This is a genomic window from Variovorax boronicumulans (assembly GCF_029892485.1).
Classification (GTDB): Bacteria; Pseudomonadota; Gammaproteobacteria; order Burkholderiales; family Burkholderiaceae_C; genus Variovorax; species Variovorax boronicumulans_B.
On the sequence record NZ_JARXVG010000010.1, the window covers coordinates 225,207 to 279,931 of the forward strand.

45 protein-coding genes (1 of these 45 only partly in view) are annotated in these 54,725 nt (G+C 66.8%); 19 read left to right on the forward strand and 26 right to left on the reverse strand.

Features of this window, described 5'->3' with window-relative positions; translation table 11 throughout:
• The 7 genes in view from M2282_RS22685 to M2282_RS22715 are tightly spaced (at most 38 nt apart) and all read left to right on the forward strand, a layout consistent with a single transcriptional unit that may run on beyond the window.
• Positions 1-60, forward strand: the 3' end of a protein-coding gene (locus tag M2282_RS22685) for a type II secretion system F family protein (protein WP_280811024.1). 906 nt of this gene lie to the left of the window's left edge; only the last 60 of its 966 coding nucleotides appear in the window; the start codon falls outside the window, past its left edge; the stop codon is at positions 58-60.
• Positions 57-1,031 (forward strand): tetratricopeptide repeat protein, encoded by a 975-nt coding sequence (locus tag M2282_RS22690; RefSeq protein ID WP_280811025.1) that lies wholly within the window; start codon positions 57-59, stop codon positions 1,029-1,031. The genes M2282_RS22685 and M2282_RS22690 overlap by 4 nt, the downstream gene beginning before the upstream one ends.
• Before the next feature lie 38 nt (positions 1,032-1,069).
• Positions 1,070-1,435, forward strand: coding sequence for a DUF3613 domain-containing protein (locus M2282_RS22695; protein ID WP_280811026.1), 366 nt, complete (start codon positions 1,070-1,072; stop codon positions 1,433-1,435).
• Positions 1,436-1,473: 38 nt separating this feature from the next.
• Positions 1,474-1,947: a TadE/TadG family type IV pilus assembly protein gene (locus tag M2282_RS22700; RefSeq protein ID WP_280811028.1), complete on the forward strand. Its 474-nt coding sequence runs from the start codon at positions 1,474-1,476 to the stop codon at positions 1,945-1,947.
• Positions 1,944-2,456, forward strand: coding sequence for a TadE/TadG family type IV pilus assembly protein (locus M2282_RS22705; protein WP_280811029.1), 513 nt, complete (start codon positions 1,944-1,946; stop codon positions 2,454-2,456). Before M2282_RS22700 ends, M2282_RS22705 begins: the two co-directional genes overlap by 4 nt.
• Before the next feature lie 10 nt (positions 2,457-2,466).
• Entirely contained in the window at positions 2,467-4,491 is a 2,025-nt protein-coding gene (locus tag M2282_RS22710; RefSeq protein WP_280811030.1) for a TadG family pilus assembly protein, read from the forward strand.
• Positions 4,492-4,507: 16 nt separating this feature from the next.
• Complete coding sequence (locus M2282_RS22715; protein ID WP_280811031.1) at positions 4,508-5,938, forward strand: sigma-54 dependent transcriptional regulator; 1,431 nt, start codon at positions 4,508-4,510, stop codon at positions 5,936-5,938.
• Between the two features lie 81 nt (positions 5,939-6,019).
• Here M2282_RS22715 and M2282_RS22720 read toward each other — a convergent pair whose 3' ends face one another.
• The 7 genes from M2282_RS22720 to M2282_RS22750 form a co-directional block, all read right to left on the reverse strand.
• Positions 6,020-7,582 (reverse strand): TolC family protein, encoded by a 1,563-nt coding sequence (locus tag M2282_RS22720; RefSeq protein WP_280811032.1) that lies wholly within the window; start codon positions 7,580-7,582, stop codon positions 6,020-6,022.
• Positions 7,579-8,901, reverse strand: coding sequence for an HlyD family type I secretion periplasmic adaptor subunit (locus M2282_RS22725; protein WP_280811033.1), 1,323 nt, complete (start codon positions 8,899-8,901; stop codon positions 7,579-7,581). The genes M2282_RS22720 and M2282_RS22725 overlap by 4 nt, the downstream gene beginning before the upstream one ends.
• Positions 8,902-8,938: 37 nt before the next feature.
• Entirely contained in the window at positions 8,939-10,753 is a 1,815-nt protein-coding gene (locus M2282_RS22730; protein WP_280811034.1) for a peptidase domain-containing ABC transporter, read from the reverse strand.
• A 91-nt stretch (positions 10,754-10,844) separates the two neighbouring features.
• The gene (locus tag M2282_RS22735; RefSeq protein WP_280811035.1) at positions 10,845-11,099 is read right to left on the reverse strand and encodes a hypothetical protein; all 255 of its coding nucleotides are present in this window, start codon (positions 11,097-11,099) and stop codon (positions 10,845-10,847) included.
• 20 nt (positions 11,100-11,119) lie between these two features.
• Entirely contained in the window at positions 11,120-14,203 is a 3,084-nt protein-coding gene (locus tag M2282_RS22740; protein ID WP_432422929.1) for a UDP-N-acetylmuramoyl-tripeptide--D-alanyl-D-alanine ligase, read from the reverse strand.
• Positions 14,204-14,313: 110 nt separating this feature from the next.
• A complete protein-coding gene (gene pal / locus M2282_RS22745) occupies positions 14,314-14,817 on the reverse strand; it encodes a peptidoglycan-associated lipoprotein Pal (RefSeq protein ID WP_280811037.1) in 504 nt (167 codons plus the stop codon).
• Between the two features lie 83 nt (positions 14,818-14,900).
• Positions 14,901-18,665 carry a hypothetical protein gene (locus tag M2282_RS22750; protein ID WP_432422932.1) on the reverse strand — a complete coding sequence of 1,255 codons (3,765 nt, stop codon included), beginning with the start codon at positions 18,663-18,665 and terminating at the stop codon, positions 14,901-14,903.
• A gap of 506 nt (positions 18,666-19,171) precedes the next feature.
• On the opposite strand from M2282_RS22750, the gene M2282_RS22755 reads away from it, so the two are divergent.
• Complete coding sequence (locus M2282_RS22755; protein ID WP_280811039.1) at positions 19,172-19,603, forward strand: DUF1841 family protein; 432 nt, start codon at positions 19,172-19,174, stop codon at positions 19,601-19,603.
• Positions 19,604-19,696: 93 nt separating this feature from the next.
• On the opposite strand, the gene M2282_RS22760 is transcribed toward M2282_RS22755, so the two are convergent.
• On the reverse strand, positions 19,697-20,692 hold the full coding sequence (locus tag M2282_RS22760; protein WP_280811040.1) for a LysR substrate-binding domain-containing protein: 996 nt from the start codon (positions 20,690-20,692) through the stop codon (positions 19,697-19,699).
• Positions 20,693-20,796: 104 nt separating this feature from the next.
• Between M2282_RS22760 and pcaH the strand changes: the two genes are divergently transcribed.
• Positions 20,797-21,522: a protocatechuate 3,4-dioxygenase subunit beta gene (gene pcaH, locus M2282_RS22765; protein WP_280811041.1), complete on the forward strand. Its 726-nt coding sequence runs from the start codon at positions 20,797-20,799 to the stop codon at positions 21,520-21,522.
• A gap of 11 nt (positions 21,523-21,533) precedes the next feature.
• Complete coding sequence (gene pcaG / locus M2282_RS22770) at positions 21,534-22,145, forward strand: protocatechuate 3,4-dioxygenase subunit alpha (protein WP_280811042.1); 612 nt, start codon at positions 21,534-21,536, stop codon at positions 22,143-22,145.
• Positions 22,146-22,219: 74 nt separating this feature from the next.
• Here pcaG and M2282_RS22775 read toward each other — a convergent pair whose 3' ends face one another.
• The gene (locus M2282_RS22775) at positions 22,220-22,915 is read right to left on the reverse strand and encodes a c-type cytochrome (RefSeq protein ID WP_280811043.1); all 696 of its coding nucleotides are present in this window, start codon (positions 22,913-22,915) and stop codon (positions 22,220-22,222) included.
• Between the two features lie 161 nt (positions 22,916-23,076).
• Here M2282_RS22775 and M2282_RS22780 point away from each other — a divergent pair, with 161 nt between their 5' ends.
• The 7 genes from M2282_RS22780 (at position 23,077) to M2282_RS22810 (ending at position 32,502) form a co-directional block, all read left to right on the forward strand.
• Complete coding sequence (locus M2282_RS22780) at positions 23,077-23,931, forward strand: AAA family ATPase (RefSeq protein ID WP_042581872.1); 855 nt, start codon at positions 23,077-23,079, stop codon at positions 23,929-23,931.
• Positions 23,928-24,179 (forward strand): hypothetical protein, encoded by a 252-nt coding sequence (locus M2282_RS22785; protein WP_280811044.1) that lies wholly within the window; start codon positions 23,928-23,930, stop codon positions 24,177-24,179. The genes M2282_RS22780 and M2282_RS22785 overlap by 4 nt, the downstream gene beginning before the upstream one ends.
• 18 nt (positions 24,180-24,197) lie before the next feature.
• Complete coding sequence (locus M2282_RS22790; protein ID WP_280811045.1) at positions 24,198-24,785, forward strand: GNAT family N-acetyltransferase; 588 nt, start codon at positions 24,198-24,200, stop codon at positions 24,783-24,785.
• Positions 24,786-24,804: 19 nt separating this feature from the next.
• A complete protein-coding gene (locus M2282_RS22795; RefSeq protein ID WP_280811046.1) occupies positions 24,805-25,992 on the forward strand; it encodes a vWA domain-containing protein in 1,188 nt (395 codons plus the stop codon).
• A 76-nt stretch (positions 25,993-26,068) separates the two neighbouring features.
• Complete coding sequence (locus M2282_RS22800; protein WP_280811047.1) at positions 26,069-27,997, forward strand: autotransporter assembly complex protein TamA; 1,929 nt, start codon at positions 26,069-26,071, stop codon at positions 27,995-27,997.
• A gap of 14 nt (positions 27,998-28,011) precedes the next feature.
• Positions 28,012-32,091: a translocation/assembly module TamB domain-containing protein gene (locus tag M2282_RS22805; RefSeq protein WP_280811048.1), complete on the forward strand. Its 4,080-nt coding sequence runs from the start codon at positions 28,012-28,014 to the stop codon at positions 32,089-32,091.
• A 93-nt stretch (positions 32,092-32,184) separates the two neighbouring features.
• Positions 32,185-32,502 carry a hypothetical protein gene (locus tag M2282_RS22810; protein WP_280811049.1) on the forward strand — a complete coding sequence of 106 codons (318 nt, stop codon included), beginning with the start codon at positions 32,185-32,187 and terminating at the stop codon, positions 32,500-32,502.
• Positions 32,503-32,525: 23 nt separating this feature from the next.
• Here M2282_RS22810 and M2282_RS22815 read toward each other — a convergent pair whose 3' ends face one another.
• The 6 genes from M2282_RS22815 to oxlT form a co-directional block, all read right to left on the reverse strand.
• Positions 32,526-32,834, reverse strand: a complete 309-nt coding sequence (locus M2282_RS22815; protein ID WP_280811050.1) for a formate dehydrogenase subunit delta — start codon at positions 32,832-32,834, stop codon at positions 32,526-32,528.
• A gap of 39 nt (positions 32,835-32,873) precedes the next feature.
• Entirely contained in the window at positions 32,874-33,752 is an 879-nt protein-coding gene (gene fdhD, locus M2282_RS22820) for a formate dehydrogenase accessory sulfurtransferase FdhD (protein ID WP_280811051.1), read from the reverse strand.
• A gap of 19 nt (positions 33,753-33,771) precedes the next feature.
• Entirely contained in the window at positions 33,772-36,648 is a 2,877-nt protein-coding gene (gene fdhF / locus M2282_RS22825) for a formate dehydrogenase subunit alpha (RefSeq protein WP_280811052.1), read from the reverse strand.
• Positions 36,649-37,026: 378 nt separating this feature from the next.
• Positions 37,027-38,589, reverse strand: coding sequence for a formate dehydrogenase beta subunit (locus M2282_RS22830; protein WP_280811053.1), 1,563 nt, complete (start codon positions 38,587-38,589; stop codon positions 37,027-37,029).
• The gene (locus M2282_RS22835; RefSeq protein WP_432422930.1) at positions 38,586-39,086 is read right to left on the reverse strand and encodes a formate dehydrogenase subunit gamma; all 501 of its coding nucleotides are present in this window, start codon (positions 39,084-39,086) and stop codon (positions 38,586-38,588) included. The genes M2282_RS22830 and M2282_RS22835 overlap by 4 nt, the downstream gene beginning before the upstream one ends.
• A 270-nt stretch (positions 39,087-39,356) precedes the next feature.
• On the reverse strand, positions 39,357-40,685 hold the full coding sequence (oxlT, locus tag M2282_RS22840) for an oxalate/formate MFS antiporter (RefSeq protein ID WP_280811054.1): 1,329 nt from the start codon (positions 40,683-40,685) through the stop codon (positions 39,357-39,359).
• Between the two features lie 643 nt (positions 40,686-41,328).
• Here oxlT and M2282_RS22845 point away from each other — a divergent pair.
• Positions 41,329-41,505 carry a hypothetical protein gene (locus M2282_RS22845; RefSeq protein ID WP_280811055.1) on the forward strand — a complete coding sequence of 59 codons (177 nt, stop codon included), beginning with the start codon at positions 41,329-41,331 and terminating at the stop codon, positions 41,503-41,505.
• Positions 41,506-41,559: 54 nt separating this feature from the next.
• On the opposite strand, the gene M2282_RS22850 is transcribed toward M2282_RS22845, so the two are convergent.
• The 11 genes from M2282_RS22850 to oxc form a co-directional block, all read right to left on the reverse strand.
• The gene (locus M2282_RS22850) at positions 41,560-42,498 is read right to left on the reverse strand and encodes a LysR family transcriptional regulator (protein ID WP_280811056.1); all 939 of its coding nucleotides are present in this window, start codon (positions 42,496-42,498) and stop codon (positions 41,560-41,562) included.
• 22 nt (positions 42,499-42,520) lie between these two features.
• On the reverse strand, positions 42,521-43,942 hold the full coding sequence (gene pyk, locus M2282_RS22855; protein WP_280811057.1) for a pyruvate kinase: 1,422 nt from the start codon (positions 43,940-43,942) through the stop codon (positions 42,521-42,523).
• A 19-nt stretch (positions 43,943-43,961) separates the two neighbouring features.
• A complete protein-coding gene (locus tag M2282_RS22860; RefSeq protein WP_280811058.1) occupies positions 43,962-44,972 on the reverse strand; it encodes a 2-dehydropantoate 2-reductase in 1,011 nt (336 codons plus the stop codon).
• Between the two features lie 49 nt (positions 44,973-45,021).
• Positions 45,022-45,798, reverse strand: coding sequence for a fumarylacetoacetate hydrolase family protein (locus M2282_RS22865; protein WP_280811059.1), 777 nt, complete (start codon positions 45,796-45,798; stop codon positions 45,022-45,024).
• Between the two features lie 62 nt (positions 45,799-45,860).
• On the reverse strand, positions 45,861-46,760 hold the full coding sequence (gene sucD, locus M2282_RS22870) for a succinate--CoA ligase subunit alpha (RefSeq protein WP_280811060.1): 900 nt from the start codon (positions 46,758-46,760) through the stop codon (positions 45,861-45,863).
• A 327-nt stretch (positions 46,761-47,087) separates the two neighbouring features.
• Positions 47,088-48,257: an ADP-forming succinate--CoA ligase subunit beta gene (gene sucC / locus M2282_RS22875; RefSeq protein ID WP_280811061.1), complete on the reverse strand. Its 1,170-nt coding sequence runs from the start codon at positions 48,255-48,257 to the stop codon at positions 47,088-47,090.
• Between the two features lie 10 nt (positions 48,258-48,267).
• Positions 48,268-48,600: a hypothetical protein gene (locus tag M2282_RS22880; RefSeq protein ID WP_432422931.1), complete on the reverse strand. Its 333-nt coding sequence runs from the start codon at positions 48,598-48,600 to the stop codon at positions 48,268-48,270.
• Positions 48,601-48,929: 329 nt separating this feature from the next.
• Positions 48,930-50,177 carry a formyl-CoA transferase gene (frc, locus tag M2282_RS22885; protein WP_280811062.1) on the reverse strand — a complete coding sequence of 416 codons (1,248 nt, stop codon included), beginning with the start codon at positions 50,175-50,177 and terminating at the stop codon, positions 48,930-48,932.
• Between the two features lie 15 nt (positions 50,178-50,192).
• Complete coding sequence (locus tag M2282_RS22890; protein ID WP_280811063.1) at positions 50,193-50,627, reverse strand: PAS domain-containing protein; 435 nt, start codon at positions 50,625-50,627, stop codon at positions 50,193-50,195.
• A 32-nt stretch (positions 50,628-50,659) separates the two neighbouring features.
• Positions 50,660-51,916, reverse strand: coding sequence for a formyl-CoA transferase (gene frc, locus M2282_RS22895; protein WP_280811064.1), 1,257 nt, complete (start codon positions 51,914-51,916; stop codon positions 50,660-50,662).
• Between the two features lie 30 nt (positions 51,917-51,946).
• Complete coding sequence (oxc, locus tag M2282_RS22900) at positions 51,947-53,767, reverse strand: oxalyl-CoA decarboxylase (protein WP_280811065.1); 1,821 nt, start codon at positions 53,765-53,767, stop codon at positions 51,947-51,949.
• A gap of 155 nt (positions 53,768-53,922) precedes the next feature.
• Between oxc and M2282_RS22905 the strand changes: the two genes are divergently transcribed.
• Positions 53,923-54,531: a Crp/Fnr family transcriptional regulator gene (locus M2282_RS22905; RefSeq protein WP_280811066.1), complete on the forward strand. Its 609-nt coding sequence runs from the start codon at positions 53,923-53,925 to the stop codon at positions 54,529-54,531.
• Positions 54,532-54,725 lie beyond the last annotated feature (194 nt).

Genomic DNA, 54,725 nt, shown 5'->3' on the forward strand with positions numbered 1-54,725 from the left:
GTCACGGCGGGGCCGGGTTTCATCGCGATATTCCGTTCACTGGGAGCCATCAGCAAATGAAAACACTCGCCTTTTCCGAGCGTTCGCGCCTTGTCGGGCACCTGCTGGTTTGCACCACTACCGCGATGGCAGCCCTTGCCATCACGGGGTGCAGCCTCCTCAAGGAGCAAAGTGGCTACGCAATGACGGCCGATGCGCAGCAGCGGGCGTCCGCCGAACTCGCGGCCGAAACCAAGGCCGGCGCCAACATCGATTCCAAGGCCACCTACCTGAAGCTCGTCGAGAAGATGCAAAAGGAAGGCCTCTGGTTCGCATCGCTGGCGCACATCGATGCGCTCGAGCAGCGCTGGGGCGTGGCGCCCGAATCCACCCGCATGCGCGCCGACGCACTGCGCCAGACCGGTCAGGCCGCCTTGAGCGAGGATGCCTACAAGCGCCTGATCGGCACGCCGCTCGAAAGCGCCGCCTACCGCGGCCTGGGCCTGCTGGCCGGCGCACGCGGCAGCTATGCCGAATCGGTGCAACTGCTCAAGCAGGCGCAGCGCCAGACGCCGACCGATGCCTTGCTGCTCAGCGACCTGGGCTACGCCAGCCTGCGCGCGGGCCAGATCGCCGAGGCGCGGCTGCCGCTGATGCAGGCGCTGCAACTGAGCCCCAACAACCCCCAGGCCCAGGCCAACCTTGCGCTGTACCTCGAAGCCACTGGCCAGAGCGACCAGGCGAACAGGCTGATGGAGTCCAACCGCATGCCCGACGCGACCCGCGCGGCCGTGCGGGATGCCGCGCGTCAGTTGCGCGCAGGCGGAGGTGCGCCACTCGCGACGAGCACAGCGCTGCCCCCACTCTCTGCAAGCGCCGCACCTGAAAGCGCAAGCCCCGTGCGCGACGAAGTGGCAACGCTTCCCCTGATGCTCAAGGCGTCACGCTGGTCCGGCAACGGCGGCCTGCGCACAGCGAGCCAGATGAATCCATCCGCCACGGAAGCCGCCGTGTCCCTGTCTCCCAACTCGACCTCACGAGGTACTCCATGAGAAAAGAACACGCCACCCGCCTCGCTGCAATGTCGTCCATGTTCGGGCTGGTCACTGTGCTGTTGGCGGCTGCCCCCGCGGCGTTCGCACAAGACGTCAAACCCGTCGCCGCCCCGGTGGCTCCCGCAAGCGCCCAAGTGCCGGTCCCCGCCAGCACCGAAGGCCAGACCCAGATCGCAGAAGACGCGGAACCCGTTTACGAACGGCTGCAGGTGGGCGATGCCACACAAGGCCTGCTCGCCTGGCAGCGCGGCGGCGAGATCGCGTCCCCCACGCCGCGGCCTATTGCTGGCGAGGTCGCGAACCGCAGCTATGAGCGTTATCTCAAAAGTTTTGAATTTCCGATTCCGGAACGCATGAGTTCGATCGTCAAGTCGGGCTCGGGCGGCGGCACGACCAAGTAACTGCGCAACTCCCCACTTGCGCACGCCAAAGGATCATCATGAGAACACCCTGCCTTCGCACAAGAGCGCACACCCAGCGCGGTGTGTACGCGGTCGAGTTCGCCATGGTGTTCCTGATCTTCTTCTCGCTGCTCTACGGGATCATCACGTACGGCATCTTGTTCGCGTTCCGGCTCGGACTGCAGAATGCCGCCGAAGACGGCGCGCGCGCCGCGCTGCGCTACCAGTCCACCTTCGCGCAGCGCGCCACCCAGGCGAAGACCATCGCAACGCAGAGCAGCAGCTGGATGCCCGTCGTGGTAGCGCCCACTGTCAGCGCGACCGTCTGCGGGGTGGTCACCAACAACTGCGGCACACCCACCTGCGGGACCGCTTGGAACGATCGCTGCCAGATGGTGGTGACCGTCACCACCACCAACATGCAGCAGCTGCTGCCGCCCTTCCCGAGCTTCGCGATACCGAACCAGATCGTCGGCAAGGCCAGCATGCTGCTGGACGGGAGAGCACCATGAACACCCTGCGTGCTGGCAGCCAGCGGACGGGCATGCGGGGCCTGCAGCGCGGCGTGGCCGCCATCGAGTTCGCACTGGTGTTCGTGGTTCTGTTCAGCGTGGTCTACGCGGTTGCGACCTTCGGCGCCGTGCTCTACACGCAGCAGGCCTTGACCCGCGCTGCAGAAGAAGGCGCACGGGCCGTGGGTCTGCTCACCACACCCGCACCTACCGCTGGCGACACGCGGATAAAGGATGCGGTGTACGACGCCCTGGCCAACTCGCTGGTGGTGCCTGTCTCCGCCAATGCCAATGTGGCAAGCCGGCGCAGCTGGATCGTTTCGCAGGTCAGCGTGGACGTCACCTCGGGCGCGCCGAGCAGCCCCGGCGCCTATGTCAGCTACATGGTCACGGTGACCTATCCCTACAGCGCCAACCGCTTGCTGCCCTCGATGCTGGTGCTCGACACCAGCCGCTGGATGCCCGATCAACTGCGCAGCCGCGCCAGCGCAGCGCGCTGGTCGTCCTGAGGGCCGTGCCATGAAAGCCCCTATTTCCACACACTCCCGCCGGCCGAACCGAGCAACACTTGCCTCGCCAAACCGTACCCGCGGTTCGATCATCATCAATACGGCCATTGCACTGAGCCTGATCGTCATCACGTTGATCGGCACCCAGATCGGCTTTCTGTACTACATGAAGCGCGAGTTCCAGAAGACGGCGGATCTGGCCGCGTTGGCGGGCGCACAAGGATTGGGAACGAACAATTGCGCGGCAGCAACGGCCGCAGCCATCGCGAATGCGGCGCAGAACCTGCCGGGCGGACTTCCGCCCGTTGCTGCCGACAGCATCGTGTGCGGTCGATGGGATCCGGCGTTGAAACCCACCGCGCCTCATTTCGGCGCGCCCGATGCAGGACAGAAATTCAATGCGGTACGCGTCACCATAAGCAGGACTCCCGCGCTCCTGCTCCCCGGAATTTCCGGCAGCCCGGCACAACAGATCACCGCGGACGCCGTTGCAATTCAACAGTCTCCACGCGCGAATCTGACCATTCGCTCCACGCTGGTGACAGTGGACTCGACAAAATCGCCGTTGCTCAATGCGGTAGTCGGCGGAATGCTGGGCGGCAGTCTCAATGTCGATGCCGTGGGCTGGAATGGGCTGATCAACACGAACCTTCAGTTGTTGACCTACATCGACCAACTGGGGGTCAACCTGGGCATCGGCGTCGGCAAATACGACCAAGTGCTGGGCACGAGCGTGTCGGTCGGCACGCTGATCCAGGCCATGGTCGACGCTCTGCAGCAGGGCGGGAACACGGCGCAGGTGGTGATCGATGCCCTCAACCTGATCAAGCTCACGGCCAATGCAGCCTCTGCACAGCCTCTGCTCAAGCTCGGTGATCTGCTCGGCGTGCAAACCGGCTCCGATGCGGCCGGGCTGACCACCGACATCCAGCTTTTCCAATTACTCCAAGGCGTGGTGCAGGCTGCGAATGGTAAGAACGGCTTGGTCGTCACAGCGACACTGCCTCTTGCGGGCCTGGCTTCGGTGACAACGAACGTGAAGGTCATCGAGCCGCCGCAGCTCTCGGCCACCGGAGACCCCAGGCTGGCCAAACTCAATCCGACCGGGCCCGACAAAATCTATGTACGCACAGCTCAGGTCCGTGCGTTGATCTCGATTGATCTTCCAGTACTGAATGGCATCACCGATCTCGTTAATGCAGTGAACGCAGCCCTCGCGCCCGTCACGGATCTGCTGAACAATCTGTTGAGTTTGAATCTCCTCGCCTTGCTGCAGAACATCTTGGGGTGCCCCGTCGGCTGTACACGCAACAACGTCACTGACATCAGGATTCTTCCTGCGCCAGTACGGCTGGACATCAGTTTGGACGCAGGCGGCGGTGCGTCGATGGTGACGGACTACAGCTGCGTGGCAAGTGCGACATCCCTTACGACCCAGACCACGACATCGGTGGCCACCCTGCGTATTGGCAGTCTCGGCGCGACAGCTGCCATCGCAAAAGCAAATGCTTTTTCGTCGAGTGCGCTACCTACCGTCAGTCCGGTGCCCGTCATAGACATCGGGTCTCAAACCTGCCATTTCGGGCTACTGGGCCTCTTCGGCAGTTGCGATGCAGCGACACGCAAGCCCTTTTACGGTGGCGGCCTCGGACTGAAGGCCGATGTCCCCGTGGCCGCCTCCACGCAGTCCCAGTTCTTCGCGAATCCCCCTACGCTGGATCAAGCTCCCGCCTACCTGGCCATTGCGACACAGAACATTGTCGATAGCCTGAGCAATACGCTGAAGGCTCTCAACCTCCTGATCGTGATTCCACCAACGGCACTAGGCGGTGGCTTGTCGAACGTTCTCTCGGGCCTGACAGGTGCCTTGAGCGGTGTCATCAACATCTTGATCGGCGTCATCTCGGGCGTGCTCTCGCCGTTGCTCGACCCCCTTCTCAACACCTTGCTGAGCAATGTGCTCGGCGCGAACCTGGCCCAGACGGAAGTCGGTGGCCGGCTGAGCTGCTCGAGTGGTGCCGAGCTCGTTTATTGATTGCGCATTTTTCTACATGAGTTCCCCCGCCCATTTCGACGAACTCGACCTCTTTGTCTGGGAAGGCAAAGCCGACATCCTCGACCGCATTGCGCGGTGCATGGCGAGCTTCGACGTGGAAGTCACCCGGGCCGACGGGTTGCCGCCTCCGCAGCAGGAGCGCGGCGTGGCGATGCGTCCTTCCGTCGCGATCATCAGCGTCACCGTCATCGACAGCGGCGGCCTTGCGCATGCCACCGAGTTCCTGCAAGGCATGCCGGTGATCTGGGTCGCCGCGGGTTCGCGCGAGCGCGACTCGCGGACCTATCCGCCCGAGTACCTGCATGTGCTGCCCTACGACTTCACCTGCGCCGAGCTGCGCACGCTGGTCGCGAAGCTGGTGCGGCAGCTGCGTGCGCGCGATATCGCGCCGCAGGCGCCCGATGTGCTGGTGGCGCATTCCGAGGCAATGAAGGCGCTGCTTGCCGAAGTGGGCGCCTTTGCCGATTGCAACCATCCGGTGCTGGTGCGCGGTGAAACGGGCGTGGGCAAGGAGCGCATCGCGCAGCAGCTGCATCTGGGGCATCAGTCGTACAGCAAGGGCGCGTTCGTGGCGGTGAACTGCGGCGCGATTCCCGACGGGCTGTTCGAATCGCTGTTCTTCGGCCACACCAAGGGCTCGTTCACCGGCGCCGTGCATGCGCACCGCGGCTACTTCGAGCAGGCCACTGGGGGCACGCTGTTCCTCGACGAAATCGGCGATCTGCCGCGCTACCAGCAGGTGAAGCTGCTGCGCGTGCTGGAAGACAACGCGGTCACGCGGCTGGGGGCGACTTCGCCGGTGCGGGTGGACTTCCGGCTGGTGGCGGCGACCAACCGCAACCTGCGCGAGATGGTGGCGAGCGGCGAGTTCCGCGCCGACCTGTTCTACCGGCTCGCGGTGATCGAGCTGCATGTGCCCAGCCTCGAAGAGCGCGGCGAGATCGACAAGATCGCGATCTTCAAGGCGCTGCTGGGCAACGTGCTCGGCGACGAACTCGAGACGCTGGGCGAAACGCCGCACTGGCTCAGCGATGCCGTGGCCGAAACCTATTTCCCCGGCAATGTGCGGCAGCTGCGCAACCTCGCGGAGCGCGTGGGCGTGATCGCGCGGCAGCTGCGCGGCTGGGACCAGAACCTGATCCAGCGCGCCATCGCGCTCACGCGGGGCACGCCGACGCCGGCGATGTCGGCGGAGAGACATGGCAGCGGCGGCACCAACGGCAGCGGTGTTGCGCTCGACAGCAACGGCGACCGCAAGGGCTGGAACAGCAGCGAGCGCAACCGCATCATCGCGGCGCTGGAGATCAACGACTGGAAGCGCCAGGACACCGCGCAGCACCTGGGCATCAGCCGCAAGGTGCTGTGGGAAAAGATGCGCAAGTACCAGATCCTCGACGGCGAACCCGGCATACCTGAAGACACTTAGGCTCGCCGAGGGCGGGGCCTTGTCCTTCGACAAGCTCAGGACGAACGGGAGGGGCGATTCAAGACGAACGGCGGGGAGGCCTCAGCGTTCCGCAATCCGCGGCGAGCGGCGCAGCGGCGGGTTCGCCAACGCGGCCGCTGCCGAGCGCTCGACGACCGGCTCGTTCGGGCAGGCCGCATTGCTCGAAATGCACAGCTGCGAGAGCAGGCCGTCCTCGGTGATCACGGAACGGTTGGGCGGGCCGAACATGCGGTCGATCCAGCTGTTGGTGGCGTCGGGTTCGATGCGCAGTTCTCCGGTGGTGCGCGCAAGGCGCAACTCGGAGATGCGCAGATCGAACACACCGTCGACGTAGTCGAACAGCAGCGTGTAGTAGTCCAGCTGCGCATCGAGCACCTTCGGCAGGGTCTCGCGGCCGAACTCCATGAGGCGGCGGCGGCCGCGGAAGGCCTGGCCCGAGGTGCTGACGGCTTCCATGAGCTGCTTCTCGCGCTCGCGTCCCGACACGGTGCGCGCCCATGACGCCGAGGTGAGCTCGAACAGGTTGTTCTTCACGCCTTCGAGCTTGGCTTCCTGGTTGGCGACTTCGGCGAGTGCGCCCTTCAGGCGCAGCTGCCGGTCGAAGCCGTTGCCGAAGTTCCAGTTGAGTTCGAAGGCCGCGCGCGTGGGGTCCTGGGGCGACACGCCGCGCGGGTCCTTGCTCTTGACGACCACGGCATCGACCGTCGGGTACAGGCTCGCGTCCTGCTGGTCGACAAGGGCGCGGGCACGGTCGATGCGGCCTTGCGCTTCGGCGATCTCGGTGCTGCGCGCCTCGGCGCGGCGCAGTGCCTCGTCCTGCGAAGCGATGCGCCACTGCTGCGGCGCCGCGAGCACGGGCAGCGACTCGGTGTTGGGCGAGAACTTGAAGTAGTTGCGGAACTTCGCGAGCGCCTCGTCGCGCTGGGCCTCGAAGTCGGATTCGCGCGCGGCCACCAGGGCGCGGCGCGAGGCGGCCATGTTCAGGTCGTTGTCGCCGGAGACGCCAAGCGCGACACGGCGGGCTTCGGCCTTCGAGAGTTCGGCCACCACTTCGGTGGCCTTGTGCGCGATCTGCTTCTTCAGGTCGAAGCGCTGCACCTGCAGGTAGGCGGTGAGCGCGTCCAGCACCACCTTCTGCGAGGTGGTGATGACGGCTTCGTCGTCGGCCTTGTTGCCGGCCTCGGCGGCGCGCTGCGCGGCGTTCATGGCGCCGCCGTCGATCAGGCTCACGCGCGCTTCGGCGGTGAGCACGGTGTAGCTCTGGGTCTTGGCGTTGTCCGCGCCGCTGTTGTAGTTGCCCGACGAGGTGCCGAGCTTGAAGCGCGGGTAGCGCGCCTGCTTGGCGGCCTCGACGCTGTAGCTGCTGGTGTTGGCGGCCGCCTGGGCCGTCTGCACCTCGGGGTATTCCTGCGAGAGCGCGACCAGCGCCTGCTTCACGCGCTGGGCGTAGCTCGCGGCGCCGATGGAGGGCGTAGAGAGGCGGCGCGCGAGCGAGAGCGTGGGGGGCGGTGCATCCGCCTCCTGCGCCAGGGCGGTGGGCGGGAGCGCGAAGCTGGCACACAGTGCTGCGCACAGCACCCCGGTGCCCGTGCGGCGCCGGCCTGTAGCGGTGCGGTACTTCATGGCTCGCGGAAGGCTTCGCGCCGCAACTTGAGCACTGGGCGGAGGATGTACCAGATGAACGGATCGGTCCCCACGCGCAGATCGACTTCGGCCTCCATGCCGGCGGTGACGCGGTTCTCCTCGCGTCCCACATGCGACTGCGACATGCTGATCAGCATGCGGTAGTAAGGCGCCCCCTGCGAGATGGCCGCGTCGCGGTCGGCGTCGGCCGCCACCAGCGTGACCTTGCCTTCGACGGCGCCGTAGCGCAGGTAGTCGTAGGCGGTGATCTTCACGCGGGCCGACTGGCCCATTTCCACGAAGCCGCGGTCGTTGGGATTGAGCCGGGCCTCGACCATGATCTCGTCCTTGTCGGGCACCACTTCGAGAATCGACTCGCCGGGCTTCACCACCCAGCCCGGGCTGGAGTTGCGCAGGCCCTTGACGATGCCGTCCGAGGGCGCCTTCACCACGGTGCGCGAACGCTGGGTGCGGGCGCGCGCAAGGTCTTCGCTCAGGCTGGCGAACTGGCGCTCGACGGTGGCCAGCTCGTCCGATGCGCGGCGGCGGTAGCGACCTTCGGCCTCGGCCATCTTGGCCTGTGATTCGGTGATGGCGGCGTTGGCCGAAATCACGCCCTGGCGCGCCACGGCGAGTTCGCTGCGCACGCCCTCGGCCTGGCGGCGCTTCTCGAGCACCTCGACCTGGCCGACCAGTTTCTCGCTGAGCAGCTGCTCGGAGATCTCGAGCTCCTTCTGCATCAGCACCAGCCGGTCGCTCAGGCCCTTGACCTTGGCCTGCTGCTCCAGCTGCTTGCTGCGCGCCTGCTCCAGGCCCGAGACCGCGCCGGCCATCACGCCGCGCTGCTCGAGCGAACGCGCCTGGTAGGCACCGAGCTCGCCTTCGAACACGCTCTCGTCGATGTCGGTGGCGAAGGACTGGCGGCTGAGCGGCTGGCCGCGGCTCTCGGCCATGAGGCGCACGCGGGTGGCCTGCGTGGCCGCGTAGCGCGCGTTGAGTTCCTCGAAGTTCAGGCCGCTGCCGCCCAGGTCGATCTCGACCAGCGACTGGCCCTGCCTGACCTTCTCGCCTTCCTTCACCAGCACGGCGCTGACGATGCCGCCTTCCAGATGCTGGATGGACTTGACGCGGTCCGAAGGGATCACGCGGCCCGGCGCGACGACCACGGTTTCCATCGGGAAGCCCAGCCCGACCAGGGCCAGCACGCCGACGAGGCCGCCGATGATCCACTGGCGCCGCCGCCCCTGCGGCGAGGTCCGCGCCGCGCGTTTCTGGTCTTCGTCCTGGAGTATCTGCGGCAGGTCTGATTTCAAGTTCACGGTCCCCAATCACTCGTCATGAGTCAAGCAGGCAGCATCACGCCATGGAGCGGGAAGCCGCGGCCCCCGCGCTGTCTTCGTCGCCCACGGCCACCAGCGGCTTCTTCACGCCGAAGAGCTTGGGCACCATGACCGCGGCGGTGCCGACTTCGACATCGCCCTGGCCCGTCACGTGGTAGACCGCCGTGGCCGCCGAGACGATGCGCAGCGAGTGCGTGACCACCACCACGGTGCGCACCTTGGCCACCGCCAGCAGCGTGGCGAGCAGGTTGCGCTCGCTCTGGAAGTCGAGGTCGTTGCTGGGCTCGTCGAGCACCAGCACCGAGGGCTTGCGCAAAAAGCTCATGGCCAGCGCGAGCTTGCGGCGTTCGCCCACCGAGACGCCGGTGCCGCCCTCGCCCACCATGGTGCGGTAGCCGTCGGGCGTGCGGGAGATGAAGTCGTGCGCGCCCGAGAGCTTGCAGGCCGAGACGATCTGCTCGTCGCTCTGGCCCGGTGCCGCGCGGCGCATGGTGTCGATCAGCGTGCCGCCGAACCAGTAGACCTCCTGCGAGAGGTAGCTGATCCAGCGGGAGAGTTCTTCGCGGCCGAACTGCGACAGGTCGTACTCGCCGATGCTGATGATGCCGCGCGTGGGCGCGTAGAGGCCCGAGATGAGCTTGACCATCGTCGACTTGCCCGCGCCGTTGCGTCCGACGATCACATGCAGCCCGCCCGGGCCTATGTCCAGGTCGACGCCTTCCAGCACCGGCTGCTGCGCGGTCTCGGTGAAGCTGAAGCTCACGTCCTTGAGCGTGATGCGGCCCAGCGGCTGGGGCAGCGTCATGCCCGTGGGGGGCTTCTCGACCGGCTCGCGCAGCACGGTCTCCAGGCGCTTGGCGGCTTCCTTCGCGGTGGCCAGCGAACGCCAGTTCGACACCAGCCCGGCCACCGGCTGCAGCGCCTTGAGCGCGAGCATGTTGGAGGCCACGAGTCCGCCCACCGTCATCCACTGTTCCATCACCGAGATGGCGCCCACCGTCACCACGACCACCGAGAACACGGTGAGCAGCACCGTGGTGCCGTCGCGCGCGGTTTCGATCTGGCCGTTCTTGCTGAAGCTTTCGCTGAGCCAGGCGTTGTACGTCTGGCGCCACATGTCGCTGATGGGGCCGTCATTGGCCTGCGTCTTGAGGGTTTCGCGCGCGTTGCAGATCTCGGAGGTCATGCGATCGAGGCCGCGGCCGCGCTGCACTTCCTCGACGCGGCCGGCGCGCACCTCGTCGGCCCACCACCAGGCCAGGAACGACATGATCGCGAGGAACGCGGCCACCACCGGCAGCACCGGCAACGCGACGATGCCGATCACCACGAGCGCGAAGACGGCCATCGGCAGGTCGAAGATCGATTGCGCGAGGCCGCCCGTGACGGTGCCGCGCACCGAGCCCACGTCGCGGAAGTACTGCTGCCACACCGAGGCCGGCCGCGCTTCGAGCGCGCGCAGCGGGCGCGCCAGCATCGATTGCAGCAACGCACCCGAGACACCGTGGTCGATGATCGCGCCAGCGTTGCGCAGCATGCGCGAGCGCCGCGTGCGCAGCCAGAACTCGATGCACAGGAAAAAGAGGATGCCGCTGACCAGCGCGGCGAGCGTCGAGGTGCCGCTGCGCGACAGCACGCGGTCATACACCTGCAGCAGGAAGATGGAAGGCAGCAGCCCGAACAGGCTGATGGGCAGCGAGCGCCAGGCCGCGCTCTTCACCAGCGGATAGGCCGCGCGAAACGCCGCGTTGAGTGCGCCCGCGTAAGGACTCGCACCCGGCTCGTCCGGCGTTTCGGCAACCAGCTGGCTGGGCAAGAGAAACTTGATCATGAGAGAAGGCCGATCCGTCGTGCAATGACGCCTGCACCATTATCAACTGTTACCCAGCTGTAACAAGGCAAAAATTCACTCCCCATGCGCCTCAGCAACGGGGTGCACGCCCCTTCATCGGATCGACCTGTTTCTCATGCTTCGCATCGCGCGTGGCGATGAACGCGGCGGTCGTGCAATCGACCTGCCGGTCCACCGTCGCTTCCCCCCTGACCGCGGGCAAACCCTCGGCCAGCACCAGCGCGATGTTCGCGCACAACAGCATGCACAGCACCCACGCGAACAACAGCTGTACCCAGCCCATCCACCAGCGTCGCGGCGCCTCCACGTCGCGTTCGTAGGGCATGTGAATCAATGTGTTCCATCTCATGGCAATGCTTTCAAAACCCGGGCGAGCCGGGAGAGGCCGACACCTGCGGAACTCTTGGCCAGCACCCAGTCGCCCGGTTGCAGCAGACCGCCCAAGGCGGTCGACAGGTCCGACACATCCACGAACCAATGTGAACGGACCTTGGTACGGATGCGCGCGTGCAGCGCCCGCATGAGCGGACCGCACAACAGCACCCGGTCAGGCTGCGACGCCAGCAACTCTTCCTCCAGATCGAGGTGATGGCGTTGCGCCGCGGGGCCCAGCTCCTGCATGTCGCCAAGGATGGCGACACGTCGCGCAGGTTCGCAGGGAGCTTGTGACAGCAATTCAAGCGCCGCCCGCATCGAGCTCGGGTTGGCGTCATAGGTTTCATCGATCAGCTTGAAGCTTCCGCCGCCGATGTGAATGGTGTGCAGCGCACCGCGTCCGCCCGGCGGCTCGAAGTGCGCGAAGGGCTCGACGGCCGCGGCCAGCGGCAGGCGCAGCGCCTGCAGCGCACCGAGCGCGGCGACGGCGCTCGCGCCCATGTGGCGGCCCGGTGCATTGAGCCGCAATTGAAAGGGCTCGCCCGCCACCTGCGCCTGCACCTCGCCGTGGTCGAAGGCCAGCAGGCGCACGTCGGCGTCCTCGTGCTCGCCGTAGGTCACGATCTGCAGCTGGTGCGCCATCGCGGCTTCGACAAAGATCGGGAACTCGGGCATGTCGCGGTTGAGCACCACGTTGTCGCCGGCGGCCATGCCCTGGAAGATCCGGCTGTCCATGCGCGCGGCGGCTTCGGAGGGGCCGCGGTGTTTCTGCGATGCGGCCGAGAGCCCGGTCACCACCACCAGCGAAGGCCGCACCAGCTGCGACGAGGCCGGCATGTGCGAGGTGCCCATCTCCAGCACCCAGTAGGCCGCATGCCGCGGCATGCAGGTGAGGTTCCATGCGATGCCGGAAGGCAGGCTGATGTTGCCTTCGGGCTGGCCGACCTCGCCCCACACCGTGAGTGCCCCGGCCATCATGGCAGCCACGGTGCTGCTGCCGGTGCCGTGGCCCAGCACGCCGCAGACGCGGCCGGTGAACTCGGTGCGCGCATGCTCGCCCAGCTGCAGCACGGCCTGCAGCACGTTCGGCACCTTGAGCACCGGCACGCGCTTGTCCAGGTGCGGCTTGGGGTCGGTGCACAGCACGGCCGCGGCGGGTTGCAGCACGCCCTTGAGCGTGACGGCGGCCAGCGGCGTCTTCGACGGCCGCGTCTGGTTCTCGAACACCACGCGGCCCTTGCGCATGAAGGAGCGCTGCGTCACGCCGCTGGCGCGCCAGCCGTCTTCGGGGCGCACCACCCATTCGCCGCTGGTCACGCGCGCCATCTCGCTCGCGGTCCAGGCGGCGCCGTCGTCCCTGGGGCTGCCGAGTGCGCTGCTCGCGCCCAGCGGCACGCGGCGCTCGAGCAGGAAGCGGTGGTACGACGCGAAGCCCGAGACGTACTGCTCGACATCGTCGATGCGCACGCGGAACGCATGGTGGCGGATGAAGAAGGAGCCGACGACGGTGGACGGCCGGCGGAAGTACATCGCCACCTCCGGCCAGAAGAAGCCGTTGAGCAGGTAGTGGGCGCGGTAGTCGAGTGCGCGGTAGAACTTCTCGGTGTCCAGCTCGTCGAGCAGGTGCCGCATCGCGGGCATGCCCTCCAGGCGCTGGAGCATCTGCTGCGCGGCCAGCATGAGGCCGAGCAGCGTCGGGAAAGTGGTCTTGCGGTCGAGCACGAAGTCGAGGTAACCCGCGACGTTCTGCAGCCCGAAGCGGAAGTACTTCTCCTGCGGGCTCCAGTGCGTGAGTTCGTTGACGCAGCAGCTCAACCAGTGGTCGTGCGCCTGCCAGTGCTGGCTCGCGATGAAGTGATCGAAGGCCTTCTCCACCGTGGCCAGCCAGCGCGCATCGCGCGTGAGGCCATAGAGGCGCATGAGCCCGTAGGCCGCCTCGCCGTCGTAGTAGATGACGCGCGAAGCCTGCTTCAGCGCCAGGTCGGTGGCGTGCAGCACGTGGTTGAAACGGCCGGTGGCCGGGTCCTGCAGCGACACGATGCCCAACGCCAGCTTTTCCAGCAGCGGCAGCCAGCGGCGCGTGTCCATGAGCTCGCAGTACTTCACCAGCGCGAGCACGCAGGCGGCGTTGCCGCCGAGCTTGATCTCGCCGCCGGTGTCCACGAGGAAGGCCACCTCGCGGCCGTCGGCGAGCTGGTAGTCGCGGATCAGCCATTTGGTGAGATGGTCGAGCGACCGGTCGATGGCCGAGCGCAGGGTTTCGTCGCGCGTGATCTCCCATGCTTCGAGCATGGCGTGGATCGCGCTCGCATGGCGCATCGCGTCGTAGGTCGGAATGCGGCGGTCGAAGCACGGGAAGTAGCCGTACACGAAGAGCCCGTCGCTCTGCACCTGGCGCGCGAGGTAGGCCGAGCCGCTGCGCACCAGGTCCAGCGCCGACTGCGGGTTCAGCGCCGGCAGCTGGCGCCGCCCCGCATCGAGCCCCGTGCCGATGAGCTTGTGCACCACGCCGTCGGGCTGGCAGAACACGCCCACGGTCGCGAGCAGGTAGACCGGGTGGTCCGTCGGCATGTCCAGCGCGAGCGTGCGCCGGAACCGCGCCTGGCCGTAGGCCTCGAAGTTGCGCGGGTTCATCACCGCATGCGCAATGGTCGAGTCGCCGGCGAGCATCGCGTTGGCGTTGAGCTCCTGCTCGGTGAAGGCGATCTCGAAGTCCTTGTCGAAGGCCAGGCCCAGGCGGAAGTAGTTGCGCTTGACGGCGGTCAGCTGGGTCTTGAACTGCGCCCAGTCCATCGGGCTCGCGCCCTCGACCCAGTCGATGCGCAGCCACGGCGAGACCACGCCGTGGTCGCGCACCCAGTCCTCGACGAGGTCGGCGCCTTCGCGCCATGCGGTCTCGAACTCGGCCGCGCGCGCATGCACGACATGCGCACGCTGCGACCCGTCGCTCACCGAGAAGAACAGCGTGAACGCGGGGTATGGCGCCGGCAACGCCGCGCACACCGAAGCGAGGCGTTCGTGGCAGGCATGGAGCTGGTCTGAAAAGGACATCATTCGGCCCCGATCGAGTGCGGGAGACCGGTCGCGTCCGTCATCTGCTCTCGCTTGGACGGAATCGCTGACCGGAGACTGTTGCCTTCGACGTCATCGCTTGAGCTCCGGCTTCAGCGGTAGCTGAACTCGGCGCGGCGATTGAGCTGGTAGCCCTCCTCGGTGGTTTCGGCAGACGCGGGCTTTTCGGTGCCCCAGCTGATGGCCTCGACGCGTTCGGCCGGCACGCCCAGTTGCGTGAGCGCCCGTTGCACCGACTCCGACCGGCGCTGCCCCAGCGCGAGGTTGTATTCGCGGCCGCCGCGCGAGTCGGTGTGGCCTTCGATGACCACGCGGCTCGACGGACGGTTCTTCAGGAAGCTCGCATGCGCTTCCACGATCCGCTGGTCCTGCGTGCGGATGTTGTATTTGTCGAAGTCGAAGTAGACGATCTTCGGCACGCCAGCCGGCCCGTTCTGCACCACGGCCGGGGGTGGGGGTTCCACCTTGGCGACCGCGGCCGTGGCCTTGTTCGAGTAGTAGTAGTTCGCGTCGTCGCGTCCCGTCTTCGGGGCCACGCAGGCGGCAAGGCTTGCCGCCAGCGCAACGATGGTCAATGTCTGATAGCTGCTCTTCATACCAATCCTTTCGCGGGGCAGGCCGGTGGTGGCCTGCCCCAGTGCTGTCGCTCTTCCTCTCCTCCTCCAGCCCTTGTTCTTGATCAGCCCAGCAGGCCGTGCAGGACGTTCGTCACAGGCGTCAGCGTGTGGTCCACCAGACTGGTGATCGGGGTCACGACCTCGGTCACCAGCGGGGTGACTGCGTGGTCGACGGTGTTCACCACCGTGTCGACCACCGGAGCCACCGTGCCCGTTGCGCCGGCCAGGATGTCGGTCACCGGTGCGAGTGCGCCGGAAGCGGTACCCGTCACGGTCGAGGCGATCGGCGCGACGGTGTCCGTCAGGCCGCTTGCCACGCCGGAGATCGGCTCCAGAATGTTGGCGACCGGACCGTCGCTGCCCAGCACGCCGCCGAGCAGGCCACCCACCAGGCCGTCCTGGCCCAGCAGGCTGCCGACCAAGCCGTCGTTGCCAAGCAGGTTGCCCACGAGGCCGTCTTCGCCCAACAGACCACCAACCAGGCCGTCGTTGCCGAGGACGCCGCCGAGCAGGCCGCCGTCGCCACCGAGGACGCCGCCCAGGACACCGCCGTCACCCAGCACGCCGCCGTCACCGCCGAGGACACCGCCCAGGACACCGCCGTCACCCAGCACGCCGCCGAGCAGGCCACCGTCACCGCCGAGGACGCCGCCCAGGAGGCCGTCGTCACCCAGCACGCCGCCGAGCAAGCCGCCGTCGCCACCGAGGACACCGCCCAGGAGGCCGTCGTCACCGAGGATGCCGCCGAGCAAACCACCGTCACCGCCAAGGACACCGCCCAGGAGGCCGTCGTCACCCAGCACGCCGCCGAGCAAACCGCCGTCGCCGCCGAGGACACCGCCCAGAAGGCCATCGTCACCCAGCACGCCGCCGAGCAAACCACCGTCACCGCCGAGGACACCGCCCAGGAGGCCGTCGTCACCCAGGATGCCGCCGAGCAGGCCACCGTCGCCGCCGAGGACGCCGCCCAAGAGGCCGCCGTCACCGCCGAGCAAGCCGCCCAGCAGGCCGTCATCACCCAGCACGCCGCCGAGCAAGCCACCGTCGCCACCGAGGACGCCGCCCAGAAGACCGCCGTCACCGCCGAGCAAGCCGCCCAGCAGGCCGTCGTCACCCAGCACGCCGCCGAGCAAACCACCGTCGCCGCCGAGGACGCCGCCCAGCAGGCCGTCATCACCCAGCACGCCGCCGAGCAGGTTCGCCACGCCGTCGGTGAGGAAGTCCACTTGCGTGTCGACCGCGTTCAGCAGCGCTCCCGTCGTGCCGGCACCGAGCAACTGGTCGGCCAGCGGGCTGATGAGGCCGCTCACACCGTCCGTCACCTGATCCACCACGCCGTCGACCGGGTCGAGGACGTTGGGGTTGTTCGGCGTGAAGACCGAGCCGAAGACCGGGGCCAGCAGGCCGTCGACCACGTCGGTGACGTTGTCCGTGAGGCCGACCACCGGGGTCAGCAGGTCGCCCAGGCCCAGGTCGCCGAGCACACCGTTGTTCAGACCGCTGACGATGCCGCCCACGATGCCGTCGGTCGGATCGAGCAGGGCCGGGCCGCCAGGCGTGCCCGGGTTGCCGCCGATGCCGCCCAGGACGCCGCCGAGCAGACCGCCCAGCAGGCCGTCGTCACCCAGCAGGCCACCGACGATGCCGTCTTCGCCGAGCAGGCCGCCAGCCAGGCCATCGGGGCCGAGCAGGCCGCCGACGATGCCGTCGCCACCGAGCAGGCCGCCGGCCAGACCGTCGTCGCCCAGGAGGCCACCGACCAGGCCGTCGTCGCCGAGCAGGCCGCCCACGAGGCCGTCGCCGCCGAGCAGACCGCCGACCAGGCCGTCGTCACCCAGCACGCCACCCAGCAAGCCGTCTTCGCCGAGCAGGCCGCCGACGATGCCTTCGTCACCCAGCAGACCGCCGAGGACACCGTCGTCGCCGAGCACGCCGCCAAGCAGGCCGTCGTTGCCGAGCAGGCCGCCCAGGAGGCCGTCTTCACCGAGCAGGCCACCCACCAGACCGTCGTCGCCGAGCAGACCGCCCAGCAGGCCGTCGTCACCCAGGACGCCGCCGAGCAGGCCGCCGTCGCCACCAAGCACGCCACCCAGCAGGCCGCCTTCACCCAGCAGACCGCCCAGGAGGCCGTCTTCACCGAGCAGGCCGCCCAACAGGCCGTCGGTGCCGAGCAGGCCACCGGCCAGACCGTCTTCACCCAGCAGGTTGCTGAGCGCGCCGTCGTCGCCGAGCAGGCCGCCGAGCAGGCCGTCGTCGCCCAGCAGGCCGCCCAGGCCGCTGCCGTCGCCGAGCAGGCTGCCCAGCAGGCCGTCCGCACCGAGCACACCGCCGAGGACGCCACCGAGCGCGCCGTCGTCGCCGAGCAGGCCGCCGAGGAGGCCGTCATCGCCCAGCACGTTGCCGAGCAGGCCGCCCAGGGCGCTGTCGTCGCCGATCAGGCCACCGAGGAGGCCGTCGTCGCCCAGCAGGCCGCCGACCAGGCCATCTTCACCGAGCAGGCCGCCGATGAGGCCGCTGTCGCCCAGCAGACCATCGAGCAGGCCGCCGACCACACCGTCTTCACCCAGCAGGCCGTCGAGGCCGAGGCCGCCGGTCAGGCCGCCCAGCGGGCCGTCACCGCCGAGCAGGTTGTGCAGGCCGTCTGTCACGTAGTCGACCTGGCCCAGGAGCTGGTCGAAGATCGCGTCGGTCACACCGGCGCCTAGGAGGCCGTCCACGACCGGGGTCAGCGTTCCGCCGAGCGGGTCGGTGATGCTGCCCACGAGGTTGTCGACCGGATCGAACTCGTTGGGGTCGTTCGGCGTGAATTCGGAACCGAGCAGCGGGGCCAGCACGCTGTCGACGACGTCGGTCACGCCATCGACCAGCGGAGCCACCGGGGCCAGGGCGCCGCCCAGGCCGAGGGTGTCGTCGATGGCGTCGACCACGTCGTGGACGATGCCGTCGGTCGGGTCGAGCAGGTGGTCTGCGTCTGCATCTGCGTCGGCATCAGCGTCTGCGTCGGCATCAGCGTCTGCGTCGGCATCAGCGTCTGCGTCTGCGTCGGCATCAGCGTCTGCGTCTGCGTCGGCATCTGCGTCAGCATCTGCGTCAGCGTCGGCATCGGCATCGGCATCGGCATCGGCGTCTGCATCAGCATCAGCATCGGCATCGGCATCGGCATCGGCATCGGCATCGGCATCGGCATCGGCATCGGCATCGGCATCGGCATCGGCATCGGCGTCTGCATCGGCATCGGCATCGGCATCTGCATCTGCATCAGCATCAGCATCAGCATCAGCATCAGCATCAGCGTCTGCATCGGCGTCTGCATCGGCATCACCGTCCGCATCTGCATCGGCATCTGCATCAGAGTCAGCATCCGCATCGGAGTCCGTCGGGTTCGTGGGAACCGTCGGCGTGGTCGGGTTGCCCGTGCCCACCAGCAGCGGGAATCCGCTGTCGCTGCCGCCGCCACCGCCGCTCAATGCAGCACCCAGTGCCGCGGCGCCCAGTGCACCCAGCGCGAATTCGCCCAGGCCGATGCCGCTGCCGCCCGCGAGCTTCTTGGTCACGGCCAGTGCGGCTGCGTCTGCATCGCTGTCGGGCGGGGTGACCTGCAGGTCACCCGAGGCCACATCCACATTCACTTGTTCGAGGCCGCCGGGCAGCTTGGTCGAGCCGATGGTCGCATCGGTGCCGCCGGTGAAGACGCCGGCCAGCGGCGCCTTGTTGGAAGCCGAGCCGGGGAACAGGACGTTGGCATGTCCGTCCTGCGGAACGATCACGCGGTCGCCTGCGATCAGGGTCTGGTTGCCGTCCACCGGGATGCGGACACCGTCGCGCATCACGGCAGTGCCGGGCGTAGCATTGGACAATGTGCCGATGCTGGCCGGCCCGGACGGGGCGACGGAAGCAGCCGAACTCGCCATGGCAGGACTGCCTAGCGGAGTGACGGTGGCTTGGGCGAGAACCACAGGAGCTGCGCTGGTTGCGGCAAGTCCTTCGGTCGAATTGGTCGATGCTTGTTGAGCGTTCATGGCAGCCTCTGTGACAAAAGATGCATGTACAGGGGCAACTTGCGTGCCGCTTTTTGCAAGACGTGCCAACGAGGCCTTGCCATCGCTTCAAGTCATTGATTTCTATGAAGAAAATTTTGAAAAACGCCGTCGCGGCCGCACATCGAAACAGCGCGCAACGAGGTCAATTCGCGATTCGTTACGTAACGATGTAACGCCCCGTACCCGGAACGCCGCGCGTGTTCCGGGTGTTGCGAAAGCCGGTTCGCGATGGCCTTTTCCAACCACCGTCTCCACACGCCTCCCACACACTTTTCTTCTTTCTCTATCTATATATGTTCAATCCCTCCCAGGAAGACGTGCGCCGCTTTTTCTGCGACGTGTATGCCAAGCACCGTCAGGGCCTGCCGATGGAAGCGCTCGAGACCATCGCCGCCGGCTGGATCGACGAGCACCCCGAGTACCACGAGGACCTGGCCGATGCCGATGCCGCGGTGGCGCGCGTGTACGACGGATCGAGCGGCCGCGAGAACCCGTTCCTTCATTTGTCGATGCATCTGTCGATCAGCGAGCAATGCTCCATCGACCAGCCGCGCGGCATTCGCCAGGCCGTCGAGCTGCTGGCGGCGCGCCGCGGCTCGCTGCTGCATGCGCATCACGAGGCGATGGATTGCCTCGGGCAGATGATGTGGGAGAGCCAGCGCGCGGGGCGCGCGCCGGACGGCGAAGGCTACGTGGCGTGCGTGCAGCGACGCGCCACGAAATAGGCTCGCCCCCAGGCTTCGCGCACTTCGTGTCGCTTCTCCTACCCCCTACCGGGGGCAACACCTGTGGCCCGGCAAAGCCGGTTCCGCGGTGTTTCACGAAGGGGCCTGGGCCTTTCTTTGAGATCGCGCGGGCAAGCCGCCCTGCTGCTTCGCGCCTTCGCGCAGCAACGCGGCCATCGCAACGCGCAGCGACGAAGCCTCGGCATCGCTGCGAAGCAGCAGGCCGACAGGCTCTTCGGTTCCGGTGGTGTCGATGCGCAGGCGCACGAGCCTGCCTTCCGCGAGTTCGCCGCGCGCCGCACCCAGCGGCGTGATCCAGACCGCATCCGACACCGCCACGAGCGCGCGCGCCACGCCCACGTCGAGCGTCTGCAGCGCATGGCTCGGCAACACCAAGCCGCGCGCCGACAGGAAGCTCTCGGTGTTGTGGCGCGGGATCGTGCCCTCGCCGTACACCACCAGCGGATAGTCGAGCACCGCCTGCACCGGCGCCGGCTTGAGCGCGAGCGGATGGCCGGCGCGCACGGCGAACACCAGCGGCTCGGTGTACAGCAGCTCGAAGCTCAGGCCGCCCATCAGGCGCGGATCGCTCATGCGGCCGACCACCAGATCGAGCTCGCCGGCGCGCAGCTCGTCGAGCAGCACCGCGTTGGCGGCGCTCTTCACCGCGATCTGTGCGGCGGGCCAGTGGTCCCGCAGCCGCGCCAGTGCCGGCGGCAGCAGCGCCGGTGCCACGCTGGGCAGCGCGCCGATGCGCAGGCGCTCGATGCGGCCGCCGGCCGTCGGCGCCACCGCCTCGGCGCTGGCGTCAAGCGCCTCGAGCACGCGCAGTGCGTGCGCGAGCAGCTGCTCGCCAACCGGGGTGAGCCCCTGCACGCCACGGCGGCCGGCCTGGCTGCGGTCGACCAGGCGCGTGCCGACGATGGTTTCGAGCTCCGACAGCGTCTTCGACACCGCCGGCTGGCTCAGCGCCAGCCGCGAGGCCGCGCGCGCCAGGTGGCGCTCCTGCGCCACGGCGACGAAGGTGCGCAGATGCCGCAACTGGACGTTGCGCACGAAATCCTGGCGAAGGTCGGCGGGCTTGTTCAATGACTGCTGGTTATGGAAACTGGATCAATCTTCAATTTACATCATCGAACGGTGCTTCTAAAGTGGCGGCTCGAGAATTGGTCCCACGACCGGAGACAACGCACATGCCGACCCCCACCAAGGGCAACCTTCCCACGCTCACCCCGCGCGACTGGGAAGCCCATCCCGCCTACATCTACCCCGGCTACAAGTCCACGGTGAAGCGCGGCCCGCAGAAGCCGCTGATTCCGCTGAAGGCCTCGCTGGGCGAGTTGCAGCAGCCGGTGTACGGCCACGACAGCATCGGCGAGTTCGACCACGACCTCACCCGCAACGCCCGCCGCAACGGCGAGCCGCTGGGCGAACGCATGATCCTCACCGGCCAGGTGCTCGACGAGCGCCGCCGTCCGGTGGCCAACACGCTGGTCGAACTCTGGCAGGCCAACGCGGCCGGACGCTACGTGCACAAGGTCGACCAGCACGATGCGCCGCTGGACCCCAACTTCCTCGGCGCAGGCCGGTGCCTCACCGACAGCGAAGGCCGCTACCGCTTCCTGACCATCAAGCCCGGCGCCTATCCGTGGGGCAACCATCCGAACGCCTGGCGCCCGCAGCACATCCACCTGTCGCTGTTCGGCCAGAGCTTTGCGAGCCGCCTGGTCACGCAGATGTACTTCCCCGGCGACCCGCTGATGCAGTACGACCCGATGATCACCGGCACCCCCGAGCGCTACCGCAACCGGCTGATTGCCGACTTCAGCCTCGACATCACCCAGGAGGGCTACGCGCTGGGCTACCAGTTCGACATCGTCCTGCGCGGCGCCGACGAGACGCCGTTCGAGAACCGCTGAAAGGATTCCCCATGCCATTGATGACCGCACAGGAAGCCGACTTCGGCCAGACCCCCTCCCAGACCGTGGGCCCCTACTTCGCCTACGGCCTCACCGCCACGCAGTACGGCTACGACTTCGACCAGCCCTTCGACGCCGTGCTGGCGCTCGACGGTGCCACCGGCCAGCGCATCCGCCTCGAAGGCCGGGTGATCGACGGCGACGGCAACCCGATCGGCGATGCGCTGGTCGAGATCAGCCAGGCCGACGGCGAAGGCCGCTACCCGCAGACGCCCGAAGAAGCGCGCGCGCTGGGCTTTCGCGCCTTCGGCCGCGTGGGCACCGGCACCGATGCGCAGAACCGCTTCGTGTTCCACACCGTCAAGCCCGGCGCCGAATCGCCCGGCGAGGCACCGCACATCAATGTGATCGTGCTGATGCGCGGCCTGCTGCTGCATGCGTACACGCGCGTGTACTTCGGCGACGAGGCCGAGGCCAACGCGAAGGACGCGGTGCTTCAGAGCGTGCCGGCCGAGCGCCGCCACACGCTGATTGCCGAGCGCGTGGAGCAAGGCGGCGCGGTGAGCTACCGCTTCGACATCCGCATGCAGGGCGCGGACGAGACGGCGTTCTTCGACGTCTGATCTGGGCTCAGGGAAATCCCGGCCATAAAAAAACCCGCATCGCGCGGGTTTTTTTATGGAGAAGCGCGGAGCGCCTACTGTGCCGCGTGATGAATGCGCGACTCGGGCACCGTCTTCAGTTCGCCGGGCACCGAGCTGATGTAGCTGGCCAGCGTCTTGAGCTCGGCGTTGGTGAACTTCTTGGGTTCGACCTGGCCGGCCATCACCGCGTTCGAGCGGCCGAGGTGGACATTGTTCTTGACGCGGTACGACTTCAGCGCCACGAAGAGGTAGTCGGCATGCTGGCCGGCCAGCTTGGGCACGGTGCCGTCGTTCGGGGTGTTGAAGTTGGCGCCGTGGCACTTGGTGCAGCTGTTGTCGGGGCCGTTGCGGCCGACCAGCGCGGTGATGTTCTCGGGCATGGCTTTGGCCAATGCGGCGGGCGGCGCATCGCCTTCCTTCACGCCCAACTGGCTGTAATACGCGGCCACGTCGGCGATGTCCTGCTCGGAGAGCGAATCGGCAATGGCGCGCATGGTGGGGTGCTTGCGGTCGCCGCCCTTGTACGCGGTGAGCGCGGAGACGATGTAGGTGGCGCTCTGGCCAGCGATCATCGGCACCTTGTGGATCTCGGGGAAGCTGGCCTGGTAGCCGATGATGCCGTGGCAGCCCACGCACATCTGAACCTTCTTGGCTCCGTCCTGGGCCTTGCCAGTGACTTGCTGGGCTTGTGCCGAGAGCGTCACGCAAGCGACAGCAAGGGCAAACATCGTGGTCAACAACTTGTTCATTTTGCGCGCACAATCTCGTGGAGCTACAGTTTTTCGAATCAACATTCGATTATATGCAGGGGTCTTCCGGAACCCTGTGCAGGCCAACCCTGAGGCTGCACGACGCGCATCGAGTGTGTTCTTTTCTCCACCCTGCCTTTCCACTTCGCTTGCGTTCACTCATGAAATTCAAGGGCTCAGACAACTACGTCGCCACTCAGGACCTGATGCTGGCGGTCAACGCCGCCATCACGCTCAAGCGCCCGCTGCTCGTCAAGGGCGAGCCCGGCACGGGCAAGACCATGCTGGCCGAGGAAGTGGCGCAATCGCTGGGGCTGCCGCTCCTGCAGTGGCACATCAAGTCGACCACCAAGGCGCAGCAGGGCCTGTATGAATACGACGCGGTGAGCCGCCTGCGCGACTCGCAACTGTCCGACGTCGACGGCGGCGAGCGCGTCAAGGACATCCAGAACTACATCGTCAAGGGCGTGCTCTGGCAGGCCTTCACGGCCGACGAGCCGGTGGCCCTTCTCATCGACGAGATCGACAAGGCCGACATCGAATTCCCGAACGACCTGCTGCGCGAAATCGACCGCATGGAGTTCTACTGCTACGAGACGCGCGAACTCATCCGCGCCAAGCACCGGCCGGTGGTGTTCATCACATCCAACAACGAGAAGGAGCTGCCCGATGCGTTCCTGCGCCGCTGCTTCTTCCACTACATCAAGTTCCCCGATGCCGAGACGATGAAGCACATCGTCGCCGTGCACTTCCCGGGCCTCAAGCAAGAGCTGCTCACGGCCGCGATGAAGACCTTCTACGACGTGCGCAACCTGCCCGGCCTCAAGAAGAAGCCCTCGACCTCCGAGTTGCTCGACTGGCTCAAGCTGCTGGTGGCCGAAGACATCCCCCTCGAAGCCCTGCAGAGCAAGGACGACAAGGTCGCCGTGCCGCCGCTGGTGGGCGCGCTGCTCAAGAACGAGCAGGACGTGACGCTCTTCGAGAAGCTGGTCTTCATGCAGCGCAACAACCGATGAGCGAATCGCCGCGGCCGCATCCGACGAGCCAGCTGCTCAAGCTGGGCGTGGCCCAGGCGGTGATGTTCGTCATCGGTGCGCTGCTCGGCCGCTGGGTCGGGCTGCTGCTGGGGCTCGACGCCTTCGGCGCCGCGGGCTACGGCAACAAGGAAATCTTCGGCATCCTGCTGATCGGCCTGGGCGGCGGTGGCGGGGTGCAGATCGCGCGCGCCTGGTATGTGCGCAAGTACGGCAATCCGAGAAGCTGAAATTCAGGGGTGTGTGAGATGGCGTTTGTCGAACCTGTCACGTTGAAGGCCCGCGACATCGCGCTGGTGCCGCTGGCGCTGGCCCACGAAGAGGGCCTGCGCGCCGCGGCCGCCGACGGCGAGCTCTGGAAGCTGCGCGTCACCTCCGTGCCCGAGCCCGAGAACACCCGCGCCTACATCGAGACCGCGCTGAAAACGGCCGATCGCTTCGCCTTCGCGGTGACCGAAGCCGCCACCGGCACGGTGCTCGGCAGCACCAGCTTCCACGACATCCTGCCCGGCGTGAAGCGCGTCGAAATTGGCTACACCTGGTACGCCGCGCGCTGCCAGCGCACCCACGTCAACACCACCTGCAAGCTGCTGATGCTCACGCATGCGTTCGATACGCTCGGCTGCAACGTGGTGGGCTGGCGCACCGACAACTTCAACTTCGCCTCGCAGCGCGCCATCGAGCGGCTGGGCGCGAAGAAAGACGGCGTGATTCGCGGCCATGCGATGCGCCGCGACGGCACCATCCGCGACACCGTCATGTACAGCCTGCGCGCGGGCGAATGGCCTGAGGTGAAGGCCCAGCTGCTCTACCTGCTCGACAAGCCGCGCGACTGAACCACAAGGAGCGACCTCCATGCTCATCGATTTCTTCTACACCCTGCGCTCAGCCAAGCTGCCGGTGTCCGTCAAGGAATACCTCACGCTGCTCGAAGCACTGCAGGCCGACGTGGTGGGGCCCAACTCCGACGGCGCCTACGGCCTCGACGACTTCTACTACCTCTCGCGCACCGCGCTCGTGAAGGACGAGAAGCACTACGACAAATTCGACCGCGCCTTCGCCGCCTACTTCAAGGGCGTGGAGATGCTCACCGACTTCACCAAGGAAGTGCCGCTCGACTGGCTCAAGAAGACGCTGGAGCGCGAGTTCACCGCCGAAGAAAAAGCCAAGATCGAGAAGATGGGCTGGGACGAGCTCATGGACACGCTCAAGAAGCGCTTCGAGGAGCAGAAGGAGCGCCACGAGGGCGGCAGCAAATGGATCGGCACCGGCGGCACCTCGCCCTTCGGCAACGGCGGCTACAACCCCCAGGGCATCCGCATCGGCGGCGCTGGCAAGAACAAGAGCGCCGTGAAGGTGTGGGACCAGCGCGCCTACAAGGACTACGACGACAGCCAGGAGCTGGGCACGCGCAACATCAAGGTGGCGCTGCGGCGCCTGCGCAAGTTCGCGCGCGAAGGCCACGAGGAAGAGCTGGACTTGGACAACACCATCCAGTCGACCGCGGCCAATGCCGGCTACCTCGACATCAAGATGCGGCCCGAGCGCCACAACAACGTCAAGGTGCTGCTGCTGATGGACGTGGGCGGCACGATGGACGAGCACATCCAGCGCGTCGAGGAGCTGTTCTCGGCCGTGAAGACCGAGTTCAAGCACCTGGAGTTCTATTACTTCCACAACTGCGTCTACGACTTCATGTGGAAGAACAACAAGCGCCGCTTCTCCGAGAAGTTCGCGACCTGGGACATCCTGCGCAAGTACAACAAGGACTACAAGCTCATCTTCGTCGGCGACGCGACCATGAGCCCCTACGAGATCCTGCAGCCCGGCGGCAGCGTCGAATACAACAACGAGGAAGCCGGCGCCGAGTGGATCCAGCGCCTGACGCACACCTTCCCCAAGTTCGCGTGGATCAATCCCGAGCCCCAGGGCGTGTGGCAGTACCGGCAAAGCATCGCGGTGATGCAGCAGCTGATGTCCAACCGCATGTACCCGCTCACGCTGCGCGGACTTGAAGACGCGATGCGCATGCTGTCCAAGTAGCGCGCAGGCACAGCGACAGCGCCACCTGTATCCGGAAGCTTCAGAGACCGGCAGGTCTTGCTGTCAGAATTCGCCCATGGTCAGGGTGGTTTCCGTTTTTTCGCCGGCGTGGTGGCCGGCTTTGCTTTTTTGTGGCGTCCTTCTTTTGCAAGGCTGCAGCTTGCTGCCGAAAAAAGAAAGCAGCGAAGGCAAGCCTGTCGCCGGCCTCGTGCGCAGCGGTGATGCCGACAGCACCCCCGCCAAGGACGACAAGGACGAGAAAAAAGCCGACAAGCGCGACGCTTTCACCGTCGACGTGCGCGGGCCTGAAGCCGTTCGCGACTACCTCACGCTTCATCTGGAAATCCAGCGCTATCGCGAGCTCGACGACCTTGGCGCAACGGAAATCTCCCGCCTCATGGTCGCGGCCGAAGCCAATGCCCGCGAACTCCTCGGCACCCTCGGCTACTTCACCCCCACGCTGACGCTCGAACTCAATGAGACGCCCGGGAGCGCCAAGGCGCCGCGCGAGATCGTCATCACCGTCGCGCCCGGCGAGCCCACCAAGGTGAGCAACGTGCAGATCAGTTACGCCGGCGCCATTGCCGACGACACGGCCGCCGAAGCGCAGCGCGATTCGATCCGCACCGGCTGGGCCCTGCGCGCGGGCCTGCCCTTCACCCAGCAGGCCTGGGACGACGCCAAGACCACCGCGCTGCGCAGCCTCACGGCCAAGCGCTTCCCCACCGGCAACATCGAAGTGAGCCGCGCCGAAGTCGATGCCGACCGCAGCGAGGCGCGCCTGAGCGTCACCTACCAGTCGGGCCCCGCCTACAAGTTCGGCCCGCTCATGCTGCACGGCCTTCAGCGCTACGACCCCGACGGCGCGCGCCGCATCGCGCGCCTGCCCACCGGCACCGACTACGACCAGCAGAAGCTGCTCGACGCGCAGCAGCGCCTGGCCAGCAGCGGTTACTACGACTCGGTGTTCCTCACGCTCGACACGGAGAGCGGCAACCCGCTGGCCGCACCCGTCATCGCGCAACTGCGCGAAGCGCCGCTGCAGAAGGTGGTGCTGGGGGCAGGATTCACCACCGACAACGGCCCGCGCCTGTCCATCGACCACATCCACAACCAGGTCCCGCTGCTGGGCTGGCGGGCGGTCTCGCGGCTCTCGGCGGACAACGACGTCAAGTCGCTGGGCACCGAGTGGAACGCGATCCCCAACGACAACGGCTGGCGCTGGTTCACCGGCGCCGAGCTCAAGCGCGAGGAAGCGGGCAGCTACATCGTCGACAGCGGCCGGGTGCGCGGCGGGCGCAACAAATCGAGCGACCACATCGACCGCAGCTACTTCCTGCAGTACGACTACGCACAGAACCGTGGCACCGATGCGCCGCCCTCGGCCTCGGCGGTCACCGCCAACTGGGGCTGGACCGGGCGCTATTTCGACAACAACGCCGCGCCCACGCGCGGCTACGCGCTGGCGCTCGAACTCGGGGCGGGCTACACGCTCAGCGGGCAGCAGACGCCGTTCACCCGCACCTATGCGCGCTGGCTCGGCGTGGTGCCCCTCGGCTCGGCCGAAGACACCGAGACCCGTGCGCGCCGCAGCCGCCTGCAGCTGCGCCTGGAGGCCGGCGCGGTGTCGGCGAAGGACTCCGCCCAGATCCCGTCCACGCTGATGTTCCTGACCGGCGGCGACACCACCGTGCGCGGCTACAGCTACAAGCAGATCGGCACCGTGCGCGCCGATGGCCAGACCGTCTCTGGCCGCTACCTCGGCGTGGCAAGCGTCGAATGGCAGCGGCCCTTCGTCTACAACAACAAGCTCACCGAATGGGAGAGCGTGGTGTTCGTCGATGCCGGCGCCGTGGCCGACAAGCCCGGCGAACTCAAGCCCAAGGTGGGCGTGGGCGTGGGCGCGCGCTGGCGCAGCCCGGTCGGGCCGGTGCAGGCCGATCTCGCCTACGGCGTGGACACGAAGAAATTCCGCCTGCACTTGCGCCTCGGTTTCACCTTCTGACCCCGCAGCTTTCGATGTCGAACGAAGAAGCCGTTCCCACCCCCGTGCCTTCCGCGCCCCTCGCGGTCAAACGCTCGCGCGCGCGCCGTGCGATGCGCGCGCTGGCGTGGACCGTCGCGGGCCTGTTCCTTGCCGTGCTGCTGCTCGGTGCGAGCGCATGGTGGTGGCTGGGCTCCGACAAGTCGCTCGCTTTCGCGCTGGCACAGGCAGCGCAGCGATTGCCCGCGGGCCAGACGCTCGAGAGCCGCGACGTGACCGGATCGCTGCGCACCGGCGGGCACATCGGCTGGCTCAAGTACCAGAGCGAGAGCATCGCCGTCGAGGTGAACGACGCCACCATCGGTTGGCAGTTCGCGCCCCTCTTCCAGCGCAAGGTACAGCTCGGCGAGGTGCACGCGAAGCAGGTGTTGATCGAAAAGCGCGGCCCAGCGAACGAGGAGCCCGCCAAGCCGCTCGAACAGCTGGTGCTGCCGGTCGACGTGGACGTGCCCTTCCGCATCGACGAGGTGCGCTGGGCCGGGCCGCCCGTGCTGCAGGCGACGAACCTCACCGGCAGCTACGCTTACAAGAACGCCGAACACGCGCTCGAAGTGAAGGGCGTCGACATCGCCGACGGCCACTACAGCGCGCGCGTCAAGCTGCAGGGCCCCGCGCCGATGGCGATCGATGCGGCGCTCGACGGCCGCGTGAAGGCGCCGCTGGCCGAAGACCGCAACATCGACGTGATCGCACAGGCCACCGTGAAGGGCACGCTCGCCGGCACCGCGGCGCGATTGCAGGTCGCCGCCGAACTCAAGCCCGCCGAAGAAAACGCCGATGCACCGATGGAAGCGAAGCTGCAGGCGCAGATCGCGCCGTGGCTGCCGCAGCCGGTGATCGAGGCCAAGGCCGACCTGCGAAATGTCGATGCATCGAGCCTGTGGCCCGGCGCACCGGAGACGCAGCTCACCGGCACCGTCTCGGTCGAACCCGATGCGGATGCGGGGCCGTCCGCATGGAAGGCCTCGGCCGACATCCGCAACGCCCTGCCTGGTCCGTGGGACAAGGCGAAGCTGCCAGTCGAACAGGTACAGGGCCGTATCGGCTTCGACGGCACCCACTGGACCATCCCCGAAGCCACGGTGCGCGCCGGCGGCGGCCGCATCGACGCAGAAGGCCGCTGGAGCCCCGCGCCCGCGCCCTGGCAGATCCGCGCGACGGTGCGCAGCGTGCGGCCCGGCGCGCTGCACAGCGAGCTGGCCGGCGCGCCCGTCAGCGGCCAGGTCACGGCGCAGCAGCGCGAAGACGCCATCACCTTCGATGCCGCGCTCAAGGCCGAAGGCGGCGCGGGCAGCAAGTCGCTCCCCGGCTTCGCGCTCGACCGCGCGCTGGCGCAGGGCCAGTGGAAAGACCAGGTGCTCGACCTGCGCACGCTGCGCATCGAAGCCCAGCGCGCGAGCGTCGACGGCAAGCTGCAGGTGCGCGTGGCCGAGCAGGCCGCGAGCGGCAAGCTGAACCTCGTGCTGCCCGGCGGCGGCGCGCAACTCGAAGGCCGCATCGCGCCGAACACGGGTGCAGGCGACATCAAGGCACGCATCGAAGATGCAGACGCGCTGCAGCGCTGGGTCGAAGGCCTGCCCGGTCTTTCGGGCGTGTTCGCGGGCGCAACGGCCAAGGGCTCGGCCCGGCTCGATGCGAGCTGGCAAGGCGGCTGGCAGACCATCCAGCGCCGGATCGAGAACGCGAATGCGCCTGCGCAGCGCGGCATTGCCGAGCCCACACTCAAGGCCGCGCTCACCGTGCCACGCCTGGACCTCAACCTGCCGGCCGCGCAGCCGGGCGGCACCGCCACCGCGGTGCAGTTGCGCGAGCTGCAGGCCGACCTCGCCGGCAGCCTCGCGCAGGCCGCGCTCACGCTGAAAGGCGAAGCCACCACCGGCACCCAGAAGATCACGATCGACACCCGCGCCAGCGGCGGCATCGCCGGCACCAACCAGTGGCGCGCCGCCCTCGCCAGCCTGCGGCTGCAGGCACAGGACAGCGCCCGCCCCGGCAACCCGTGGATCGTGGAGCTGAGCCGCGAAGTCACCGCCACCATCCGCGCGGGCGGAAGCCCCGCCCGCCTGGACGTCGAAGCCTCCGCCGCCTCCGCCACGCTGCGCGGTCCCGTGCCCGGCACCGTGCGCATCGACTGGCAGCCGCTGCGCTTCAGCCAGAGCGGCGCGGCACCCAACAAGGTGTTCCGCGTGCAATCGAAGGGCCAGATGCAGGGCCTGCCGATGGCCTGGGCCGGCGCCTTCGGCGCGAGCTCCACGCTCAGCGACCTGGGCATCAGCGGCGACCTGATGTTCGACGGCGATTGGGACATCGACGCCGGCGACACGCTGCGCGCCAAGGCCCGCATCGCGCGCCAGAGCGGCGACATCCGCGTGCTGGCCGGCGAGGCCGCGCTGGTCACCCGCATCACCAGCACCGGGACCGGCACCGCGAGCGAGCGCACGATGAATTCCGCCTCCGCGGGCGGTGCGGAAGCCCCCAGCACACCGGCAGGCCTGCGCCAGGCCGAACTGCGGCTCGATGCCGAAGGCGACGCGGTGCGCGCCACCCTCGCCTGGGACAGCGAACGCGCCGGCAAGATCAACGCCGACGTCGGCACGCGCGTGACGCAGCGCGCCGGCGGCTGGCAGTGGGCGCCCGATGCGCCGCTGGCCGGCAGCATCAAGGCCGCGCTGCCCAACCTGGGCGTGTGGTCGATGCTCGCGCCGCCGGGTTGGCGCATCGCCGGCACGCTGGACGCCAACGCCGCGCTCTCGGGCAACCGCGCCGCGCCGCGCTGGAACGGCACGCTGGGCGCCGACAAGCTCGCGCTGCGCGCGCCGGTCGAAGGGCTGGACCTGCGCGACGGGCGCCTGCGCGCCACACTGACCGGCGAGCGCGTCGAGATCAACGAGTTCTCCCTCAAGGGCGGCACCGGCAGCTCGGCGCGCATCGGCGGCCAGAGCGGCAACCGCAGCACCGCGGCGAGCGAGGCGAACAACGACGGCGGATCGCTCACCGCGCGCGGCGACATGAGCTGGGGAAGCGCACCGGGCACCTCCACGCCGAGCATCCGCATGGCCCTGCAAGGCGAGTTGCGCGCGCTGCGCGTGCTGGTGCGCACCGACCGGCAGGTCACGCTCTCGGGCGACCTGCAGGCGCGCCTGGACAACGGCCAGTTCACCGTGCGCGGCAAGCTCAGGACCGACCGCGCCGTCATCATCCTGCCCGACGAAACGGCGCCCAGCCTGGGCAGCGACGTGGTCGTGCGCTCCGCCGCCAGGGACCGCGAGGCGGCCGAAGCCGCCAAGGCCGAATCGGCACGCGTCGATGCGCAGGCCGCCAAGCCGCAGACCGCGAAGCCGCCCGACATCGTCGTCAACTTCGACCTGGGCGACGACTTCGCGGTGCAGGGTCGCGGCATCACGACGCGGCTCGAAGGCGAGCTGGAGATCCGCAGCACCAAGCTCAATGCGCCGCCGCGCATCACCGGCGAAGTGAAGACCGTGAAGGGCCAGTACCGCGCCTACGGCCAGCAGCTGGACGTTGAAACCGGCGTGGCGCGCTTCAACGGCCCCTTCGACAACCCGCAGCTGGACATCCTCGCGATCCGCCCGAACATCTCGCAGCGCGCGGGCGTGCAGATCTCGGGCAGCGCGCAGTCGCCGCGCGTGAAGCTCTACTCCGAGCCGGCGCTCTCCGATGCGGAGACGCTGTCGTGGGTGATCCTCGGCCGCGCCTCGGCCACCAGCGGCGGCGAATCGGCGCTGCTGCAGCAGGCCGCGCTGGCGGTGCTGGGCAAGATCGGCAAGGGCGGCAGCGGCGGCAGCCTCGCGAGCCGCTTCGGGCTCGATGAGCTCGGCTTCAAGGGCCCGGGCAGCGGGGGCGACCTGCGCGAGTCGGCGGTGACGCTGGGCAAGCGGCTGTCGAAGGATTTCTACATCACCTACGAGCGCAGCCTGGGCGGCACCTTCGGCACGATCTTCATCTTCTACGACCTCACGCAGCGCCTCACGCTGCGCGGACAGGCCGGCCAGAAAAGCGGGCTCGACCTGATCTACACGGTGAAGTACGACTGAGCCCGAACGGAGTTCCAAAAGCAAGGGACTTCGATCTTGACCCGGCCGAATGCGGAGTTAACAATTCATCGACGCCTTCACCGAGGAGCGACGATGAAAAACGATGGAGACAAGGGCCGCCACAGCCCGGTGCACGACCGCCAGATGCACGACATGCCGACGTCCTCGCGGATCGCGCTCGTGCGCAGCGTGCTGCATGTGGTGATCGCGGCCGTGGCGCTCCTGGCAATCGCCACGTCGATCCCGCACTGGGGCGGCGACAACTTTCCCGTGCTGAGCTTGGTGATCTACGTCGCGGGCATGGTGTTCATCGCGATGCCGCTGTGCCTGTGCTACGAGGCGCTGCTCAAGTCGTACAGCGAGCAGCAACAGCAGCGCCAGCAGATGAGCCGCACGTCTGCCGCCGTCTGACCCTCGCGTCGCGTGAACAGGCCCTAGCCCGCGTCGCCGCCGCCCTGCGGAAACTGCTCCTTCCTGTCGGCAGGCTCGGGCGCCCCGCCCGGCAGCAGGTTCGCGCGGTGGCTGCGCACCGCCGACGCCACGATCGGCATCAGGTGCGTCGCGCCGCCCGCCTCGAGCGCGCGGATCAGCTGCAGCCGCATGCTCGGCGCCCAGAACGACTTCAGGTGCGCCGCGATCGCGTCCGTCGCCATGGTCGCGTTGTCGGGCGACTGGGCCTGGAAGAAGCTGCCGATCTGGTTGGCCATCTTGACCAGTTGCGCCGTCGGATCGTGGTCGTGCATGCACTGCCTTTGAAGAGATGAAGTTGCCGGTCGCTCGCGTCAATGCGCGCGGCTTCCGGTCGATGTGAAATCCCGACCGGCCGTCGTCACGCGCTCCGGGTGGCTGTAGACCGACAGGTCGTCCTTGCGCGCGAAGCCAACCAGCGTGAGCCGTGCGCGTTCCGCCGTGGCGACCGCGAACGAAGTCGGCGCCGATACAGCGGCCAGCAGCGGCACCCCCGCCATCGCGGTCTTCTGCACCATCTCGAAACTGGCGCGGCTGGTGACGGCGATGAAGCCGGCCGACGCATCGACGTCGTTGCTCGCGAGCGCGCCGATCAGCTTGTCGAGCGCGTTGTGGCGGCCCACGTCCTCGCGCAGCCACATCACCTCGCCCACGGCCGAACACCATGCCGCCGCGTGCACCGCGCCGGTGGCCTGCTGCAGCGTCTGCAGCGACTGGAACTGCGACATCGCACGCGCGATGGCCTGGCGATCCAGCGCCACGGCGTCGCCGAGCACGGGCAGTTCGCGCGACACATGCGCCAGGCTCTCGGTGCCGCACAGGCCGCAGCCGGTGCGGCCCGCGATCGTGCGGCGCCGCTGCTTCAAGCGCGTGAACGCGGCGCTCGACACCTGCAGCCGCACCGTGATGCCCAGGTCCGAAGGTGCGATCTCCACTGAATAGAGTTCGTGCGGCGCATCGAGGATGCCTTCGCTCAGCGAGAAGCCGAGCGCGAAGTCTTCCAGGTCCAGCGGCGTCGCGAGCATCACCGCATGCGAGATGCCGTTGAACTCCAGCGCCACGGGCACTTCCTCGGCTACCCAGTCCTGCACCGCGTAGGCCTCGCCGCCGCGCACGCCGTGCACGGGCAGCAGCAGCGCGCCTTCGCAGAAGGTGTCGGCGCCTTCGGCGGCCGGCAGGGTAGCGATGTTCATGCGCGTTCCTGTCTGCTGTCTACTTGGCCGGAACCGTCTCGTTGCGCTTTTCGGGCAGCGCGCCGGCGGTCGCCAGATCGATCTGCGTCTTGTTGAAGCGGCTGTACTCCTGCTGCCAGGTCGAGGGCTGCATCACCGGCATCACCTGCACCGCTGTCACCTTGTACTCGGGGCAGTTGGTGGCCCAGTCGGAGTTGTCGGTGGTGATGACGTTGGCGCCCGACTCGGGGAAGTGGAAGGTCGTGTAGACCACGCCCGGCTGCATGCGCTCGGACACCGTGGCGCGCAGCACCGTCTCGCCCGCGCGGCTCTGGATGCCGACCCAGTCGTCGTCCTTCACGCCGCGCTCCTCGGCGTCGTGCGGATGGATCTCCAGCCGGTCTTCGCCGTGCCACAGGTTGTTGTCGGTGCGGCGCGTCTGCGCGCCCACGTTGTACTGCGAGAGGATGCGCCCGGTGGTCAAGAGCAGCGGGAACTTGCGCGTGACCTTCTCGTCGGTCGCCACGTACTGCGTGACGATGAAGCGGCCCTTGCCGCGCACGAAGGTGTCGATGTGCATCGTCGGCGTGCCATCGGGCGCTTCGTCGTTGCAGGGCCACTGGATGCTGCCGAGTTCATCGAGGCGCTTGTAGCTCACGCCGTGGAAGGTCGGCGTCAGCGAGGCGATCTCGGCCATGACGTCCTCGGGGCTCTTGTAGTCCATCGGGTAGCCCAGCGCCTGCGCGAGCTTCACCGTGATCTCCCAGTCGGCCAGGCCCGCCTTCGGCGGCATCACCTTGCGCACGCGCGAGATGCGCCGCTCGGCATTGGTGAAGGTGCCGTCCTTCTCGAGGAACGACGAGCCCGGCAGGAACACGTGGGCGTACTTGGCGGTTTCGTTGAGGAACATGTCCTGCACCACCACGCACTCCATCGCCATCATGGCCGCGGCCACGTGCTGCGTGTTGGGGTCCGACTGCACGATGTCCTCGCCTTCGCAATACAGGCCCTTGAAGCCGCCGCCGATCGCGGAATCGAACATGTTGGGAATGCGCAGGCCGGGCTCCGGATCGATGGTCACGCCCCAGGCCGCTTCGAACGAGGCGCGCGTGGTGCTGTCCGACACATGGCGGTAGCCTGGCAGCTCGTGCGGGAACGAGCCCATGTCGCACGCGCCCTGCACATTGTTCTGGCCGCGCAGCGGGTTCACGCCCACGCCTTCGCGGCCGACGTTGCCGGTGGCCATCGCGAGGTTGGCGATGCCCATCACGGTGGTGGAGCCCTGGCTGTGCTCGGTCACGCCCAGGCCGTAAAAGATGGCGCCGTTGGCAGCGCTCGCAAACAGGCGTGCGGCGGCACGCATCTCGGCGGCCGGCACGCCGGTGGCCTTCTCGGTGGCTTCCGGCGATTGCTCGGGCTGCGCGACGAAATCTCTCCAGGCGGCGAACGAAGCGGTGTCGCAGCGCTCAGCGATGAAGGCATCGGCCGTAAGCCCTTCGGTCACGATCACGTGCGCGAGCGCGGTGACCACGGCCACGTTGGTGCCGGGCTTCAACTGGAGGTGGTGCGAGGCCTTCACGTGCGGCGACTTCACGATGTCGATGCGGCGCGGATCGATCACGATCAGCTTGGCGCCTTCACGCAGGCGCTTCTTCATGCGCGAGGCGAACACCGGGTGGCCGTCGGTCGGGTTGGCGCCGATCACCATGATCACGTCGGCCTTCTCCACCGACTTGAAGGTCTGCGTGCCGGCCGATTCGCCCAGCGTCTGCTTCAGGCCATAGCCCGTGGGCGAGTGGCACACGCGTGCGCAGGTGTCGACGTTGTTGTTGCCGAAGGCCGCGCGCACCAGCTTCTGCACGAGATAGGTTTCTTCGTTGGTGCAGCGTGAGGAGGTGATGCCGCCGATGGAGTCCTTGCCGTACTTGGCCTGCAGGCGCTTGAACTCGCCGGCGGCGTAGTCGAGCGCGGTGTCCCAGCTCACTTCCTGCCACGGATCGCTGATGTTCTTGCGGATCATCGGCTTGAGCATGCGGTCCTGGTGGGTCGCGTAGCCCCAGGCGAAGCGGCCCTTCACGCACGAATGGCCTTCGTTGGCCTTGCCGTCTTTCCACGGCGTCATGCGCACGACCTCGTTGCCCTTCATCTCGGCCTTGAAGGCGCAGCCGACGCCGCAGTAGGCGCAGGTGGTGATGATGCTGTGCTCGGGCTGGCCGAGCCAGATCACCGATTTTTCTTGCAAGGTGGCGGTGGGGCAGGCTTCGACGCAGGCGCCGCAGCTCACGCATTCCGATTCCATGAACGCTTCGTCCTGCCCCGGCGACACGCGCGACTCGAAGCCGCGGCCACTGATGGTCAGCGCGAAGGTGCCCTGCGTTTCCTCGCAGGCACGCACGCAGCGGTTGCAGACGATGCACTTGGAAGGGTCGTAGGTGAAGTACGGGTTCGACTCGTCCTTCTGGTCCTTCAGGTGGTTGGCGCCGTCGAAGCCGTAGCGCACGTTGCGCAGGCCCGTGACGCCCGCCATGTCCTGCAGCTCGCAGTTGCCGTTGGCCGAGCAGGTGAGGCAATCGAGCGGATGGTCGGAGATGTACAACTCCATCACTCCCTTGCGCAGGTCCTGCAGCTTGGGCGTTTGCGTGCGCACCTTCATGCCCGCTTCGGCGGGCGTGGTGCACGAGGCTGGAAAGCCCTTGCGGCCTTCGATCTCGACGAGGCAAAGGCGACACGAGCCGAAGGGCTCCAGGCTGTCGGTGGCGCAGAGCTTGGGCACGTTGATGCCGGCATCCACGGCCGCGCGCATGAGCGAGGTACCCGCGGGGACGGTGACTTCGTTGCCGTCGATTTCCAGCGTGACCTCGCGCGTCGATTCACGCTTGGGGGTGCCGTAGTCGATTTCTTTCAGATGGTCCAACATGTCTTTTTCTTTCTCTGTGCGGCTTAGCTGACCGGTCTTGCCGGTGGGCTTGTGGTCGGTTGGCTCTTGTTCAGAGCGCTGCTGTTCGGGGCGTGTGCACAGGCCACCGGGTACTCCCCTCCGCGAATGTCCCCCGGCCTGCGGCCTCCTCCTTGATTTCGCTGCGGGGAGCACCCGATGCCCTGTGCACCTGGACGCGCTGCCGGTGCGTGGCCTATCAACTGCTGCTCTGAACACGAGCGTGCCGATGGGGTGCCTTGCGCAGCGAAATCAAGGAGGAGCCGAAGGCGGGGGACATTCGCGGAGCAAGGCACCCCGTCGGCGCGATCGCGCCCTGAATGCCCCCGACCACGCCGAATGAAACAGCGAGCGCGCATTTCAGGCAGCCTTGCGATCAGGCACCACAAGACCGAAGTCCTCCGGAAAATGATCGAGCGCGGACAGCACCGGGAACGGCGTCATGCCCCCCATGGCGCACAGCGAACCGTGGACCATGGTGTTGCACAGGTCGCGCAGCAGGATGACGTGCTCCACGCGCTTGTTGTCCGCGCGGATCTTGTCGATCACCTCCACGCCGCGGGTCGAGCCGATGCGGCACGGCGTGCACTTGCCGCACGACTCGATGGCGCAGAACTCCATCGCATAGCGCGCAAGCTTCGAGAGGTCGGCCGTGTCGTCGTGCACCACGATGCCGCCGTGGCCCACGGTGCCGCCCACGGCCGCGTAGGCCTCGTAGTCCAGCGGCAGGTCCCATTGCGATTCGGGCAGGTAGGCACCGAGCGGTCCGCCCACCTGCACCGCCTTGATCGACCGGCCCGATGCGGAGCCGCCGCCGTAGTCGTACAGCAACTCGCGCAGCGTCACGCCAAAGGCCTTCTCGACCAGACCGCCGTGCTTGATGTTGCCGGCCAGCTGCATCGGCAGCGTGCCGCGCGAACGGCCGACGCCGAAGTCGCGGTAGTGCTCGGCGCCGCGCGCGAGGATCAGCGGCACGCTCGCAAGCGTGATCACGTTGTTGATGAGCGTCGGCTGCCCGAAGAGACCCGTGATGGCCGGCAGCGGCGGCTTGGCGCGCACGATGCCGCGCTTGCCTTCCAGGCTTTCGAGCAGTGCAGTTTCTTCGCCGCACACATACGAGCCCGCGCCCTTGCGCACCTCGAGCCAGAAGGCCTGGCCCGAACCGAGGATGTTGTCGCCGAGGAAGCCCGCGGCTTCTGCCGCACCGATCGCCTCGTTCATCGTCGCGATGGCGTGCGGGTATTCGGAGCGGATGTAGACATAGCCCTTGGTCGCGCCGGTGGCGATGCCCGCGATGGTCATGCCCTCGATGAGCATGAGCGGGTCGCCCTCCATCGTCATGCGGTCGGAGAAGGTGCCCGAGTCGCCTTCGTCGGCATTGCAGACGATGTACTTCTGCGCGGCCGGCGTGGCCATTACCGTCTTCCACTTGATGCCGGCCGGGAACGCCGCGCCGCCGCGGCCGCGCAGGCCCGAGTCGAGCACCTGCTGCACCACTTCTTCGGGCTTCAGGCCGAGCGCGCGGCGCAGGCCCGCATAGCCTTCATGCGCTTCGTAGTCGGCAACCGACACGGGATCGGTGATGCCCATGCGCGCGAAGGTCAGGCGCTCCTGCTTCTTCAGATAGGGGATCTCCTCGGTCAGGCCGAGCGACAGCGGATGTGTCTGCGCGCCTTCGGCGAAGCCGGCATCGAAGAGATCCGCCACGTCGTCGATGGTCACGGGGCCGTAGGCCACGCGGCCGGCCGGCGTGCTCACCTCGACCATCGGCTCCAGCCAGAACAGGCCGCGCGAGCCGTTGCGCACCATGCCGAAAGGGATGCCCCGCACCGCAGCTTCCTGCGCGATGCGTTCGGCCACGCGTTCCGCGCCCACTGCCAGTGCGGCCGAATCGCGCGGCACATAGATGGTGATACCGCTCATGCGCAGCCTCCGTAGTGCGCAACCAGCGCATCGAACGAACGCGGCGTCATGCGCGCGTGCGGTTCTTCGTTGATCGTCATCGCGGGCGACGAGGCGCACAGGCCCAGGCAGAAGGCCGGCTCCAGCGTGAAGTTGCCGTTCTTCGAATGGCCATGCGCGCTGCAGCCCAGGCGCAACTCCGCGTGGGCCAGCAGCGCATCCGCGCCCATGGCCTGGCAGGCTTCGGCCCGGCAGATCTGGATCACGTGGCGCGCCGCGGGTGCGGAGCGGAAGTGGTGGTAGTAGGTGATGACGCCGTGCACTTCGGCGCGCGAGAGGTTCACGCCCTCGGCGATCGTGGTCACGGTGTGCGGCGGGATGTAGCCCAGCGTGTCCTGCACGTCGTGAAGGATCGGAAGCAGAGCTCCCGGTTCCTCGGCGCGTTGCAGCAGCACCTGGCGAACCGCGGCCAGTTCATCGGATTCGCTCATCGTGGCGTGTCGTCCCACTTCGTTCATGCGGCGCTCCTTGCCGGGTTTTTATTCATCGTTGCCTTGCATCCCGGCTCGGGGGGCGTACCAGGAAAACCGTGCGGTTTCCCGCTCTGGAGGCACTGTCGGGGAATACGCGGGCAATGGCCTTGACTCAGGTCAATTTCCCCGAAACAAGGGGCCGGGCACCACCGGCCTTGCCCAGTCCCTGCAAGCTCATCGAGGACGTGGCGGGCCGATGTGCAGCGCTCGCGCGCTTCGCGCATCGGCCATTGGTGACGAAGAACGAGGATGGAATCAGGACGAGAGACGGCTCTGCTCGATGTGCTTGCGGCGCATCGGACGCAACACGAACCACGCCAGCAGCGCAGCGATGGCATTGACCGCGCTCGCGACGATGAACACCGCATGCCAGCTGCCGGTGGATGCGGCGAGCACGCTGGAGAGCGGCACCAGCAGCGAGGCGGTGCCCTTCGCGGTGTAGAGCATGCCGGCGTTCGAGGCGGCGTACTTGGAGCCGAAGGTGTCGGCGCAGGTCGAGGGGAACAGGCTGTAGATCTCGCCCCAGGCGAAGAACACCATGCCGGTCAGCAGCACGAAAAGGATCGGGTTGTGGCCGTAGTGGTAGAGGGCCAGGATGCCGACCGACTCGAGCGCGAAGGCGATGAACATCGTCTGCTCGCGGCCGATCTTGTCGGAGACCCAGCCGAAGAAGGGCCGCGTCAATCCGTTGAGCACGCGGTCGATGGCCAGCGCGAAGGTCAACGCGGGCAGCACGATGCCCATGATGTTGACCGGCACGTCCATGATCTTGAAGTCTTGCGCAATGGGTGCGAGCTGCGCGGTGGCCATGAGGCCGCCGGCCGCCACCATCACGAACATCGCGTACATCACCCAGAAGATGGGCGAGCGCAGTACCTCCGAGGGTGCGTAGTCGCGGCTGGACTGCTGCACGTTGCGGCTGTTCGACGCCTTCGCATGATCGGGTGCGCGGGTCAGAAGCCAGGCCAGGGCAAAGACGATGACGCCCTGGCCGATCCCAAAATACAGGAACGCCTGTTCGTAGCCGCTGTTCTTGATCATCACGGAGATGGGGATGATCGTGAGCGCAGAGCCGGCACCGAAGCCTGCGGCGGTCATGCCCGCTGCAAGGCCGCGGCGATCGGGGAACCACTTGAGCGCATTGCCGACGCAGGTGCCGTACACCGCGCCTGCACCGATGCCGCCAACGGCCGCTGCAAAGTAGAGCATGGGCAACGAGGCAGCGAAGGAATTAAGCACCCAGCCGAGGCCGCAGAGCACGCCGCCCACGAGCACCACGGGGCGCGGGCCGAAGCGGTCGACGAGGTAGCCCTCGATGGGCACGAGCCAGGTCTCGGTGAGCACGAAGATGGTGAAGGCCACCTGGATGGCGGCGCGGCTCCAGCCGTGCTTTTCAGCGATGGGGTTGACGAAGAGGGTCCAGCCGTACTGGAGGTTCGCGATCATCGCCATGCAGACGATGCCGATCAGCAACTGTCCCCATCGGTACGCCTCGGATTTCTGGGCGGTGACACCGTGGGTGGAATCCGATGGTGGATACATCGCAGGGCTGGAGCCCGCGATCGTGGTTGTTGGCCGAGTCATGGCGTTGTCCTTAATGTTTTGATGAGTCCGACGGTCTCGGGAAAAACGACGCAATCAGTCGAGTGAAAAAATAGAAATGAATCACTTGTTTTTGCGCGTGGATGACTGTCGGACGGCACGACTCAAAAACTCTTGACCGCAGTCAAGTTCACACGAATCGCGAGCTGTTGGGACCCCCGTGATATCCCTAGCAATCGAACATCTGCAATGCAGGTTTTTGTGCTGCTGTTCAGGGCGCGATCGCGGCGACGGTGGGCTCTGTTTCGCGAATGTCCCCCGGCCTGCGGCCTCCTCCTTGATTTCGCGAAACAGAGCCCACCATCACCGCGATCTCTTCATGGCAGTCGTTGATCGGCTGCACACCAGCAGCGCGTCCAGGTGCACAGGGCATCGGGTGCTCCCCGCAGCGAAATCAAGGAGGGGCCCGAAGGGCGGGGGACATTCGCGGAGGGGAGCACCCGGTGGCCTGTGCACACGCCCTGAACAAAGGCCCCGAATACGGGCTTGCAACCCCCATCCATCGGGAGAAAAATTGACCTAGGTCAAGAAACGCGAAATGAGCGTTTGCGATCGTCTAGGGTAAACCCTAAAATTGCGGGTAATCCCTTCAGTCTTTTTGATTCAACTTTCCAGGAGCATTTTCATGAGCAACACAACCCTCGATTCCCGCGCGATCCGCAATGCATCGCCGGCCACCGCCACCAACGACGATGCGCTGCGCGACCTGGTCGCCGCGATGCCCATCGTGATCATGTACAAGGCCGCTCGCGCCGCACTCGTGCAACACCGCAAGAGCATCCGCAGCGCACTGACCAACTGATTGATCGTGCCCCGCCCCAAAGACAAAGAGCGCTTCATGCGCTCTTTTGTTTTTTCAGGGCTGTAGTTGCAGCGGTTTGAACGGCACGATCTGCGAGATCAGCGATGCGCCGTCGCTCAGCAGAAAGTCCTTGAAGGCCTGCGCCACCGGCGGCAGGCGCTTGGTGCGACGGTGCACCACGTACCAGTTGAGCATCAACGGAAAACCTTCCACGTCGAGCACGCAGAGGCTGCCGGCCTTCAGCTCCTGGCTGATGGTGTGCGCAGAGACAAAGCTCACGCCCATGCCCGCGATCACCGCCTGCTTGATCGTCTCGGTGCTGCGGATCTCCATCGCAATGTTGATGTGCTCCAGTTCGCGGCCGAAGCCGTCTTCCATCGAGTGCCAGGTGTCCGATGCCCTCTCGCGCACCACGAACGGCTCGCGCATCAGGCGCTTCAGTGGAACGCGTGGCACACCGACGAGCGGATGCGTCGGTGGCGCGACGATCACATAAGGGTGCGGCGCAAAGGCCTGGTTCAAGGTGTCCAGATCAGTGGGCGGCCGCACCATGATCGCGAGGTCGGTGAGGTTGTCCGCGATGTGGGTGAGCAGGCCTTCACGGTTGTGCACGGTGAAGTTCAGCGTCACGCCGCGATGGCGGCTCGCGAACTCCACCAGCAGGCGCGGAAAGAAGTAGTCGCCCGCGCTGATGACACCGACGTTGAGCTTGCCGCCCGAGACGCCCTTGAACTGCATCATCGCGTTCTCGGCCGCCTCGAACTGCTGGATGATCGCGCGGCTGATCTGCAGCAGCTCGGCGCCCGCGGGCGTGAGGAAGATCTTCTTTCCGAACTGCTCGAAAAGCACGTTGCCTGCGTGCTCCTCGAGCTTGGCGACCTGGGTGGAGACTGCGGGTTGCGTGAGGTGAAGCTCCTCGGCTGCGCGCGAAAAACTCAAGAGCCGCGCGACGGCCTCGAAGACCTTCAGCTGGCGCAGGGTTGCATGCTTCATCGGTGGGGAAAACGGGGCTGCATCACCCCGGTATCCGCGCCACATGCAACAGGTTCGTCGTGCCCGACAAGCCGAACGGCAGGCCCGCCACCACCACCACATCGTCTCCCGCTTTCGCGAAGCCTTCGGCCTGCGCGGTGCGGCAGGCGCATTCGATCATCTCGGCCACATCGTGCACATCGTCCACGAGCGCGGCATGCACGCCCCAGACCATCGCCATGCGGCGCGCGGCCGCCACATCGGGCGTGAGGCTCAGGATCGGCACCGCGGGCCGCTCGCGCGCGGCCCGCAAGCTGGTGAAGCCCGAGGAGGTGTAGGTCACGGTGGCCGCCGGCGCGAGCAGCGCGGCCACCTGGCGCATCGAGGCGCACACCGCATCGGCCGTGGTCGACAGCGGTACATCGTGCGTGGCGTCGATGCCGGTGCGGTACGACGGGTCGGCCTCCACACGCGCGACGATGCGGTCCATCATGCCGACCGCTTCGAGCGGGTACTTGCCGGAGGCCGATTCGGCCGAGAGCATCACCGCATCGACACCGTCGTAGATGGCAGTGGCCACGTCGGACACTTCGGCGCGCGTGGGCACGGGCGCGGCGATCATCGATTCGAGCATCTGCGTGGCCACCACCACCGGCTTGCCGTGCTGGCGGCAGGCGCGCACGATGCGGCGCTGAAGCTCGGGCACCTGCTCGGGCGGCAGCTCCACGCCGAGGTCGCCGCGCGCGACCATGATGCCGTCGGCCAGCGCGACGATGCCGTCCAGGTGCTCGATGGCTGCGGGCTTCTCCAGCTTGGCCATGATCCAGGCGCGCTTGCCGATGATCTCGCGGGCTTCGGTGATGTCCTCGGGTCGCTGCACGAACGAGAGCGCCACCCAGTCCACGCCCATCGAGAGGCCGAAGTCCAGGTCGTCGCGGTCCTTCGGCGTGAGCGGCGAGATCGGCAGCAGCACGCTCGGCACGTTCACGCCCTTGCGATCCGAGATCGGCCCGCCGACGATGACGGTGGTCTCCGCGAAGTCGGCGCCGTGGCTCTCCACGCGCAGGCGGAGCTTTCCGTCGTCGAGCAAAAGATCCGTGCCGGCCTGCAGCGCCGCGAAGATTTCGGGATGCGGCAGCGGCGCGCGGCGGTAGTCGCCGTTGGTCTTCGTGTCCATGTCGAGGCGAAAGCGCTTGCCCGCTTCCAGCTGCGCGCGTCCGCCCTCGAAGGTGCCCAGCCGCAGCTTCGGCCCCTGCAGGTCGAGCAGCACGCCGATGGGTCGGCCGAACTCCTTCTCGAGCCGGCGAATCGCCTCCAGCCGGCGCGCATGGTCGTGCTGTGAGCCGTGGCTGAAGTTCAGCCGGAACACATCCACGCCACGCTCGAACAGCGCGCGAATGGCTTGCTCGTCGGGCGTAGCCGGGCCGAGCGTGGCGACGATCTTTGCGCTGCGTGTGCGTCTCATGGTGTGTCGTGCTTTCTTGTCATGCCATCTCGCGAAGCCGGACTTGGCCGCGCTGGTCTTCCATCGTGCGCGCCAACAGCTTGACCAGCGTGTACACAGTGTCGATGTGCGGCGTCGATGTATCGGTGAGCCGCGCCAGTTCGACCACCGCACCCACCAGCGCATCGATCTCCGGCGCGCGGCCGGCCTCGACGTCCTGCAGCATCGAGGTCTTGTGCTTGCCGACCTTCTCGGCGCCGGCGATGCGTTTTTCCAGCGTCACGCGAAACTCGATGCCCAGCTTGTGCGCCACGGCCTGGGCCTCGCGCATCATCGCGGCGGCCAAGTCGCGCGACGGCGGGTACTGGCAGATGTCGACCAGCGTCGAATGCGAGAGGCTGCTGATCGGGTTGAAGGTGAGGTTGCCCCACAGCTTGAGCCAGATCTCCGAGCGGATGTTGTCGAGCACGGGCGCCTTGAAGCCCGCGCCGGTAAAACAGGCCGAGACGCGGTTCACTCGCTCGCTCGACGAGCCGCCGAGCTCGCCGACCGGAAAGCGATCGCCCTCGATGTGCTTCACCACGCCCGGCGCGATGAGCTCGGACGCGGGATACACCACGCACCCGATCACCCGCTCGGCCGGCACCTTCGCGCTCACCAGCCCCGTCGGGTCGACGCTGCGCACCAGCGTGCCCGCGAGCGCGCCGCCGTGGTTGTGGAAGTACCAGTACGGAATGCCGTTCTGCATCGTCACGACCATCGTCTCGGGGCCGAAGAGCTTGGGCACGTCGTTCGCCACGGCCTCGACCTGGTGCGCCTTCATGGCGAGGATGACGATGTCCTGCGGGCCGGCCTCGTCATAGCTGTCGGTGGCCTTCACGTTGCGCGCGACCTGCTCTTCGCCCTCGGCCGAGACCAGCTTGAAGCCGTTCGCCTTGATGGCCGCAAGGTTCGCGCCGCGCACGATGAACGTCACGTCCTCCCCGGCCAGCGCGAGTTTCGCGCCCACCAGGCCGCCGATGGCGCCTGCTCCGATGACTGCAATCTTCATGTCGATCCCCAGTAGTTTTGAATGCGTTGCACGAGGCCGGGCGGTGCCGTCAACCGAAGCGGTTGGAAAGCTTGCCGATGCCTTCGATGCCGATCTCGACCTGGCTGCCCGGCTTCATCGAGCCGACGCCCACCGAGGTGCCGCACAGGATCACGTCGCCGGGGTTCAGCGTCATGTCCTGCGAGATCAGGCTGACCAGCTGCCGCACGGAAAAGCGCATGTCGCTGATCGGGTAGTTCTGGCGCTCCTCGCCGTTGAGCACGGTGGTCACGACGAGCGTTGCGGGATCGAGGCCCGTGGCCACCACGGGTCCCATGGGGCAGAAGGTGTCGAAGCCCTTGGCGCGCACCCATTGGGCGAAGGATGCATCGCGGTTCAGGATGTCGGCCACCGTCACGTCGTTGGCGCAGGTGTAGCCGAACACATGGTCCAGCGCATCGGCCTCGGCCACGGCGGTGGCGGTCTTGCCGATGACGATGCCCAGCTCGCCCTCGAACACCACCTTGCCCTCGCACAGGGGCTTCCTGATCGCATCGCCATGCGCCGCGAAGGAATTGGGCGCCTTCAGCAAGTACAGCGGCTCCGCGGGCACCGGCAGGCTCAGCTTGGCGCCGAGCGCATGGAAGTTGTTCCACAGCGCGATCACCTTCGTGGGCTCGCTGGGCGTGAGCAGCTTCAGGCCCGCGAGCACGAACACCCGGCCCGTGGGCTCGGAGCGGCCGTACATGTCGCCCTGGTGCTCGTGCACGGCATCGCCCTCGACGGTGCCGAAGGTGGCCTTGCCGGCATCTTCGAAACGGACCCACTGCTGTTGCTGCTGTTTCATTTGTTGTGTGCTTTCTTGAAATCTGCGAAACCGTTCCACGAGCGTCCGATGGATCGGATCGATCAGTCGAACGGGAGGTAGTCGGGAATGACGAGCGACGCGAGCAGCTTCCCCATCTCCGCCGGATTGCTCGTCACATGGATGCCGCATTCCTTCATCACCGCGAGCTTTTCCTGCGCGGTGCCGCGCCCGCCCGAGACGATGGCGCCCGCGTGGCCCATGCGCTTGCCGGGCGGCGCGGTGGCACCTGCGATGAAGCCGACCACGGGCTTGCGCATGTGGTCCTTGATCCAGCGCGCGCAGATCTCTTCTTCGTTGCCGCCGATCTCGCCGACCATGATCACGGCGTCGGTGCGCGGGTCGTCGTTGAACATCTTGAGCACGTCGATGTGCTTCAACCCACCGACCGGATCGCCGCCGATGCCCACCACCGTCGATTGCCCGATGCCGAAGCGCGCCAATTGACTCGCCGCTTCGTAGGTCAGCGTGCCCGAGCGTGACACCACGCCGATGCGCCCGCGCTGGTGGATGTGGCCCGGCATGATCCCGATCTTGATTTCGTCGGGCGTGATGAGTCCCGGGCAGTTCGGCCCGAGCAGCAAGGTCTTGCTGCCCTCCATGCGATGGCGCGTGCGGATCATGTCGCGCACCGGAATGCCTTCGGTGATGCAGATGACCAGCTCCATGCCCGCATCGACCGCTTCGTCGATCGCAGCGGCCGCGAACGGCGGCGGCACGTAGATCACCGACACGGTGGCGCCTGTCTCGGCCTTCGCATCCTTCACCTTGCCGAAGACCGGAATGCCGTCGAAGGACTTGCCCGCCTTGTTCGGGTTCACGCCCGCGACGAAGCACTTCTGGCCGTTGCCGTAGTCGCGGCACATCGCGGTGTGGAACTGGCCGGTCTTGCCGGTGATGCCTTGCGTGATGACGCGGGTGTTCTTGTTGATGAGGATCGACATTTCAGTTCTTGTCCTCGGCTTGTTTTGCAGGGCGTCGGTTCAGGGCGCGTGCACAGGCCACCGGGTACTCCCCTCCGCGAATGTCCCCCGGGCTTCGCCCTCCTCCTTGATTTCGCTGCGGGGAGCACCCGATGCCCTGTGCACCTGGACACGCTGCCGGTTTGCGGCCGATCAACCAGTGCTCTGAACACGAGCGCGCCGATGGGGTGCCTTGCGCAGCGAAATCAAGGAGGAGCCGAAGGCGGGGGACATTCGCGGAGCAAGGTACCCCGTCGGCGCGATCGCGCCCTGAATGCACAACGCGACGAATCAGAGAGCAAGTCTTCATCACGCCCCTCGCCGAGCAGCAGCCACCACCAGCTCAGCCGCATCCGCCATGTCATCCGCCGTGATGACCTTCAGCCCCGACTGCGCAAGGATGGTCTTGCCCAGGCTCTCGTTCGTGCCCTTCATGCGCACCACCAGTGGCCCCGAGAGCTCGACTTCGCGCGCCGCGGCGACGATGCCCCGCGCGATCACGTCGCACTTCATGATCCCGCCGAAGATGTTGACCAGGATCGCGCGCAGATTCGGGTTGCGCAGCATCAGCTTGAAGGCCTGCGTCACTTTCTCGGCCGTCGCGCCACCGCCCACGTCGAGAAAGTTGGCGGGCGAGCCGCCGTAGAGTTGGATCACGTCCATCGTCGCCATCGCCAAGCCCGCGCCGTTGACCAGGCAGCCGATGTCGCCATCGAGCGCGATGTACGACAGGCCGGACTGCGAGGCCTCGACCTCCGCCGGGTCTTCTTCGTCGAGGTCGCGCATCGCGGCGATCTCGGGCTGGCGGTAGAGCGCGTTCGCATCGAAGTTGAACTTGGCGTCGAGCGCGATCACACGGCCGTCGCGCGTCACCACCAGCGGATTGATTTCGGCGAGCGATGCATCGCTCGCGTCGAACGCCTGGTAGAGGTTCTGCATCAGCGTGCGCGCCTGCATCACCGACTTGCCCGAGAGACCGATGTTCCGCGCCACGATGTCGGCTTCGCTGCCCTTCAGACCCGTGGCAGGATCGATGAGCACCTTGTGGATCTTGCCGGGCGTGCGCGCCGCCACTTCTTCGATGTCCATGCCGCCTTCGCTGGACGCCATCAGTGCGACGCGGCCCGATTCGCGGTCGACCACCAGGGCGAGGTAGAGCTCCTTGTCGACCTCGATGCCCTCCTCCACCAAGAGGCGCTTCACCACGCGGCCTTCGGGGCCGGTCTGGTGGGTCTTCAGGGTCATGCCGAGCATCTGGCTCGCGTGCCGGCGCACTTCGTCGACCGACCACGCGAGCTTCACGCCGCCGCCCTTGCCGCGGCCACCCGCGTGGATCTGCGCCTTCACCACCCATGCCCTGCCGCCCAGTCGGGTGGCGGCATCTGCCGCTTCGTCGGCCGATGCGCAGGCGAATCCACGGGGCGTGGTGACGCCGTATTTGCGCAATACGTCCTTGCCCTGGTATTCGTGGATATTCATGGCAATTGCTTCAGGCGCCCAATTCAGCGCCGCGGCTTTCGGCCCAATTGAAATAACGCCGGCTTCCGAGGCCTTCGCTCAATTCGCGCTGCTGGTGCACTTCTTTTTTCTGCTCGATCACCTCCGCCAGCGATCTGGCGTCGTAGGCGCGCAGCAAATGCGGCTGGTGCGTGCTCAGGTAATGGCACACGCGCTCTGGGCCGTCCTGGCTCTGGCGCAGCAATTGGCAATAGGTTTCGCGGTCCCAGTGCCAGCGCAGGCCCAGTTCGTAGAAGGCTGCGTTGTAGGCGTTGCGCTCCGTCTCGGAGCTCCAGTATTGAATGGGTGCGTCATCGATCATCATGAAATTTCTCCTGGAAATTGAATGCCGGGCGACAAATGGGTGGCGGGTCGGCATGATCAAAATGTAGATTCGATGATCGATAAATAATAGTTAAACTATTTTATTGAATGCATTTGCCATGCGTTATATGTGAATTGGCAAAAAAGAGCGCAGCCATCCATTGCAAATGGCTTTCGCCAATTTGCAAAAATTACCTAGGCAAGCCGCCTTAATACGAATTACGGCCTATTCCAGAAACACCGCGGAACCGGCTTTGCCGGGCCGCTGGTGTTGCCCCCGGAAGGGGGTTGGCGAAGCGACACGAAGTGCGCGAAGCCTGGGGGTGAGCTTCATATGACGCGCTCGGTGCGCAGCATGGCAATTTCGTCCACGCCATAGCCCAATTGCCGGAGCACCTCCTCGGTGTGCTCGCCCAGCAAGGGCGCCCGTGTCACCTCGGTCCGGCTGTCGGACATCTTGATGGGGTTGCCCACGGTCAGGTACTTGCCGCGCGTCGGGTGGTCCACCTCGACGATGGTGCCGGTCTCGCGCAGCGATTCGTCGGCGGCGATTTCCTTCATCGAAAGAATCGGGCCGCACGGAATGTCGAACTCGTTGAGGATGTCCATGGCCTCGAACTTGGTCTTGGTCATGGTCCATTGCTCGATGCGCGCGAAGATGGGCTTCAGGTGCAAGAGGCGCGCGGCCGGCGTGGCGTAGGCCTCGTCGGTAATCCAGCCCTCTTCGCCGATCACCTTGCAGACGGCCGGCCACACCGCGCCCTGCGTGATGAAGTAGATGTACGCGTTCGGGTCGGTCTCCCAGCCCTTGCACTTGAGGATGGAGCCCGGCTGCCCGCCGCCCGATGCGTTGCCCGCGCGCGGCACCGCGTCGCCGAACTTGCCGTCGGGGTACTGCGGGTACTCGTGCATGGTGCCGGTGCGCTCCAGGCGCTGCTGGTCGCGCATCTTCACGCGGCACAGGTTGAGAACGGCGTCCTGCATCGGCGCGAGCACCTGCTGGCCGCGCCCGGTGCTGTTGCGCTGGTAGAGCGCGGCGACGATGCCCAGCGCCAGGTGCAGCCCGGTGCCGCTGTCGCCGATCTGCGCGCCGGTGACCACGGGGGGGCCGTCCTCGAAGCCGGTGGTCGATGCGGCGCCGCCGGCGCATTGCGCGACGTTCTCGTAGACCTTGCAGTGCTCGTACTTGCCCGGGCCGAAGCCCTTGACCGAGGCGACGATCATCCGCGGGTTGAGCTTCTGGATGTGCGCCCAGGTGATGCCCATGCGGTCGAGTGCGCCGGGTGCGAAGTTCTCCACCAGCACGTCGCAGGTCTTGATCAGCGTGTCGAGAACCTGCTTGCCCTTGGGGTTCTTGGTGTCCAGCGTGATCGAGCGCTTGTTGTGGTTCAGCATCGTGAAGTAGAGGCTGTCCACGTCGGGAATGTCGCGCAGTTGCCCGCGCGTGGCGTCGCCTTCACCGGCGCGTTCCACCTTGATCACGTCGGCGCCGAACCAGGCCAGCAGCTGGGTGCAGGTGGGGCCGGACTGCACGTGGGTGAAGTCGAGAATGCGAACGCCGTCGAGTGCCTTGCTCATCGTGTGTCTCCTGTCTTATTTGTTCGTCGCGGCTTCAACTTCTACCAGACGGGCGCGCAATTTGCGCTCCTCCGCGAAGCGGGCGGTCTCGTCGCGCACGATGGCGACGATGCCTGAAACCTTTTGATCCTGGGCGAACAGCATGGAGACCGTGAAGGCGATGGAAATGGTGTGCCCGTCCTTGTGCAGGGCGGGCACGCGCAGCACGTCGGCACCGTATTTGGTGACCGCCGTTTCCATCGTCTTGTTGTAGCCATCCCAATGCCGCTGGCGTTGTCGCATGGGGATGATGATGTCCAGCGACTGCCCGAGCGCTTCGGCTTCGGTAAAGCCGAAGATGCGCTCGGCAGCCTTGTTCCACAGCGTGATCGCACCCTTGGCATCGCAGACCATGATGGCGTCGCCGGCTCCGGCGACGAGTTGCTCGAAATCGATGGTCGATGAGGACAAGGTGTGCTCCCGCTTTTTTCTCTACGACGGCCTCAGACGGCCTTGGCTTCGCGAAGGTTGTCGATCTGGGCCTTCGAATAGCCCAGCTCGGCCAGCACTTCCTCGGTGTGCTCGCCCAGGAGCGGCGAGCCGGTGATTTCGGGCTTGAGGTCCGAGAACTTGATCGGGCTGCCCACGGTGAAGTAGCTGCCGCGCTCCTTGTGCTGCACTTCGACGATCGAGCCGCTGGCGCGCAGCGATTCGTCGTTCAGCAGTTCCTTCATCGTCAGCACCGGCGCGCACGGAATGTCGAACTTGCGCAGGATGTCGACCGCCTCGAACTTGGTCTTGTTGGCCAGCCAGCCTTCGATGGTCGCGAAGATGTCGGTGATGTGCGGCTGGCGCGCCTTGGCGGTCACGTAGTCGGGGTCGGTCTTCCACTCCGGCTTGCCGATGGCATCGCAGATCGGCGCCCAGGCGTGGCCCTGCACGGTGAAGTAGATGTAGGCGTTCGGGTCTGTCTCCCAGCCCTTGCACTTGAGCACCCAGCCCGGCTGGCCGCCGCCGCCGGCATTGCCGCCGCGCGGCACGACGTCGCTGAACGTGCCGTGCGGGTACTGCGGGTATTCCTCGAGGTAGCCGAGGCGATCGAGGCGCTGCTGGTCGCGCATCTTCACGCGGCAGAGGTTGAGCACCGCGTCCTGCATCGAGCAGGCCACGCGCTGGCCCTTGCCGGTCTGCTCGCGGCCGATGATGGCCGTGAGGATGCCGATGGCCAGGTGCATGCCGGTGTTGCTGTCGCCCAGCGCCGCAGCGCTCACGGTCGGCGGGCCGTCCCAGAAGCCGGTGGTCGATGCGGCGCCGCCGGCGCACTGCGCGACGTTCTCATACACCTTCAGGTCTTCGTAGTGGTGGCCGTCGCTGAAGCCCTTGACCGAGGCGACGATCATCTTGGGGTTCAGCTCCTGAATGCGCTCCCAGGTGAAGCCCATGCGGTCGAGCGCGCCGGGGCCGAAGTTCTCCACCAGCACGTCCGACTCCTTGATGAGCTTTTCCAGCACCAGCTTGCCTTCGGGCTGCTTGGTGTCCAGCGTGAGCGAGCGCTTGTTGCTGTTGAGCATGGTGAAGTAGAGCGCATCCACATCGGGAATGTCGCGCAGCTGCGAGCGCGTGACGTCGCCGGAGCCCGGGCGCTCGACCTTGATGACGTCGGCACCGAACCAGGCCAGCATTTGCGTGCAGGCCGGGCCCGCTTGCACGTGCGTGAAGTCGATGATCTTGATGCCGTTGAGGGGTTTGTTGTCGCTCATGTGATATCTCCTGGATGCTGAAAATTGGAATTACTTCTTCTTCGCCGTGCTGGGGTTCAGGCTCGTGATGCGCCCGCTCTCCGTGCCCGCGGTCTCGTCGATGACGGCGTTGATGAGCGTGGGGCGGCGCGAGGCGACGGCCTCGGCAAGGGCCTTCTGCAGCTCGTCGGCGGTGGTGGCATTGACGCCCACGCCGCCGAAGGCTTCCATCAGCTTGTCGTAGCGCGCGTTCTTCACGAACACGGTGGGTGCCACGTCGGCGGTGCCGCTCGCATTCACGTCGGTGCCGCGGTACACGCCGTTGTTGTTGAACACGACGATGCAGATCGGCAGGTTGTAGCGGCAGATGGTTTCCACCTCCATGCCGCTGAAGCCGAAGGCACTGTCGCCCTCGATGGCGATCACCGGCTTGTCGGTGACCACGGCGGCGGCCACGGCAAAGCCCATGCCGATGCCCATGATTCCCCAGGTGCCCACGTCGAGGCGCTTGCGCGGCTCGTACATGTCCACGATGCTGCGCGCGAAGTCCAGCGTGTTGGCGCCTTCGTTCACCACGATGGCGTCGGGCCGTGCCTTCACCTGGTCGCGGATCACGCTGAGCGCGCTGTGGAAGTTCATCGGCGACGGACGCGCGGCGAGCGTGGCGGCCATCTTCGAGAGGTTCTTGTCCTTGCGCTCGGCGATGGCGCCGGTCCATTCGGTCGGCGGCTTGGCCCACTTGGCATCGATGCCGCCCAGCAGCGCGGCCACGCAGGAGCCGATGTCGCCGATCACCGGCGCGGCGATGGCCACGTTGCTGTCGATCTCGGTCGGTGCGATGTCGATCTGGATGAACTGCTTGGCGCCCTTCTCCTGGCCCCAGGTCTTTCCCTTGCCATGCGAGAGCAGCCAGTTCAGGCGCGCGCCGATGAGCAGCACCACGTCGGCTTCCTGCAGCACATAGGAGCGAGCCGCGGCGGCCGATTGCACATGCGTGTCGGGCAGGAGGCCCTTGGCCATCGACATCGGGAGGTAGGGAATACCCGTTTTCTCGACCAGCGCGCGGATGTCGGCATCGGCCTGCGCGTAGGCGGCACCCTTGCCCAGCAGGATGAGCGGCTTCTTCGCACTCTTGAGCAGGTCGAGTGCGCGGTTGACGGCATCGGGCGCGGGGATCTGGCGCGGCGCCGGATCGACCACCTTGATGAGCGATGCCTTGCCCTTGGCCGCGTCCATGGTCTGCGCGAAGAGCTTGGCCGGCAGGTCCAGGTACACGCCGCCGGGGCGGCCCGAGAGTGCCGAGCGGATGGCGCGGGCGATGCCCACGCCGATGTCTTCGGCATGCAACACGCGGAAGGCGGCCTTGCAGAGAGGCTTGGCGATGGCCAGCTGGTCCATCTCTTCGTAGTCGCCCTGCTGCAGGTCGACGATTTCGCGTTCGCTCGATCCGCTGATGAGGATCATCGGGAAGCAATTGGTGGTGGCGTTGGCCAGCGCCGTGAGGCCGTTCAGGAAGCCGGGGGCCGATACCGTGAGGCAGATGCCGGGCTTCTGCGTGAGGAAGCCGGCGGCGGCCGCGGCGTTGCCCGCATGCTGCTCGTGGCGGAACGAGATGACCCGGAGGCCTTCGGCCTGCGCCATGCGCGTCAGGTCGGTGATCGGGATGCCGGGGAGGCCGAAGATGGTGTCGATGTCGTTCAGCTTCAGCGCGTCGATGACGAGGTGGAAGCCGTCGATCGTTTCCGGCGCCGCCGCGTCGTCCGCGACTGGTTTGAGAACTCGCACAACCGCATCGCCATCGGCCCGGTTCGTGGGCTTGAGGGCGTCGTCCAGGGTGGTGGATGCCTCTTTGTCCGTTCTTACTGAAGACATGTCTCTCCTTCTGCTTTGGTGAATGGCCGAGGCCCGAGCCGGGACTATGATTCGGGGGCATGCTTTCGAACGTTGACCTCGGTCAACTTTCCGGAAAACGGCACCGGCCAGATGAACCAGAAGTTGTTGTTGCGAATTCGAGCAAGACGGGACCCATGACGTTGTTGGAAAACCACCCGGAAAAAAACATCATTCGCGCGCAGCTGCGGCAGAACGTCCTGCTCAAGGACCTGGGCGAGAGTGACCGCACCGAACTGGAAGCCCACCTCGTGATCGTGGACGGCAACAAGGGCGACTTCCTGCTGCACCAGGGCGTGCGCGAGATGGAGCAGTACTTCATCCTCGACGGCATCCTCAAGCGGGTCGTGAGCAACCCGGAGGGCAAGGAAATGATCCTGCGCTTCGCCGACGAGCACGACATGGAAACCAGCTATGCGGCACTGCGGCTGGGCACGCCGACGCCCTACGGCATCGTGTGCGTCACCAAGGCCCGCGTGGCGAGCCTGCCGCTGAAGGAATGGATCACCTTTCTCGACCGGCACCCCGAGACCAAGGAGCTGTTCGAGTACCTGGTGATGAAGGGGATGAGCGAGATCATGGCGCACACGATCACGCTGCATCTGCTGGATGCGCCGGGGCGGGTGCACCGGTTCATGCGCAAGCACCCGGAGCTGGAAGACCGGATTCCGAGCAAGGAACTGGCTTCGTATCTGAATCTCTCGGCGGAAACCCTTAGTCGGCTTAGGAAGCGCGGAAAAATCTAGGCGCGGCTTTGGGACTTTCTCCCTCCCCCGCTGGGGGAGGGTTGGGGTGGGGGCAAGCGGCGCCTCAACTTGAAGCCGCGCTTGAATGAAGGCCGTCGTGGGGGGGGGGGGGGGGGGGGGGGGGGGGGGGGGGGGGGGGGGGGGGGGGGGGGGGGGGGGGGGGGGGGGGGGGGGGGGGGGGGGGGGGGGGGGGG

Excerpts from the sequence above, each read along its gene's own strand:
- fdhD (WP_280811051.1), bottom strand. The coding sequence starts at position 33,752 with ATGAACATCGCTACCCTGCCGGCCGCCGAAGGCGCCGACACCTTCTGC.
- pcaG (WP_280811042.1), top strand. The coding sequence starts at position 21,534 with ATGCCATTGATGACCGCACAGGAAGCCGACTTCGGCCAGACCCCCTCC.
- M2282_RS22800 (WP_280811047.1), top strand. The coding sequence starts at position 26,069 with ATGGTCAGGGTGGTTTCCGTTTTTTCGCCGGCGTGGTGGCCGGCTTTG.
- fdhF (WP_280811052.1), bottom strand. The coding sequence starts at position 36,648 with ATGTTGGACCATCTGAAAGAAATCGACTACGGCACCCCCAAGCGTGAA.
- M2282_RS22835 (WP_432422930.1), bottom strand. The coding sequence starts at position 39,086 with ATGAACGAAGTGGGACGACACGCCACGATGAGCGAATCCGATGAACTG.
- M2282_RS22735 (WP_280811035.1), bottom strand. The coding sequence starts at position 11,099 with ATGCCCTACGAACGCGACGTGGAGGCGCCGCGACGCTGGTGGATGGGC.
- pcaH (WP_280811041.1), top strand. The coding sequence starts at position 20,797 with ATGCCGACCCCCACCAAGGGCAACCTTCCCACGCTCACCCCGCGCGAC.
- M2282_RS22710 (WP_280811030.1), top strand. The coding sequence starts at position 2,467 with ATGAAAGCCCCTATTTCCACACACTCCCGCCGGCCGAACCGAGCAACA.
- M2282_RS22865 (WP_280811059.1), bottom strand. The coding sequence starts at position 45,798 with ATGAAACAGCAGCAACAGCAGTGGGTCCGTTTCGAAGATGCCGGCAAG.
- M2282_RS22755 (WP_280811039.1), top strand. The coding sequence starts at position 19,172 with ATGTTCAATCCCTCCCAGGAAGACGTGCGCCGCTTTTTCTGCGACGTG.
- M2282_RS22815 (WP_280811050.1), bottom strand. The coding sequence starts at position 32,834 with ATGCACGACCACGATCCGACGGCGCAACTGGTCAAGATGGCCAACCAG.
- M2282_RS22775 (WP_280811043.1), bottom strand. The coding sequence starts at position 22,915 with ATGAACAAGTTGTTGACCACGATGTTTGCCCTTGCTGTCGCTTGCGTG.
- M2282_RS22860 (WP_280811058.1), bottom strand. The coding sequence starts at position 44,972 with ATGAAGATTGCAGTCATCGGAGCAGGCGCCATCGGCGGCCTGGTGGGC.
- M2282_RS22690 (WP_280811025.1), top strand. The coding sequence starts at position 57 with ATGAAAACACTCGCCTTTTCCGAGCGTTCGCGCCTTGTCGGGCACCTG.
- M2282_RS22830 (WP_280811053.1), bottom strand. The coding sequence starts at position 38,589 with ATGAGCGGTATCACCATCTATGTGCCGCGCGATTCGGCCGCACTGGCA.
- M2282_RS22750 (WP_432422932.1), bottom strand. The coding sequence starts at position 18,665 with ATGCGCGACGGTGTCCGCATCCCGGTGGACGGCAACCAGACCCTGATC.
- M2282_RS22695 (WP_280811026.1), top strand. The coding sequence starts at position 1,070 with ATGTTCGGGCTGGTCACTGTGCTGTTGGCGGCTGCCCCCGCGGCGTTC.
- M2282_RS22740 (WP_432422929.1), bottom strand. The coding sequence starts at position 14,203 with ATGATGTCCTTTTCAGACCAGCTCCATGCCTGCCACGAACGCCTCGCT.
- pyk (WP_280811057.1), bottom strand. The coding sequence starts at position 43,942 with ATGAGACGCACACGCAGCGCAAAGATCGTCGCCACGCTCGGCCCGGCT.
- M2282_RS22845 (WP_280811055.1), top strand. The coding sequence starts at position 41,329 with ATGAGCAACACAACCCTCGATTCCCGCGCGATCCGCAATGCATCGCCG.
- M2282_RS22850 (WP_280811056.1), bottom strand. The coding sequence starts at position 42,498 with ATGAAGCATGCAACCCTGCGCCAGCTGAAGGTCTTCGAGGCCGTCGCG.
- M2282_RS22705 (WP_280811029.1), top strand. The coding sequence starts at position 1,944 with ATGAACACCCTGCGTGCTGGCAGCCAGCGGACGGGCATGCGGGGCCTG.
- M2282_RS22905 (WP_280811066.1), top strand. The coding sequence starts at position 53,923 with ATGACGTTGTTGGAAAACCACCCGGAAAAAAACATCATTCGCGCGCAG.
- oxlT (WP_280811054.1), bottom strand. The coding sequence starts at position 40,685 with ATGACTCGGCCAACAACCACGATCGCGGGCTCCAGCCCTGCGATGTAT.
- M2282_RS22795 (WP_280811046.1), top strand. The coding sequence starts at position 24,805 with ATGCTCATCGATTTCTTCTACACCCTGCGCTCAGCCAAGCTGCCGGTG.
- M2282_RS22810 (WP_280811049.1), top strand. The coding sequence starts at position 32,185 with ATGAAAAACGATGGAGACAAGGGCCGCCACAGCCCGGTGCACGACCGC.
- M2282_RS22715 (WP_280811031.1), top strand. The coding sequence starts at position 4,508 with ATGAGTTCCCCCGCCCATTTCGACGAACTCGACCTCTTTGTCTGGGAA.
- sucC (WP_280811061.1), bottom strand. The coding sequence starts at position 48,257 with ATGAATATCCACGAATACCAGGGCAAGGACGTATTGCGCAAATACGGC.
- pal (WP_280811037.1), bottom strand. The coding sequence starts at position 14,817 with ATGAAGAGCAGCTATCAGACATTGACCATCGTTGCGCTGGCGGCAAGC.
- M2282_RS22720 (WP_280811032.1), bottom strand. The coding sequence starts at position 7,582 with ATGAAGTACCGCACCGCTACAGGCCGGCGCCGCACGGGCACCGGGGTG.
- sucD (WP_280811060.1), bottom strand. The coding sequence starts at position 46,760 with ATGTCGATCCTCATCAACAAGAACACCCGCGTCATCACGCAAGGCATC.
- oxc (WP_280811065.1), bottom strand. The coding sequence starts at position 53,767 with ATGTCTTCAGTAAGAACGGACAAAGAGGCATCCACCACCCTGGACGAC.
- frc (WP_280811064.1), bottom strand. The coding sequence starts at position 51,916 with ATGAGCGACAACAAACCCCTCAACGGCATCAAGATCATCGACTTCACG.
- M2282_RS22785 (WP_280811044.1), top strand. The coding sequence starts at position 23,928 with ATGAGCGAATCGCCGCGGCCGCATCCGACGAGCCAGCTGCTCAAGCTG.
- M2282_RS22730 (WP_280811034.1), bottom strand. The coding sequence starts at position 10,753 with ATGATCAAGTTTCTCTTGCCCAGCCAGCTGGTTGCCGAAACGCCGGAC.
- M2282_RS22780 (WP_042581872.1), top strand. The coding sequence starts at position 23,077 with ATGAAATTCAAGGGCTCAGACAACTACGTCGCCACTCAGGACCTGATG.
- M2282_RS22790 (WP_280811045.1), top strand. The coding sequence starts at position 24,198 with ATGGCGTTTGTCGAACCTGTCACGTTGAAGGCCCGCGACATCGCGCTG.
- frc (WP_280811062.1), bottom strand. The coding sequence starts at position 50,177 with ATGAGCAAGGCACTCGACGGCGTTCGCATTCTCGACTTCACCCACGTG.
- M2282_RS22880 (WP_432422931.1), bottom strand. The coding sequence starts at position 48,600 with ATGATGATCGATGACGCACCCATTCAATACTGGAGCTCCGAGACGGAG.
- M2282_RS22700 (WP_280811028.1), top strand. The coding sequence starts at position 1,474 with ATGAGAACACCCTGCCTTCGCACAAGAGCGCACACCCAGCGCGGTGTG.
- M2282_RS22805 (WP_280811048.1), top strand. The coding sequence starts at position 28,012 with ATGTCGAACGAAGAAGCCGTTCCCACCCCCGTGCCTTCCGCGCCCCTC.